Below are 56,970 nucleotides of genomic sequence, written 5' to 3'. Positions count from 1 at the left end.
CCTGAAGCGCGTGATGCCGTCGCAGAGCATCCACCGCTTGAAGCGGCAGCTCCAACGTCCGCCGCGACTTCTCGGTCTTGGTGTCGCCGTGGGCTCGCACGGACCGCCACACGTAGACGGCGAACCTGTCGCGATCGAAGCCCGCCTTGACCACCGGCCGCCATTCAGCCGTCTCATCGCTCCACGCCACGACATGAGCCCACTGCAACGCGCGGGCTTCTTCCGTACGGACGCCGGTCAGCAGGCTGACCACGACGTAGGCGTGCAGTCGAGAGGACTGGGCTGCTTCCAGCACGACCCGGGCCTGCTCAAGGGTGAGAGCCCGGCTCGGACGGCCAGCCGTGCCCCTGGGGGTCTTGACCAGCTCGGCCACGTTCCGCATGACCATGTCGCGTGCCTGAGCCTGCCGGATCGCGCGCTTGAGGATCGCGTGCACGAGCCGCAGACTCCGAGTCGACAACGTGCCGGAGAGCCCGTCGAGCCACTCGTCGACGTCGTCGGCTCGCAGATCAGCGAGCTTCGCCTTGCCGAGCAGCGGGATGACATGCTTCCGGGCCAGGCTCCCGTAGTTGCCGACCGTGTCGTCATCCAGCCCTTTGAGGCCTTTGGCGAGCCAGTCTTCGACGCAGTCCCCGACCGTGTAGGTCGCCGGGGCCTTGACGCCGGCCTCCAGTTCTTCGACCACTTGCTTGAGCTTGTCCAAGACCTGGGCTTTGGTCCTGCCCTTCCTTTTGATGCGTCGGCGCTTGCCCTCGGGGCCGAATCCGAGAGCGAGGGCCCCTGTGTAGCCTCCTTTCTCCGGGTAGACGGTGCCTTCGTACTTACCGATCAGGATCTTGCTCAATCGATCGCTCCTCGCGTCGGTCGAGATACTCCTTGATCGCTTTCCTGATGACCCATGACACATCGCGCTCCTGCGACTGCGCGTACGCCGACAAGCGCTGCTTGAACGCTGTGTCCACGCGTACGGCGGGCAGGGTCGTCCTGTCGTCGGCCATATCTGCGTCTCCTCTCGTCAGTTGCATGCGCCGAGGTGAGAACGCGCTCGCGTCGATGGAGTTATCAAGAAGCGAGCCTCGAGGCTCCCTTGGTGGGAGCACCCGAGGACTTTCGTAGCACAGTGTAGCACGCTATCTACTTAGAGTCACATTCAAGTGCGGCGATGAAGTCAGCGAGATGCCGATCGGTGATCCGCCGCAACCGATCGATCTTGATACTGCGCAGGCGTCCGGTACGGAGCAGCATGTACACCTTGTCGCGACCGACCTGCAGAATCTCGGCCACTTGTTCCACCGTGTAGACGCGGACCCGAATCCCGTCATCCGTGAAGTGGCTCCCGGCTCCCGTATCGCTCAGCCTCGCTCCTTCGCACTCGGAGCCAGTGATCGGCGCGCTCATCTCACGGGAGGCATGCACCGGTTCCGGCAAGATCGGAGCACCGCAGCGCTCGCACGTGTGACCTGGAAAGTCGGAGCGCGTGGTCAATTGAGGCACCACCCGACGTCGCGGGCACTGTCCCCGTCGGCGAAGGGACGCTTGCCTGCGCTCGCTAGAGGCCCGTAGCGGGGCTCGGTGAAACCTTCACGGCGGGTTCTGCGGCGTTGACACAGGTCGATCCCGTGGGCGCCACCACGGTCGCGGATATAGCGCAGAGCGACGGGGTGTTCGAAGTTGTTGCCTACGTTGACGAGCGGGAAGGCCCAGGAGCCGGACCTGTTGCGGATGGTGGCGAGGGCGGCCGTTGCTTGCCAGCCACCGCCGTCACTGAAGGCCCCGAGTAGGCCATCAGGCAACGTGCTCTTCGTCCACTTCAGTGGCGGTGGCATGTCCAGGTTCTGGCGGTGAACTGGTGTGTGAGCTCGCATAAGAGCGACCCTGAAGGCATGGGCAGTGGTGTTCGGGCGGCGGTGTGGGCGCATACGCAGGCCTCCGGTCAGGCTTCGGCTGTACGGGATGCGGGGCGGGTGGCACCGATGTATTGGCGTTCGCGGTAGGGGTTGCCGGTGAATTGGGAGATGCGGACGACATCGCCAGTGCGGGGGGCGTGGATCATGCGGCCGCGTCCGTAGAAGATGCCGACGTGGTGGATCGTGGCGGGGTTGCGGAGGTCGGTGGCGAAGAAGAGCAGGTCTCCGGGTTGGAGTTGGGGCCGGGGGATGTGGGTTCCGGCGTTGTACTGGTCGGCGGCGACTCGGGGTAGGCGGATGCCGGCTTGTGCCCAGGCGTACTGGGTGAGGCCGGAGCAGTCGAAGCCTTTGATGCCGGCTCCTTGGGCGGTGCCGTAGGTGGGGCCGGAGGGTCCGCCGCCGCCCCAGGAGTAGGGGGTGCCGAGCCAGCGCAGGGCCGCGCGGACGGCGGTGGCGCCGCGTCCGGTGGCGGTGGGGGCGGCGTAGAGGGCGGCTTGGGCCAGGACTTTGCGGACGTACCAGTCGGCGTGGTTGTACTGCCAGATGGCCCGGTAGAGGTGCTTGCCACCATTCCCGGCGCCGTTGGCGCACAGGTAGTGGGCGGCGCCGTGGATGGCGTCGGCGGGGTTGTAGCGGTCTTTGCGGCCGTCGTGGTCACCGTCGACGCCGTAGGCAGCCCAGGTCGCGGCGAGGAACTGCATGGGGCCGCCTGCTCCGGCGAAGTTCTGGCCGGATTGGACGCCAGGTGCGGTGGAGCGGCCGTGATCGGATTCGATTTTGCCGATGGCCGCCAGGATGTTCCAGGGCAGGCCGGGGCAGGTTGTGGCGGCGTCGAGGTACCAGCGCAGGTAGGCCGGCGGGATGTCGCGTTGGGCTTCGGCGGTGGACGCGCCGGCCAGCTCTGATCCGGTTCCTGCGGCGGAGTTGTGACCGGCGAGCAGGATCACCAAAGCCAGCGGGACAGCAAGAGCGGCGGCGCATGCGGTGGCGGCGGCTTTCACCGCGTCGGCCGCCGCACCGGTCGCCGGGGCGGGCTACTCCTGGCTGACCTGCTCCTGGGTGGTCTGGTTCTGTGCGCCGGTGCGGGCGCGGCGTTGGGCGCGGTATCCGGCGCCCTTCTTGGGTTCGGGTGGCTCATGCGCGGTCTCCCCCGGTTGGTGGGGCTGCCGCAGCACCTCGCGGACCGCTTGCCAGGAGTAGCGGAAGTCCTTGCCGGTCTTGAGGGCGGGGATCTGCCCTGCGTTGGCCATCCGGCGGACGGTCTGGGGCGAGAGGCCGAGTTTGGTCGCGAGTTCGGCTGTGGTGAGGACGTCGGGGTCGCGGCCGGGTGTCTCGGTCATCGCGGGGGCTCCTGATTCGGCGGTCACGGCTGTCCTCTCCAGTGTGGTGGACGGGCGCTGCGGAAGCACGTTCTTGAGGTCGAATGCTTCTCGAAGAAACTGTTTGACGTTGCTTGCGCTCCATAATTCTGCCACGTACTGTGAGCGACCAACAACCCAGCGCATTGATTCGGGGGTACGCGGGTGAGTCTTCGACAGACCGGACCAAGCAAGGCCGAGCAGCCGGCAGAGGTGCTTGACGTGGTCGTTGCCGGCGCGCACGGCGGCGCCGGGACCTCCACGCTGGCCGCGCTGCTGCCCGCGGCGTGGGACATGGGCTCGATCGGCCAACTACTGGATCTCGACCGGGCACCGCTTCAGGCCAAGGGCCGTCCAGTGGTCCTGGCCGCGCGCAACACCGCGGTGGCGGCCACGCACGCCACCGCCGCGATCGGTGCGCTGCACGAGTGGGGCGAGCTCGTGGCTGTACTGGCGATCGTCAGCGATGGCGGCCCGGAATCGCGGGACGCGACAGCTCGATACGGGCTGCTGACTGCGCGGGTCGGTGGCGTGGTGCGCGTCCCGCATGTGCGGACCCTGCGGCTCGTCGAGGACCCGTCGAAGGTCGCCCTGCCGGGAAAGGTGCACCAAGCCCTCGGTGAGATCCGGCGCCTGCTCGGCGAGGAGCACCGATGAGTCTGATCTCCTCCCTGCTCACCGCGGTCCCGCTCATAGGCGTGGATGTCAATGTGCCCGATCCGCCCCCGGCTCCCCCGCCAGGGCTCGATAGCAAAATGAGCACGCTGCTCTCGTGGGGCAAGTGGGGCGTGCTGATCTGCGGCGTCGCCGGCCTGTTCATCTGCGCGGGCCAGATGGCCATCGGCCGCAAGAACCGGTCCACGTTCGCGGCCGACGGAGCGACCGGCATCCCGTGGGTGCTGGGCGGGCTGAGCTTGGCGGCGACAGCGGCCCCGATCGTCGGGGTGTTCTTCAAATGACCCGGGCGAAGGAGGTCGCGAACCCGTCGGACCGCTGGTGGCGCCAAGGCCCGGTCATCGCGGCGTCGGTGATTGGCGGCGGAGTCCTGGTGGGGCTTCTGGCGCCTCCAGTCTTCCGGACGCCTCCCGCAACGACTCCAGTGATCGTGCGAACAACGGCGCGAGCCGGGCAGATGGTCAGCACGCCGCAGGTCTCCTTCGCCGGCGTGTCGTGGCACGACTACCACGGCGTTCTCCTGCCCTACTCCGCTGAGGACGGCCCACGCGACACCGCCAGCGATCTAGCTTCGGGGTTCGCCAGGACGCCGCGCGGGGCTCTACTGGCCGCGATCCATATTGCGGTGCGAGCCAACGTGCAGTGGGGCAGCGACGTGTTCGGCCCGACCATAGAGCGGCAGGTCACCGGCCCCGACGCCAGCACCCTGCTTGATGCGACACGCAGGGCCTACGAACGACTGAAGGGCGACCGGCCCGACGGCGCCATGCTCAGCCGCGGATATGTCGTGCTGGAAGCGTTCCGCTGGCAGGGGTACTCGCCCGAGGCGGCGAGTCTGGACCTGGTGTCGGCGGGGCCGGGCGACAGCGATGTGACGGTCCGTGCCGTGGCCCGGTTCCAGTTGCAGTGGCAGGACGGTGACTGGCGTCTGCTGGCTCCCCCGGGTGGGACATGGGTCGGAACAGCGGCCCCCGTCGATTCGCCGGACGGCTATGTCCGCTTCCCGAGCGGGGGCGCCTGATGTTTCCGTTCGATCCGTGCTCACCGGTCATGGATCCGGCCTGCGTCCAGCCGGTCGATAACGACGGCCACGGCGGAGGGGGCCCGTCTCTGCCCGGGATGCCGGACATCCCGGGCATGGTGGGCGGGCACATGCTGGATGAGGCCGCCAAGTCGTTCCAGTCGGCGGTCGGCTGGCTGATCTCCAACACCGCCGCCTGGTGGGTCAAGACCCCCTCCCCCGATCTGGAGGGCGAGCCAGCGGTCGGTTACCTACAGCTCCTGGTCCAGCCGCTGACGGTCGCGGTCGCGGTACTGGCGTTGCTGGCGGTAGCCGCACGCATGGCGCTGTCGCGCAAGGCGGTTCCGCTGATCGACGCCGGACGCGGCCTGGTCGTCCTCGCGGCGGTCACCGTGATCGGCACCGTCCTTCCGAACCTGCTGCTGCAGTGGGGTGACCAGTGGTCGGGCTGGGTGCTGAACGCGTCCTCGCAGGGCGACTTCGCCAAGCGGATGACCCAGATCGTGATGGTGCCGAGCGGGACGCCAGCCGCGCTGGTCCTCATCCTCTGCCTCATCGCGCTGATCATCGGCATCATCCAGGCGATCCTGCTGCTGTTCCGCGGAGCGGCGCTGGTCATTTTGGCCGGGCTGCTGCCCCTAGCGGCCGCAGGCATGATCACCACCTCGACCCGGTCGTGGTTCACCCGTGTGGCCGGCTGGATGCTCGCGCTGATCTTCTACAAGCCCGCCGCGGCAGCGGTGTACGCGACGGCGTTCACGCTCGTCGGCAAGGGCAAGGACATGCGCGTGATCCTGATGGGGTTCACGATGATGCTGATCAGCCTGATCGCCTTCCCCGTCCTGCTGAAGTTCTTCACCTGGACGACCGGCGGCACCGAATCGAGCACCGGCGGCGGGATCCTCGGCGCGCTGATGGGCAGTGCGACCGCGCTGGGCGCGTTGCGCGCCTACGGTGCCCTGGGCGCATCGGGCGGACGGTCGGACTCGGCAGGCGAGCACGCCGACTACCTCGACCAGCAGCTCGGCGACCAAAGTCCCCCAGCGCAGCCACCATCCGCCGCCGACTCCGCCGACCAGCCGTCTTCCCCGCCCGGTCACCCCCATGACACCTCGGCACCGGCCGGCGGTCTCGGCCATGGCCCTTCCGATTCCAGCTCCCCCGAAGGAACCGGTTCTCCCGAGGCAGGCCAGCCCGCGCAGGACGGTCACGGGTGGGCTCCGCCCGACGGCGGTCACGGTGAACCGGTCGGTCCTACCGGCATCCGCGCGGCCGACCGTGAACGTCGCCGCGGTGAGGACGCCATCCGGTGGGTTGGCAACGGCGGCCTGGACGGACCGACCGGGGCCGCCGGGGAAGGGGGTGGCGGCGGTGGAGCATGACATCCGTACCTACGGCGGCTGGCGACGCCGCCAGGGCATTGGCCTGCTCGGCCTGGACACCACCTCGACCTTCATCGCGCTCGGCACCGCGATGTTGCTCGTGCTGGTCGCGGCCACCGCTCCCCGACTGCTGGTCTACCTGCTCCCGCCCGCCCTGATCAGTGGCGCGCTCAGCTTGGTCCGGGTCGGTGGCGTGCCGCTGGCGCGTCTCGTTCTGGCGCGGTGCCGCTGGCGTTGGGGCGTGTGGCGCGGCCACACCCGCTACCGGGCGGGAGTCGTCATCGACCACCCCCGCGCGTTCCAGCTCCCGGGCGTGCTCGCGCCGCTGACGCTGCTCAGTGCCGAGGACGGCTACGGCGGCCGGTACGGAATCGTGTGGGACCGCCGCGCCGGTCTGCTGACCGCCACCCTCCGCGTCGTCCCGGCCTCGACGTGGCTGGCCGACCGCAGCGACGCCGACAATTGGGTCGCCTCCTGGGGTGGCTGGCTCGCCGCGCTCGGGCACATGCCGGCCGTGCGCTGGGTGAGCGTGACAGTCGACACCGCGCCCGAGCCCGGCTCGACCCTGTCCGACGCCGCCGACCGCGCCGTCGTGGACGCCGCGCCGGAACCGGCCCGAACCATCATGAGCGAACTCGTCCGCACAGCCCCCGCGGCAGCCGCCGATGTCGACACTCGCGTCTCGATCACCTTCGATCCCAAGGCGTCCGCGGCCGGCCTGAAGGATCTGTTTGAGGCGGTCGCCGAGCTGGGCCGCACGCTGGACGGGCTGGCGTCACGGCTCGGTGGCTGCGGTGTGTCTGTGCTGGGACGCGCCACCGCAGCCGAGATCGCCGGGGCGGTACGGATCGCCTTCGACCCCGATTCGCGCGGGGAGGTGAACCGGCTGCTCGCCCGCCCGAACTCCGAAGAGATCCTGTCGTGGGCTGATGCCGGACCGGTCGCAGCAACCGAGCACACCACCCACTACGAGCACGACGGCGGCCATTCGGTGAGCTGGGCCTGGCACGAGCCACCCCGCCAGAACGTGCGCTCCGACGTCCTGGCCAGACTGGTCGCGCCCGGGCCGTTCCCCAAGCGCGTCACCCTGCAGTACCGGGCGTTGCCCGCCGCGGCGGCGAGCCGCGTCCTGCAACAGGAGGTCAACGCGGCGGCGTTCCGCGCCCAGTTCAGGCGCCGCACCGGCCGCGACGAGACCGCCCGCGACAGCTGGGACGCTGCCCGCGCCCGCCAGGCCGCCGCCGAGGAGGCCATGGGCGCCGGGGTCTGCCTGGTCTCGATGTACGCGACCGTCACCGTCACCGACCCGGGCCAGCTCCAACGCGCCGTAGCCCACGTGGAAGCGTCGGCCGACTCGGCCAAGATCCGGCTCCGCCGCCTGTGGGGCAGCCAGGCCGCAGGATTCGCCACCACCTTGCCGTGCGGCATCTGCCCACCCGAGCTGTCTCGCCGCCTCGTGCACTGAACCGGAGGAACCGAGCTTGCCCAACGCCGAAACCGCCGCGATGTCCGAGCCGCTCGCCCCGCCATGGGGCTGGCGCGGCCCAGGTACCGGACGCACCGCGCACGTCGAAGCCGCCCCGGAGTTCCAGGCCACCACCAGCCAAGTCTGCGGCCTGTACCCCTTCACCGCCGGCTCAGGAACACCCACCGCCGGCACGCCCATCGGGCGCCACCAGCTCTGGGGTGAGGTCGTCTGCCTCGACCCGCTGGCCTGGCTCCGTGAAGGCCTGGTCACCAACCCGGGCATGTTCGTCCTCGGCCAACCCGGCACCGGCAAATCCACCCTCGTCAAGCGCCTGGTCACCGGCGCCGTCGCGACCGGCACCACACCGATCATCCTCGGCGACACCAAACCCGACTACACCCTGCTGGTCGAGTACCTCGGCGGCCAAGTCATCCGCGTCGGCCGCGGTTTCGACCGCATCAACCCCCTCGACGCCGGCCCCCTGGACCAGGCACGGCAACGCCTCACCGGCGCCGACGCCGACGCCGAAACCCTGCGGTGGGAAGTGCGCTCCCGACGGCTCTCCCTGCTGCTGGCGTTGGCGACGCTCGTCCGCGAAGCCCGCATCACCAACGCCGAGGAAGTCGTCCTCGGCCGCGCCATCGACCTCCTCGACGAGCGCCTGCCCCACGACCCCACGGTCGTGGACGTCCTGCGCATTCTGGAGCAAGGGCCGAACGAGCTGCGCTCAGCGACCCGCACCGACTCCGCCGACTCCTACCGGGCCCAGACCCGCGACCTGGTCTTCACCCTCGACCTCCTCATCTCCGGATCACTCGCCGGCGTCTTCGACTCCCCCACCACCCGCCCACTGAACCTGGACGCCCCAGCGATCAGCGTCGACATCTCCCGCGTGCGAGCCGCCGGCGACAAGCTCCTCACCGCCGCGATGCTGTGCACCTGGGCCTACGCCTTCGGCATGGTCGACGCCGCCACCGCCCTCGCCGACCTCGGCGCCGCCCCACGACGCTCCTACCTCGGCGTCATGGACGAACTCTGGCGGGCGCTGCGCGGCGCCCCCGGCCTGGTCGAGCACGCCGACGCCCTGACCCGCCTCAACCGCGCCAAAGGCATGGCCTCAATCATGATCACCCACTCGCTCGCCGACCTGGACGCCCTGGCCACCGAGGAAGACCGCGCCAAGGCCAAGGGCTTCGCCGACCGCTCCGCCATCACCGTCCTGGCCGGACTCCCGCCACGCGAGCTCGCCCGCGTCCACGAGATCACTCCCCTCACCGGACCCGAACAGCGCCTGGTCACCTCCTGGTCGGCCCCCGACTCCTGGCAACCCGGCGCCCGCCACCCCGGCCGCGGCAAGTACCTCATCAAGACCGGCGAACGCCTCGGCATCCCCGTCGAACTCTCCCTCGTCGGCCCCGAAACCGACCTCTACGACACCGACCAGGCCATCCGAGGTGCTGGATGACAAGGGCGCTGGGGCCGCGGGCATCGCTGTGGCACTCCAACGCAGCTGCCGGCTGGCTGGTGCTGGCCGGCTGCTGGACACCCATCGTCGTGCTGTGGGTCGTGTGGTTCTCCGCGGAGCTGTGCGCCGCCGCCACGGGCGGGACGGTCATGCCCTTCGGCTCCGATTTCGCGATCGCTCTCGCACGGGGCCAGACCAGCAGCACGTGGCCGGGAACACCGACACCGCTGGTCCTTCTTATCCTCGCGCTCCTGGTCACCGCACTGATAGGCGGCGTCTGGGTGATCTGCTCGCGCATAGCTGCGCGCCTGCCCCAGCCTGGAGATGCTGTCGCCGCGCTCGCCGACAACCCGGGCCTGACCGCACTCCAACCCGACGCGACCGCACGCAAGGCCATCACGTTGAGACGTTCTCTCGTCAACTCCGCCCCAGCGGAGCTGGACCGGGACGACATCGGCCTAGTCCTGGGCGACGTCCTTCTCCCCGGCGAACGTTCCGGCCCGACGTTGTTCGCCTCGTTTGAGGACACGGTCGTGGCGTTCATGGCGCCGCGGTCGGGCAAGACAACCACCCAGTCGATCCCGCACGTCCTCTCCGCGCCCGGCCCCGTCATCGCGACCAGCAACAAGACCGATCTGTGGTCGGCGATCGCTGCCGTCCGCGCCAAACGCACCGGTGGGAAGATCTGGCTGTTCGATCCGCAGCACATCACCTACCAGCCGCAAGCCTGGTGGTGGAACCCGCTCTCCGGCCTCTCCACCGTCGAGGACGCCCACCGGCTCGCCGGGCACTTCGTCCTCACCGTCGACGACGGGCAGAAGAAGGATCTGTGGGGGCCCGCCGCGCAAGACCTGCTGTGCGCCTTGTTCCTGGCCGCCGCGACCTCCGGCCGTTCGCTTCATCATGTGGCGCAGTGGCTGGACGAGCCGGCCGTCCCCACGCCGATCGAGCTGCTTCAGAAGGCCGGGTTCCAGCTCATGGCCTCCTCGCTCAAGGGCACGCAGAACGGGGCCGTTGAGACGAGGGACGGCATCTACCAGACCGCTCGGACGGCGGCCAAGGCACTGCGCGACCAGGAAATCCTCGCCTGGGTCACCTCCGATCGCGACCTGCCGGTCTTCGACCCGGACGCGTTCGCGACCTCGCGCGACACGCTGTATCTGCTGTCCAAGTCGCTCTCGGCGGCGGCTCCGCTGATCGCCGCGCTCACCGACACCACCATGCGCGCCGCCGAGCGCCGCGCCGAACAAGCCGGTGGCCGCCTGGACCCGCCGCTCATCGTCGCGCTGGACGAGGCCGCCAACATCTGCCGCATCGCCGACCTCCCGCAGCTCTACTCCCACCTCGGCTCGCGCGGCATCGTCCCGGTCACCATCCTGCAGAGCTACGAGCAGGGCGTCACCGTCTGGGGCGAGCCCGGCATGGCCGCCCTGTGGGGCGCCGCAACCCGCAAGCTCATCGGCGCCGGCATCGACTCGCCCCGCCTCGTCCGCGACCTGGCGACCCTCGTCGGGCAGCACGACGTACCCGCCCGGTCCATCACCTACAGCGAGGGACGCGGCAGCGAGCAGATCTCGTTGCGCCGCCAGGACATCCTCGAAGCCGCCGACATCCGCGCTCTGCCCACCGGCACCGCGCTACTGCTCGCGACGGGCACCAAAGCCGCCCTCATCCGCCTGCGCCCCTGGTACGCCGGACCCCACGCCGGAGCCATCAACGCGGCCATCAAGAGCGCCGACATCGCCATCGCCGACGCCGCCCGCCGGCACTACCACCGCGACACCAACTGATCCCCCCGTCCGAGAAAGGACCTTGCGTGCATACCTCGACAGCTCTGGAGGCTCCATGTCCCATCCCGACACCCCACGCACGGACGACCAGCGTCTCAAGCCGCTGTATCCGGATGTCACCGCCTGGGTGACCCAGCACTTCGTCCCGATGTACCGGCGTACCCTCGGCGGCGAATTCCGCTGGTGCGCCGAATGGTGGCGGCACGGCGAAGCAATCTCACGCCTCACCGCCCTGTGGTTCTCCTGGGAGGCGATGCGGCTGCAGGGCGCCACCGGCATGGCCCTGTGGTACCGCGACCACCTCGACCACCAGATGCCCGTCCTGCTGGGACCGCGCGGCCCCTTCTACCAGTGCACCGAGAACGAGCATCTGGCCCCGCACCAGGCACGCATCATCCCCGTCCCCGCCTGGTGGCTGGGCGTCGACCAAGACGACCTCGCCGCAGCCGACGCATGAACTCGACTCGCACGCTGCGAACCGCTGGCTGGAGGCCCGTGTGACTGGACGCATGGCCGCCGCTGCCCTGGCGCTGGACGCCTACGAACAGCACCTGTTCGGGGAGCTCGCCCATGGGCACCGCAACGACCACGCAGAAGCCGAAGGACTCGTGCACGCCCTGGTCGTCGACCTCATCACCTACGGCGAGAGCAACCACCTGGACGTCGTCGACCTCCTGGACGCCCTCGTCCAAGCCCGCATCGACCGCGGCGGGGCCCTCATCAACCCTCGCTACAGTTTCCGCCTCAACACCGAAGTCCAGTTCCGCGACCGAGGCGCCGACGAGCACCGCGGGTTCATCACCGAACTGAAGTCACACGGCTCTAGACAGGACGCCGAATGCGTCCTGCGCGTCCCAGGACTCATCGACCCGCAGCACATCATCACCTCGCAGCTCCAACCGGCTGTCCGGCTGGTCCCTGTGCGGACTCGTACCTGCGGAATCGTCTTCTCCGCGCTGGAGGCCGAAGACACCATCATCGAGATCCTCGGCGCCCTGACGAGCAAGCAGGACACCGCTCCTGCTCCTGAGGTGGTCGCGGATCTGGACGAGCTGGCCACCGCCCTGGCCACCTGGTCCGCCACGACACCCCGACAGGTCCTGAACCACCTCCGCTACCAGGCGAAAGTCTCCCCGCCATCGTCGGACCACCGCTCACCAGCCGCTCGCCGCGCCGCAGCAGCCTTCCCGAACGGCATCGCCGCCAGCCTGGCCGGCGAGCAGCCGAACGCGTCGACGGCCCACAATCCCGAGCCGCCAGGGCCAAACCCGCCTCTCCGTCGTACGTGATCCGCCCTACCCGCTCAGTCATCCGGAGGTACTGAATGCGCGAGCATGAAGAGGCAGTGGCCAACGCGCTCGACGCCTACCAGCGGCAAGTCCTGCCCGACAAACTTCCCAGCCACCGGGCCGACCCGTTGCTGGCCGAGTTGCTCAGCAAGTCGCTCCTCGATCAGCTCGTCCGCTACGCCGAGCGCCGGGACCTGAAAGTGAACGACACCTTGGCTCTGCTTCATCAGGAACGACTCGACCGCGGCGGGCGCGCCCACGACCCGGTCGAACGCTTCCGGCTCGCGAGCGAGGTCCAGTTCCGGCAAAAGACCACCGCCACAGGGGCCACGCCGCGGTTTCCGCTATGGCGCGGCTTCATCACCGCACTGGCTGCCTCACCAAACGGCGGCGCACAGAGCACGGTCCGCGTACCGGGAATCCACCAAGGTCTACACGTCACGGTGTCCGAGCTGGAACCGGCCGATCCGTTTCCGCCGCTCTCCACCCGAACGGCTGGTGTCGTCGTAACTGCCCGTGGAGCTGAGTCGACGATCATCGACATTGGCGTCCGGCTCAAGCGCGCCGCCGCCAGCGGCCTCGTCGCCGACGAGCAGGCGCTCACCGACCTCGCACAGCTGACAATGAGGCTGGGGACCTGGTCCGGTGGCCAGCCCGACGCAATCATGCGCCACCTCCACGACCGCATCCTGGCCGCCGTTCAGAAGCCGCCCCAGCCAGGCCGAGGAGGATCTGAAGCGCGGCTGTCCGCAAGCGAGTTTCCCCACGGTCCGGCCTCCTCGCCGTCACCCGACCGACCGCCCACCACAAAGCCCAGCACAGACAACCGGCACAACCCACGCAAGCACCACACCTAAGTCCTCACCCGCGCCTCGCATGCCACCTCACTCGAATCCTTGGAGGCCTAATGGCCGAAGCCGGCGCTGAAGAGTTCGCCGAGTTCGGAGCAGCAGCAATGGACTCCTTTCAGGCCCTCTTCGAGGAGACCGAGCATCTCGACCATCGCATCAACGACGTTCACGCCCGCGAACTCCTCGGCGATCTCTTGATCGACCTGATGCACTATGCCCAGCACCGCGGGCTGGAGTTCAACGACATCCTCGCCCAAGCCAACGGCCACTACCTCAGCGAACGCAACAGCTCCGACGTCTACGCCATCGGCTCGGCCGTCCAGCTCAAAGGACCGGCCGCCGACGAGGCAGCTCTGCTCGGTCGACCAACCAGAGGCGGCGTCACCGGAATCTACGTCCCTCATGACGGCCCAACCGAGTACTACGTTCGTTTCCTCGGCGAGCCCAGCAGCCGCAGCATCCGCGCTACCGAGCTGCAAGAAGCATCGGCATTCCCTGCCACGTCCACCACAAGGGGCGTCATCAGCGACCCCTTCCTTGCTGAAAGAGACCTCGTCGAGGTGATGACCCAGATCGGGCGAGCCGACCTCAACGGCGTCCCACCGAACCAGGACGACCTCAACGATCGCCACGTCCTGCTGGAAGCCCTCGTGGCCTGGAACGGTATGGACACCCGTGACGTCACCGACCTGCTGCTGGCCCAGGTGGAACAACGGCTCACCACACCCCAGGCCGAGACCTCAGTCCCAGGCGCGGCGCTCAGCCCCGGCCGACTCGCAGCACAGGACTTCCCGATACCGCTGGAACAAGGACTCACAGAGCATCGCCCCAGCACCCGCACCACTCCTCATCCCGCCGCCTCCGCCACCAGGCGCACCGACCGTCACCGATAGGTCCGCCCCCACCTGCGAAAGCTCATCACGACACGCACCTTCCATTCTTGGCCTATTGACCAAAAGCAACGATCTCAACTCTCAGCGATTTTTGGAACACGCCTTGAAGATGGGCGTCAATAATCCGGAGGTTCCGCTGAAGTACTTCTTCGACTACGCCGCCCGCCAGATCAAGACGGCCGACTCCATCCCCGAGCTCCTCGCAGCCGCCTTCATGGGCATGGAACTGATCGAGCGCGCCACCACCGTCCTGGCCCAAATCGCTCCCGAGGCCGCCTACCAGACCGCGCTCGCCGAGGCGAGCGATGCTTGGTGGGCCCTTGCTGATGCTCCCACCCTCACCTGGCCGGACCGCGGTATGTCGGACACCGAGATACCGGAACTCGCCAATTCGGTCGCCGCCTTGGTGATGGTCGTGGCCGAAGCCATCCTCAACGTCGCCTCCAAGACCACCGACCCCGCCGACCGAGTGGCCTGCCTACGAGCCGCCCACCACGCCGGCAACGTCCACGCGGCCATGAGGTAGGACCAGTGCCCCACAACATCAAGCGCATCGACCGTGCCACCCACGCCCTGATCGCCTACGAACTAGACGCCTTTCCTGGCAAGCCTTCGCTTCTGCAACGCGACCCCTTCTACAGCGAGGCCCTGCTGGCAGCACTGGTCTGCGATCTGGAGCACTACGCCAACCACCACGGCATCAACTTTTCCGGCATCGTCAGCACCGGCCGCGCCCTCAACGCCGAAGAGGTTTCCGAGGACGCTCCCTACAAGCCCGGCGACCACGTGTGCCTCACTCGCCAGCACGACTACTGCGGCACCGTCATCGGCTGGCAGACAACCGGCACCGACGAGGAGACCTCCTACCTCGTCGCGGTCCCCGGCATCCCCTACATCTACGCCGAGGTCGCCACACACCTTGCACCCGCACCCGCGTTTCCACCGACCGAAACGATCCTCGGCACCGTGCACTCTGCTGACCAAGCCGAACAGCTCTACTTCAACATCGTCAAGCAGCTTCCGAACGCGCCAGCATCGACCCGCCCCAAGCTCGAACACGACCGCCAACGACTGCTGGACGCGCTGAGCTCCTGGAGCGGGATCTCGGTATCCCGTCTTCACAACGAACTCGCCCCTCGCCCGGCCACAGCCAGGCGCCCCGAAATCGACGTCCACGCCGCTGCGGAAATCCAAACCGACGTCAGTCACAGTTTTGCTGCAGAACCGCCAGCGACTCCCCGCCGCAGAAGGCCGCCACCCTCGCCCCGCGGCACAATTACCAACACATAGCCACCGAACAAAGCAGCCCTCGACCACTACCAACGCACGGCACCGCCATTACGACGAATCCTGTGCTGCCCCATCCAAACCGACTCTTTGGCCAGCTCACACGTCCACCCGGAGGACACCGCGATGACGCACGAACGTCAGCACCAAGACGTCCGCCAAGGCTGGTTCACCGAACTCCTCAACAGCGCCCTCAACAACCTCGCCCACGCCGAGCGCGTCATCACCGCCTACGCCGCCCAATCGCCCGACGGCTTCATCGCCTGGGGCATGGCTGAAGGAGAAGCCGTCCAAGCCCACCAGGCACTCCGCCAAGCCCCATCCCTGCGCGCCACCCTCCCCGACGACCACACCGGCCAGAACGCGACCGCCGACGCCCTGTTCGACCTCGCCCGCAAAACCTCCCAAAGCCTCGTCCGGGCCGCCGAACTGGCCAACGACCCCGACGACAAGCTGGCCTGTCTGCAAGCCGCCCTGCACGCCGGACGCCTAGGCGACGCACTCCGGTAGGCACGCATGGCCACATTCGGAGAGATGACCGCACTCGCCGACGAACACCTCACCGATCTCCGAAGCCAGCTCCACCTGGCGCGGCTCGAAAGAGACATCCGCAGTCGCACCGCCCTGCCCGAACTGGCACGCCTCACCCACGTCCTCGCCCGCTACCACGACCAGATCGCCGACGGCTTCGGAATTCCCGACCCGACCGGCACCGGCATACGAGTCGCCGCCCGCCGCGCGAGCAACCTCATCAAGCAAGCCGAAGCCCTCTTCGGCCAACCTGCAGACACTGAAACCCCACGGTCGGCCCTGGCCCAGAAGCTCCGCGCCACCTCGATCGCGCTGGGCTGCGGCCTAGACCTGCTGTCCACACACTTCCCCACCGCCCAGGACCAAGCGACCTCAGCGACCGCGATCGTGATCGCGGCGCCCGACAGCGCCCGCTCCCTGCTGCACCAGCTCAGCGTTCACACTTCCACCATCGGCCATCTAGCCAGGCGCACTCCTCCGCCCACCAACCAGGCCGGCGTACTACTCCTGAAGGCAGCGTTCCTCTCCCACATCCACAGCGAGAACCGGGCCTCACTACCCATCACCGCCGTTCAGCCCCAACACACGCCAGACCGCATCCCCCCTGCGATCGGCGAAGACGTCACTCAAGCCCTCGCCGGCATCGACGCCAGCATCCAACGACTGAGCAACCCACCCACCGCAACCTCGGTCACCACCTGGCGCTACCTCGCGCGAGCAGCCGCCATCATCTGCGACATCAACTCAAAAACCATTCACCAGCTGATTCACCGAACCAACGAACTGACCGAACCCGACCGCCTACCCGCCCTCAAAGAAGCAGCAACGGCCGTAAAACACACCGGCCGCGCCTGGAGAACCATCATCCGGCGCTGGGACGAGCACATCGGCCACTACGGCCATCCCGCTAACGGTCTGGCCACCGACGCCAGCGACCTCATTATCCGCCTTGGTCGCCTCATAAACGCCGACCCCGCTTGGACGCCAAGCCCTCACGCGTCCAGCCGACTAAAACCACCTCACGAACTCGCACCCGATCTCCACCACGCAGCAACCCTCGCCACGGCCACCCTCAGAACCATCGAAGCCTGCAACAACCTCGCCTCACACCACCACGCCGCCATCAACGACGCAGCCTCAATAGGCGCAGTAAACCGCCAGAAGAAATACCCCACCCATCTGCCGCGCGTACCAGGATCAGTACGCGAACTATCGACCCGCTACGACACCGCCCGAGACAAGGGAAAGCAAACCATCATCACACTCGGCCAGGCGCTCGAAGCACTAAACTCCCCACACCCAATACCACAAGAAGTGCAACTAATCCTCCTTCGAGCAACCGTTCCCGACGAACGAAGCCAGCCCAAGTTGGCCGCGATCGAGTTCCCGGCCTCACTCACCGAAGTTCTGGCCGATTCAGGCAGCTGCATGGATGCTTCAGACACCCGGTCTCCGTCGCAGCTTGAGCAGAGCTATCGGCGATCATGATGGCACGGCTCTACAGAGATCAACAAAAGATGCATAGACTCGCAGAGCGAGAGGCAGCTTTCGCCTAGAATGGTGGAATGAATACCAGCGCTCCGGGCAGGGGAGCATGAAAATATACCTGGTGCCCCAGCGCTGGCAGTTTGCCGACTTCCGTGGAAGCGCTTGAAGTCTCGAAACGGTGCTCCCCGTGCACGCGGGGATAGCAACTCAACACGCGCGTCGCCTGCGGCCAGCCTCTCGGCGCGTTAGGAAGCGCAGGCATAGTTCCAAGCCTTTGGCGCCTTGGCTAGCCGCATTGTCAGCGCTGCTGAAACGGATCACCAAAGGTCATGGGTTCTCGCTGTTGGTAACGGCGGTACAGGCGGGTCAAGGTGTCGAGTGGGAGTAGGGGCCAGCGGGTGACGGTGCCGGTGGACTTGTCGATGACCAGGGTGGTGGCAGTCTCGACCGTCGGGATCGGGGGTGGTTCGGGAATGGGAACCGAGATGGGGATGGCCTGGTAGCCGTCCTCGAATTCTCGGATGTGGATGAGGGTCGGGGTGTCGTGGCGGTGGGGCAGGCGGAGGTGTGCGCGGCGCCAAGCCTCGGCGGTGTCCAGGGGCAGGGAGGCGGTTGGCGTAAGAGGGGCCGCGCTGGGCTGGGCAAGGTGAAGATCAGTGTTGGGGACGCCCGTCGGCTGGTCACCGTCGTTGCAGGTTGGCTTCGCGATTTCTAGCGCTGTTGTCAGCGCCTGCGTGGTGAAGCAGACCAGATCTTGGGCCTGGCGGAGGAAGTCGAGGGTGGGGGCGTCGAGTTGATTGGCGGCATCCGGGCGAGCGAGGAGGCGATCGATGGCAGTGCGGTCGGCTCGCTCGGCGAGCATCCGGATCTTCTCGACGCTTCGCCGCAGGTGAGCAAGGCGGTCAGCTTCGGTAGGCATAGGTACTGGTCCTGGCGTGCTGTTGTGGGCCGGGGACGCGGCAAGTCGAGGGGTGCCGCATCCCCGGCGTTGGGGTCCCCAGGCGGCCGGGTTGTTCGGGCTATCAGGCTGGGGATGCTGAGGGGTGAGTTTCGTGGTGGCTGGTGATGCGCTCGGCGGTCTCTTCGAGGTCGATCAGTGATTGGTGGGTGCAGCGGTGGCCGTCGTGCCAGGTGAACGTCTTGGACCCGATCCAGATGCTCAGGGTTCGGGTGCTGAGAACTGTGGCTCCACTGCCTTCCCTGCGGTAGTTGGTCGAGATGCCGCGGGCTTTAAGTGCGTCGGAGAGCTGGCACGCCGTGAGCGTTGGCGAAAGAGCTTGGTCGACCATCTGCCAGGAGGTTGGTAATGCGAGGGTGAACCAGACGCACTTGCCGGGCGTCGCGGTCAGGCGTGACCGGGTGAAGTGGGTGCCGGTGCCGGCGGAGACGGCCGCGACGATGGAGAGCCCCTTGCCGTGCTCGTCGAGCAGTTCGGCGTCGCGGATGACTGGCCAGGTCTCTCGCTGTGTGTCGAAGATCGAGACGACCAGTTCCGGGGTGGGGCAGGTGCGCGCCCAGATCCAGAGTTCCTGCCCCACCGCACTGACGCGCCCCGTCGAGGACGCGTAGGTGTAAGCATTGGTCGCCAGCTCGGACACCGCGAGTTCGCCGTCCTCGATCTGATCTGATGCGAAGCCCAGCGGGCGCATCGTCGCAGCGAGGCGAGAGCGTGCAAAGGAGGCGGTACTCGCGTCGCTGGGGAGTGGGAAGGCGCACGCCCCACCAGCTGGGATGTCGGTCGGTTCGCCGGTCAGCACCTGTCCCTCCCCCTTTCAAGCCAGAGGCTGGAGTGACCGTCTCGGCCCCAGTCGATGGCTCCGGTCCCCTCGCGACCGGGAATCGGTTGAGCGTCAGAAGCTCCGCGAGCCACCAGCGGAGCTGAGCTGTGATGGGAGGCGTGACGGGAGGGCGGCCGTAGCAGGTGATGCTCCGGCGTAAGTGGTGCCATGGTCGCGATATATCGACTCAGGCCCTCCGGCGAGCTCTGCTCGATTAGTCGAGACTCGCCGTTCTCGGCACGGACCAAGGCCCAGTAATTACCTGTGTATGCGCCGAACCAGATCGCGGCGTGGGGGTACCGATGGCCGAGTTCGGCGACGGCCTGAACCGGGCCTTGATCAATCATCCTGTATGGCACGGACGCCGTGGTCCGAACACACGTATGGCCATGGCGCCGCCCGCCTTCAGGCCCGTGTTTTGTAGCGTGAGCGATCACTGGGCCGGGTGCTGCATTCGTTCGATCATGCATGGGTCGGAGGACCTCCACTATTCGATCAAGGCTGCGGCGGGTGGTGCAGCACCGCGTCCGAGGTCGCATCGCTCCTGCTGAGCGCTTCAGCTGGCTTCGTCCGGCAGAGATCAGCGGGATCGGCTTCTTCAGATTCCGTCCAGTCGCTCTGCGTGTGCGACCGAACACAGCACAGCATGCACCTGGAATCTGTGCTGCACAAGTGTGCCGACCAAGTAAGGACAGCTTGTCTTATTTGTCGGAGACGTCACCGCACAACTGTGGAAGGTTAGAGTTTCAGGGGTCGAAGGAGACTTGCGCCGTATAACTTGTGCCAGGCATGAAAGGAGAATCCATGCCGCAACCGCGGGTCACGACAGTACGCATGCGCCGACTCGGCACCGAGCTTCGCAAGTTGAGAGAAAGCGCCGGATACACGATCGAGCAGGTCGCCGAACACCTTGAGTGCTCACCCTCACGAGTGAGTCGGATCGAGACCGGCAAGGCACAGCCGCCCAAGCAGCGCGAACTTCGCGACCTGCTGGAGTTGTTCGGCACGTCCGACGCCCGGATCCAAGACGCCCTCCTCCAACTTGCCCGGGAAGCAGCACAGCCGGGTTGGTACAGCGAATTCCAGGATGTCTTCCCGCCGCACTTCGGCTCCTACATCGGCCTGGAGAGCGAAGCCACTGAGCTGCGGCACTTCGACAACCAACTCGTCCACGGCCTACTGCAAACTCCCGAGTACGCAAGTGAGGTGTTGCGGACAACTCTGCCTGGCGAGGCACCCAAGACCATCGACCGACTCCTGGAGCTCCGCCTCGCCCGGCAACAGCTCCTCGACCGCACCTTCCCGCGGTTCTCCCTATGGGTGATCTTTGACGAGAACGTGCTGCGCAGGCAGATCGGAGACCCTCAGGTGATGCGTGAGCAGATACACCGGCTCCTCGAAGCGATCAAGACTCCCAACATCACTTTGCAGGTCCTACCCTTCGCTAAGGGTGCGCACGTCGGGCTCGACGGGCCGTTCTCGCTACTCGGCTTTCCTGAACCCACCGACCCGGACGTCGTCTACGTCGAGAGTCAGGCCGGCAACGCCTACCTGGAGCAACCGCATCAAGTGAACCGCATGAACACGAAGTTCAACCTGCTGGTGGCATCGGCACTCGACCCCCGTGAAACGGCATCCTTCCTGCGCAGCGTCAAAGAGGAGATTCAATGACTCACCAGCCCCCCTCCCCCCTCCCCTGGCGCAAGGCGACCGCCAGCCAAGGCAGCCAGGGCTGCGTCGAACTCGCACCGCTCAATGGGGGCATCGCTGTCCGCGACTCCAAAGATCCCGACGGCCCGCTGTTTCTTCTGAATCGCGAGGGATGGCGCCAACTGGCCGAGAGGGCTAGCCACGGAGAGCTCGACCTCTAGCCAGCGCATACAGAGAACACCGTAACTCGTCCGCATGGAGTGGCCGCGTGCCGCAAATTTCACGCCGCTAGATGCCGGTAGCGCTGAGCAGTCGTCGGACCGCCAGGAACGGGTCGCGTCCTCTAGGCCGAGCAGGCCGCCGTCCCGATGAACGGCTTTGATCCGGACGGGACGGCTGACGGGGAGCAGGTAGCGCTTTTCGTAAGCCATCAGGTGGTCGACGACGTAAGCGGCAGGCGGGTTGGCGGGGTGCTGTGAGGGCGGAACCGGCCAGTCGGCAGGGAGTTGTAGCGGGCGGGTGAGAAGAGTCGAAACGAGTCCTAGGCGTGCGGCCAAGCCCGCCGGGCTGGTCCTGGGCATTGAGGATGACGAAGTCCAGTTCGGCGGCGACGGAGGTAGTAACCGAGAGGTGGGTGAGGTAGGCGGCGGCCCTCTGGGAGCGCAGGCTGTACACCAAAGTCACCGCGGCACCGGTGGCCAGGACCGCACCGGGAACGTCGAGGCGGCGCCGCCCCAGGGGCGCGGGACTCAGGGACCAGGCGGGGAAGCAGCGCCAGCGCCACAGCGACGACGGGCAGGTTGATCAAGAAGATCCACCGCCAGGACACCAGGTCGGTCAGCGCCCCGGAGATCACCAAAGAGTTCATGCTTCTCACTGACGCAATCGCTCAAGACCGTCCCTGGCGGACCAGCCCGCATTGAGCGCTGACTCTTCAGCAGCCAGAGGCCGCATGTTGATATGACTGCAGGTGTTCGGTGTGGGCCAGTGCCTCAGGAGTCTGGTGCTGCAGCCGGGATGTCGTATCGCCGGAGCGCGCCGAACCAGCCACAGCCGATAATGACGCCGATCAGCAGGCCGGCGCCCAGGAAGGCCGGGCGTGGGTCGTGGCCGGACGCCTTGGTCACCGCGCCGGCGACAGTGGCACCGACAGGGGTCGCCGCGACGAACAGCGCTCGTGCCGCTGTCGTGACCCGCCCGAGAATCTCGCGGGGAATCCAGCGCTGCCGGGTGCTGCGGTTGATCACGCTGGCGATCGATACCGCCCACATCTGCACGGCGTTGGCGGCCAGCAGGGGCGCCCATCCGGTGCTGGCGCCCATGACCAGCAGAGAGCCGGCCGCCAGCAGGATGCCCAGGCTGATCGAGGGCAGCGCACCCAGCCGCGCCGCGATGAACGGAGCGGTGACCGCACCGGCGATCCCGCCGGCCCCGCCCGCCGTGATCACGGCGGCGACCAGCGGCGTCGGAAGGCCCAACTGCACGCGGGCGAAGTAGACGATCAGGGTGTCCACCGCCAGGCAGAGGTTGACCAGGGTCTGAACGATGGTGAGGGCTAGCAGCGGGCGAAAGCCGACGATGAACCGCAGGCCCTCCCAAAGATCTTCACCAAGCCTGCGGAGTATCAGGCGGGCCGACATCGGTGTCACCCGCGCTCGGCCGGCCCTGCCGGGCGCCGGGCGACCGGTCGATCGCGCATCCCGGGCGTCATCGCCGCGCGTCCGCCCTGCCCTCACCTCGATCAGCAGCGGCACCAGGGTGGTCAGCGACACCGCAAAGGTCGCCGCGTTGATCAGTAACGCGGTTTCGGCACCGATCCAGTTGGCGAGCAGAGCGACGATGGCCGGGCCGACCATCTGCGATGTCCGGTCGGCGGTCTCGAGTGCCGAGTTGGCCCTCAGCAATCCCTCGGCCGGGAACAGGTCCTTCACGGCGACGGTCAACGCGGCGTCGAAGAACACCGTGGCGGCCCCGCCAACGAACGCCAGGGCCAGCACGCCCCCCAGCGGGGCAGCCCCCAACCACACAAGCCCGGGAAGGAGCACGAAGACCCCCGCGCGGAGCACATCCATGGCGACCAGCACCGCCCACGGATTCAGCCGGTCCACGAGCGGCCCTGCGGGCAGTCCGACCAGCAGATAGCCGATCCCCCGCGGCGCGGCCGCCAGACCCGCCGCCAACGGGTCACGGGTCAACTGCAGCACCAGCAGCGGCACAGCGAGCACCGCGCAGCCGTCACCGAGCAAGGACATCGACTGCCCGCCCAGGAACAACCGACGAGCCCGCGGTGAGGCTTCCGTCATGTCCTCCAGCCAGTCAGCGTTCCGACGGTGCCCGATCGGTACCAGCAGGATCGCGTATCGCTCGTACCAGAGCTGGTCGAACGTCGGCTGACCTTGTCATTGAGCCGGACCGTAGCTCCGCCCCGTGCCCTTGACTTGCACAGTTATCAACTACCAGGAGCCTTGTTGTCCGTTTGTGGACAGCCTGCTTGATCATTGAACAACTTCCATAGAAAGTGAAGATCGTCGATCTCCGTCGAATATCGGCATCCGAGTGACATCCAATGGTCCAAGCCGTCAGCCCGCGACTCTCTCAGCCACGGTGAACGGCCGCTCTGGTGTGATGGTTTCGCTGACTCCACAGAAAGGTCTTGTCCGGGTCTTCTACAACGGCGCTTTCGGTGGGGCCACAGCCCGATACGAAAGTAAGGATTACTTCACGGTCGACTGCGAAAACTACACCCAAGACCACGCAATTAAGTCGGGCGTCAACCGATTCACAATCAAACTCGACCAGCCAGGCGTACTCGTCAAAGAGGCCATTGTAGAGCCCGTTACCGGTATCACGCGGACGGGCAAGCCACTGGAACAGCTCTCAGTGAAGGTGGCCTCGCCCATCCGAGCGCAAGAACGAAAGCCGGCTGCTCTCCCGTACTCGGTGTCCCGCCGCGGGCAGCGGCCGGATCGCCCTGCGACGGTCCGTGCGCGAATCATGTCAGGTAAAGGAGCCCGGATCGACAGAGCCGAGCACCGTTACCCGTCCATAGGAATCGGTCGAAACGGCCGTTTCGAGATGACCGCCACGCGTGGGCGATATATTGTCCAAGTGGTGCTCGACGGCGGCTACAACACGGCCGCACAGTTCATCACTGTTGACGTCCGGCCCCCCAAGCAGTCGACGGCAGGACGGGCCGCTCCCTTGCTTGCCTCCGGCACCTTGGTGCTCCTCGGGATCGGCTCACTGGTCCGTTTCAGGATGCGGGTGAAGCGTTGGCTCGAATCCCGGCGGGAGTCCTGACAGGTTACGCACACGGCACTCACGACCGCAGGAGGAGTTCATGCTGCTCGTGAAATACTCCTGGATCGGACTCGCCATTGGCCTCCTGATCGGTGCTATGACCGCCGCCGTGTTCAACCACGGATACGAAATGAGCGACTCCGTAATCGGAACCGGAATGCTAGGCGCGGCGGCCGGATGGGTCATCGGCAACATCATCGCAGGCTTCACCCTAATGCGCCGCTGGCTGCGGGGCCGCCGAACCGGACAAGACAACTAGTCGCCTCATCTCCAGCCGGTACGTAAGTCCATGGCCAGGCAGACAGCGTCGGCGTAGTCGAGGAAGGCCACTGTGGGCTGCGGCCAGTTGTCCATGCCCACCCGCGCGATCAGGTCTTGGATGAACCTGCCGAACGGGGGTATTTGCCGCGGTCAGCCAGCAGCCGGGGTCTTCGCCGAGGGTATCCAACCCGCCCTCGGATGGGTGGCACCTTGTTCAGCAGGGGGCATCAGTTAGTGACGTCGCCCGCGGTTGCCGCCGGTCAACGCCAGGGCAGGTCGGGTGCAGTGCCCTCCGACCCGACGTGACCGGCCCTCGGCGGTACCGTCTTTCACGTTTGCCAGAGACGGTAATCAGCACCTGCGCGCCGGAGAAGTCACCCTGAGGATGAGAGTGAGGCCGTGCTCGGTCGACGGCAAGCGATTGTTACTGGCGGCAGGACCGCGCGATCGTCGGCATGGACATGAGTTGCTTGAAGGCGCCTTCCTTCGACAGCGGTGTTAGACGGTCGATACCTGATGGAGCGACGAAGTTTGCTGTGGTGGTCTCGGCGTCATGTGCGCCCGCCGTAGGCCCCGGGGACGACAACGAGATGACGGCGAGTTGGCCCTGGTTTAGAAATTCGCGAAATCCTTCGGCCTCGCCGTCGTAGGCGACCAGAATCCAGCCGGGCCCTGCCTGGCGCGTCAGGAAGGCGCGTGTCTGCTCCGGACCCTCAGTCAGGACCAAGCCGGGGACCCGGTCGTCTTGCAGAGCGCCGAGATCTATCCCGAGTAGTCGCCATGCGTCCGGTCGGCTGATGACAAGCTCGGTCGTGGTGCCCGGCCAGCTACTCAGGACCCCCATGACCAGGCGGCGGACGGCCTTTTCGGCGGCTGGATCTTCCAGTGAAACCCCAATCGTGGTGAACGGGTTGATTTCGGTTGGGTCGAGTGATGGGCGGACAGCGGGGGTTGGGGGGCCCAGGACTTCCACAAGTTGGGGGCATGGCTTCATATGGCTGATTGGCGACCTTGCCGCCGGAGCGACGGTTCGTCGATACCTGCCCACGAAGACAGCAACGCCGAGGAGAAGGAGTAACGCACAGGCCCCAGTCCGGGCGCTCCCCCACGTCCCGCGACGGTCCGGATCTGTGCGTGAGGTTGAGGTGGGCGTGGGAGCGGGTTGGCGTGCAGCGGGCGTCGGTTCGGGCTGGTGTGAGTTCAGTGGTTCCTTCGCGGTGGGAGTCGGCATTCCCGGTGACGGCCACACCGGGGCCCGGTTCGGAGGCCAGCTGCGTCCAGCAGCGCCGGTCGTGGGTGCCGTCCCGGACGGTGTTGGGGACATGGCGTGTTTCTTGTGATGTTGAGGATGTGGCTTCAAGGGCTGGTGGTGGCGGGGGTGCTTAGATGCCTTGGGTATGGAGTCGCGGAAGACGTCGCCCCAGTCCGGGTCGCGACCGGTTTTGAGACTTCGCAGAACTTCCTTGCGAGCACGGCGGCAGAGCTTCTTCTTATCGACGTACCTGCCGGCAACTGGACCGATGGAAGCGCACGTCGCCACATGCCGTATGGCGCCCGGGGCAGCTTCATTCCGCGGAGTAGGTAGTGCGGCACTGCAGAGGAGGGCGGCGGAGCCGAGGAGGACCGCGCCCCATGGCCTCGCTACGCCCCGCCTCGAGGTTCGCGCTCGCTGGAGCGGGTCGCTGGCAGCTGCGGCGTCACGCATTCGGGCCTCGGCCGCGGGGGTTGTTGCGGGAGCCGCCGAGTGGTGGTCTATATCTAGGCTTCCGTGATGAGCCGGGCGAACGTGGGTGGCTGATCGGCCATCTCATGGCTGCGAAGACTGCGATGGGCCATGCGAGGACGGTCGCGCAGCAGATCAGGTTGATCAGGATGATGTAGCCGATGTCGTCGGCACCTCGTATGAGCGCGATGAGCGTTGGCAGGACGGCGAGGAACGCCAGGAGCCCGATCAGTCCGATCCAGAAGAGCGCGCTGCTCTGGATGGCGATCATCATCTTCCCTTCGGTTAGAGGTTCCGCCGGCGGTTGCGCTCGGGGATCTGTGGCTGGGTCCGGCGAGCGGCTGGGGCGTCGAAGGGTTGGTTCGAGCTCATCTCCAGTGCCTCGTCGATGGAGAGAGGGAAGTCCTCAGCGGCCCGCTCCACGTCCGAGCCCCGACTGGGGTCCGGCCGAGGGGTCGCCGGGACGGCCTTGAGGATGATGTGTTCGGGCAGGTTGGTCGTGAGCTCCAGGATCGTGCGCAACTCTTCGGGCTGAGGCTCACGTCCCTGAAGGTTGAGGCTGTTCCTCAGCTTGTCCGCGATCTGGCTTGCGCGCAGTTCTTGCCGGACTTCCTCCCACTCGCCGCGGTCGGGGCCGTGGGCTCGTGCAGCCCACTCGGCGCCTGTGCCTTCGTGCAGTTCTCGTTGTTGGGGCCCAGGGTCGCCAGGGCGAACGTTTGGATCCCGCGTGAAGAAGGGTGCGGCTTGGGCCATGGCGTCGAGTGAGTCCATGCCTTCACTGCGGAAGCGGTCGTAGTGGCTCATCCCATGCGGATGAAGGCGGCGGAGCCGTTCCTCGCATTTGCGCACGGCGAGGGCCGCCGAGACGTTCCCCGAGGCGTACGGGACGGCGGCTCCCCATGCTTCGGCGACCTTGAGCAAGTTCGCCTGGCGGAGCCATTTGCCGTCGTGGGCGCGCCCCCAGCGCGATCGGGCCTCGGACATCGCTGTCCTTTGAGCTCTGGCCTCTTCCCGCTGAGCCTGTTGGTCCTGGGCTTGCTGGACGACCTTTAACTGGTGCCGACGATGGGCGAGCGCTTGTTGGACTCCGACGGCTGCGGAGACGACCTGGACGAGGCGCTGTCCGCCGTGCTGAAGTCCTTCGTTGATTGGGTCAGGGTGTTGCTGGTTCACGTCGTCCTCCGATGGTGGGGTTTCGGCGAGGCCGTGGGCGAGGAGCGTTGCGCGCCGCGGTTCTGCTGGGCGGGGGGCGGCGGCCGCGGTGATGAGGCACCCGGGTCGAGGTCCGGGCTGATCGCTCCAGCGACCAGTGCGGTGATGTCCGCCGGGTCCATGCCCGTGCGTGCCGCGACGCGGTCGACCTGGCGGGCGATCTGGTCGGGTGGCAGTTGAGCGATCTGTGCTGCGGCGGCTTGGGCGGCGGCCAACCGGGACTCAACGAATTCCAGCGCTCCCCCGAACCGCTGGATTTCTCATCTATGACCAGGTCAGCGAGGGGAATTACGGAAAGTAGCGCCTCGCGGACGGCGAACTGGCTCGCTGGTGACAGGAGGTCGCCTGGGTCGCGGCCTGTTGGAAGGAGGGCTGCTTCGATAGGCCCGGCGATCGTGTGGAGGGTGCGCCAGGCCCGAACCGCTGTGGCTCGTCCAGCATTGTCACCGTCGAGCGCGATCACCAGCCCGGACGTGGGCCCGTCAGCGTGGGCCGCGATCGCCTCGACGTGCGCGGTGGTGATGGCTGTGCCGCGGGGAGCGACCGCGGCGTAGACCGCCGGTAGGGCGACATTGACCGCGATCGCATCGAGCGGTCCCTCAACGAGGAGAGGACGGCAGGTAGTGGCGAGCTGGGCACGGCTTTCGTGCAGGCCGAACAGTACTTCGCGCTTGTGGAAGAGAGCCGTGTCGGGTGTGTTGAGGTACTTCGGTCCTGGGGCTTCGTCACGTCGGCGACCGATGAAGCCGATGATCTCTCCGGTTCGGTCTCGGAGCGGGAACAGGATTCGGTCCCGGAACACGTCGAGAAGTTCGCCGCCGTCTCTCTCTTTCGCCAGGCCGGCGTCGATGATCGTCTGGTCTTGATGTCCCAGACCACGCAGATGTTGGAGCAGCGCACGACCGGCACTCGGTGCGAGGCCCAGTTCCCATCGCTCCTGGACCACAGCGTTGAAGCCGCGGTCCGCGAGGTAGCGCGCACCCCAGCTTCCTGGCAGAGTCCGCCGGAAGAAGTGATGCGCGTCGGTGAGCGCTGCTCGGAGGGCCGAGTCTCGTGTTGCAGTCGTCTGAGGACTCTCGGCAGGGCTGACAGCTGAGGTTGAGACGGAACTGATTAGCGGACCAGCGAGCGCGTCCAGGCGTCGTCGGAGTCGTGTGCTCGTTCTGACGAGCTGGTCGCCGACGACGCGGACCGCGGCAGATGAGTTCGTCCGGGCGTCCGTCCCGGCCCATCGCTCCGTCGGCGGGAAGCGAAGATGTGAGACGTTCAGCCCGAGGTCGGCCAGGATGAGGTAAGCGACCGAATCCGCGAACACGCGCCGGGCCCCCAGGCATGGCGCAGCATTCCCGGTGGCCTCATCGAGCAGGCCACCAGGCCCAATGCCGTGGGCGAGTTGGTGCACGAGCCGCGACGCTGCGGAGATGTCGTCAAGTTCTGGGGCGAGTTGGATGCGTCGCCCCGGGCGCCCGAGGTAGGTCCAGTCCTGTCCACGGTCCACATAGAAGCCGAGGTCGGCAGCCAGCCGAGAGAGCTTCTGCAGGGCTTCCGCCGGGGAGAACGACTCCTTTGTGATCGGCTCGCCGTCGGTCTGCTCGATATCGAAGACCGCGCGAGGGTTACCGCGCATGGAGATGATCCGGACGCCGGTCTCGCCACGGCGCACCTGCCGTCCGCGCTCCTGCCATACGTCGTATGAGCGGACGTCGGTCGCCGAGCGACGCTGGGCTGGGATGAGCAGGGTGTTGATGAATCCGTAGCGCCCATGCCGGCTCGCGTCGCGGAGCCAGTCATCCCACGCCAGGCTTCCGTCGACGAGGCGGCCGACCGAGTGTTCGGCGATGCCGTGGAGGACGCCGAGTTGGCGATGCTGTTCCTCCTCCTGGGCGAGACGCTCATCCCCCGAGGGCGCGGTCATGACGTCTCCCGGCCGGAGGATTCTTCACGGACAAGGGCGATCAACTCCGTCAGGCGGTAGTTGGCCATGCTGAAGCCCAGTTCTCGCAGCCGCTGGCCAAGCCGGTCCCGGCTGAACGAAACCCCTTCACGTTCCACCTGGCGGTGAAGCTGACGAGCAATGGCCAGCACCTCTTCGTCGTACGGGGCCTCCGGCACACCCTCACTGCCGACCGCGCGTGAGGTGGGGGAGGCGGGCGGCCGGTGGAGAGCCAGCCGTTCGGCCAGCGGTGCCTGCCATCGCCACGACCACCTGCCGTACTCCTGCTGAAGTCGTGAGACGGCCTCCAAATGATGGCGCTCCAGTTCGAGGCCCTGTTGGTACTCGGTGATGTGCCAGAGGACCATCCGTCGCCACAGCAGGAGGCTGGAAGCGGGCGCGAGTACCCAGCGGGCCATCGGCACTCGCTCCACTCGGCTGGCCGATGCCAGTCCGACCCACCGTCGGATCAGATGCCGCACGCCTTCGATCACTGTGACGAACAGGACCGGCATGGCCGCATACATGAGGCTGCCAGCGAAGTCTCCGTGTGCGGCAGACACGTTCACCAGGACGGTGCCGGCGATGTAGAGCCAGGCGACCCAGCGCAGTACCGGCCACGGTAGGTCGAGGTACTCCATCAGCAAGTCCCAAGCCAGCAGGATCAGGATGCCCACGTCCATTCCAACGGGGACGATCCAGGCGAGCCCCTGGAAGTGCGGCTCGGCCATCTGCCGGATGGTGGTGAAGGAGCCGAGGCCTCCAAGGATCGCCAGCGCCGCTATCAGCGGTGCGACCCCAACTGCCGCCCACCTGACAATGCCTGGCTCCGGGTGCGTCGGGACGATGTCGTTTCGAGTGTCGTCCGTAGCCATCGCTCGCGATCGCTTCAGCCAGGTCACCGTCGCCTCCTTTCGACCATCCAGAGCAGCAGCTGGGCGACGTATCGGGGCTCGGCCGTGGTGCCCAGAAGACGGCCGTGAGCGGTGACGTAGGCGTAGACGCCGTCAGCTCCAGCGCACAGGACGGTCTCGGACCAACCGTTGTGCCGGACGCGCAGGCACCAGCGTCCATTGCGTGGCTTTCGGACTCGTACTCTGAGCCCCAGCCGTCTCAGCTCGTAGCGCAGCCGGAGCAGACGAGCACGCCGTTCCTCCAGCTCAACCTGCATGGTCGATGCCTGCGTCCCCATCGCTCCCCCGGTGATGTCAGCCCAGCGCATCATCAACTAAAGCCTTCGAGGATGAAGATGCATCACTCATAGACGTCGGTCAACTACAGAGTGCGGTCGGCGTGTTGTGACTTTTTTGGGTGATGTGGAGCCTCAGGGGCTGTGTCGTCGAACCTCTTGCCGCAGCGGCGTGCTGGACGTCCGTCTGACGTGTAGGTCGGCAGTCGCAGGAGCCCAAGGTGTTGGGAAGGCGGCCATGGCAAGGCGAGCTGGGGTTGGCTGGGCCGTGACCTCGAGCCACGGAGCTGAACTACCGGTCATGTGGCCGAGGTGTTGTCTTGCTCGACGAGCCGCGTCCGCCTGCGCCTGGCGCTGCTGCAGGAAGCGGATCTGGGTGATGGTTTCGAGGAGTGCGATCAGCCGGCTGGCCAGGACAAGGACCGAGACGGTGGTGTGGTTCTGGATTCCGGTCAGCGCCAGGAGACGAGCGGCAGAGCGCAAGGCATTGCCCGCTGAGGTGGGGTGAGGGATGCGGCCGTAGGGCGAGCGGGCGGCACGCTCATAGGCGTCCGCGGCATAGCCCAGATGTCGGTTGCCGGTGGCTTTAGCGGCCACGTGCAAGACGTCGGATGCAGCCCAGCAGGCGTCCTCGGCTGCGTACGGATTGGTGGCCAGATACCTGCGCATATGTGAGTTGGCGTAGGCGGCGGCACGAGCCGCATCGTCATAAAAGGCTTGGCGCTCCTCTGGCGTCAGATCATCCCTCGGAGAAGCACCACCCGCAGCGCCCGAACCTGATGCGCCCCAGCGTTGCCTAATGCGCGGGAGGGTGAGGTCGTCGGCGAGCTGGCCGCCGGAATACCAGGCGGGCTCCTCCCCACCCGGAAGCGCGACGGCGTAGCCGGTGAGTTGATGGGGGTCGAGCCGGCTGTACCGGCGACGTACGAGCAGACCATCGCGTTCCAATAGCTCAAGGAAGTCGGCGGACGTCCGCGCCTCGTCCGCCGCGCGGCGGACGGTCGTCCGCAACACGGCGCGCGTCGTCCGCGCTGACAGATGCTGTCCGGACGGCGGACGAGCCCCCGAACGATCAACCTCCTCCGGGGCCCATCGGCGACGGAGTCTCGGCAAGGTGAGGTCGCTGGCCAGCTTCCCGCCGCCGAACCACACGGGCTGCCCGGACGATCCCAGATCGTCAGGCAGAGCGACGGCATATCCGGTGACCTCACCAGCCGATTGCGAACTGTGGCGCAAGCGCACCAAGACGCCCTCAGCGCCCACGGCAGCGAAGAACTCCGCTTCGGTCCGTGCTCCCGCCGCCGCGGTGGCGACCCGCCGCCGAAGCACGGCGCGAGCAGACTCTCCGCGTCCGACCCGCGCCGCCTTCTCGGTCTCGGCACGTTTGGGCCGCCGCGACGCCGTCCGGTCCGCCGGGGCCGTGGACCGCAACCCGAATTTCCGCTCCATCGCCCGGCAGGCATCCCGGATCCGGTACCCGTCGTTCCATACCTCTGGTCGTGTCCCGTCCGGACGGGCCAGGGTGGCGACGACATGGATGTGGTCATCGGCATGGCGAACTGCGATCCAGCGGACGGAGTCTTCGTCTCCGTCCGGTGCTAGCCCGGTGCGAGCCATGGCCGCCTTGGCGACCTCTGCCCATTGTCGGTCGCTCAGAAGCGGGTCCTCTGGCGCCGCCCTCAGGGACAGATGCCATACCGGCTTGCGGTAATTTCGCTCCCCCAACAACGCAAGCGGCTGACTCAGCAGGCCGTCCAGATGATGAAAATCCCGGCTGCCGTCCGGCCGCAGCGCGGGCTCCAGCTCAGCTGGGGTTCGGAAGCCCGCCACGATGTGCGGATCGCGGTGCTCCCCATGCCGTCCGGGCCCGTACAGGTACCGAATCAGGCCCTGGACCCGTTTGCCCCGCAGAACCTTCCCGATCAATGCTCGCCCATCAAGGAAGGCTGCGCCTCAGCTCGTCTGCCAGGTCATCGAGCTTGCGCACCGTCCGCGCCGCCGCCTCGGCGTACCTCTGGAGCTGGGCCGGCGGATCCCCCGCGTGCAGCGCTGCCACGACCTGGTTGAGGTTCACTCCGATCCGCCGGGCCTGCCCCGCCGCATGCATCACCGCTGACAGGGCTTCCCGCAGCTCGACATAGTCGGCACGCTCGGCCTGACTCGCCACGGCCAACAGAACCTGAGCCGCCCACGCCCCTGTCGCCAGCCGTTCCCGCTGCGCTGCCGTCACTAGTAGAGAGTGCTCGTCCTCGGACAACGCGACGAACAACGCCCGCTCTCGCCGCGGCGTTCGATGCGTCCTCCGGTTCCGGCGAGGCTCGCTCCTCGGCGACGCGTCACTGCCTCTGTCCTCGGTCATCACCCTCCCCCGGATCGCGCTCGATCCGTCCGCTCGCTGTGGACAGCGCCCGGTCCACACGCCAAATCCTTAGGATTTCCATTTCTTGCCCCGCGCCCGCCGCCCCCCGGCGGACGGCGCGAGAAGTTGCCCAGCACCGCTAGGCAAGATCTGCAAGGACGCCCCAGCGGCCAGGACAGATCTAGTCGGGAGCGTGGAGAACGAAGAACCTGTCATCACACTCTTGGCGGACGCCCAGGGCGTCGTCGGCAACCCGCGAGCCAGCTCAGACGACCGCTCTCAGCCACCCGACCTCAGGCCCGGCTGCTTGGGTTCCGTCTCCCGCAATCGCTGGAACCCTTGGCAAGGCCCCTTTCAGCGATCAACCTGTCGGACCATGCTGGATGCCGTGTTGCAGCAACCTTCTCGACCGATAACGCCGCAGGAGACGACCGATGGGCACTGAGCCAGTAGCAAGCCTGACCAAGCTCGCCGCCCCGGCCCGGCGAGCATTGGCGGCCGCCGGCTACGGCAGCCTCACCCAACTCGCCCGGGCCAGGGAAGACGACATCGTCGCGCTGCACGGGATGGGCCCCAACGCGATGAAGACATTGCGCCAGGCACTCCAGGAACACGGCCTATCGTTCCGCGCCAGCAACGACGCCTAACGGCTGCCTGGCCCCTAGAGGACGTCCTGGTCAGCGCTCCCGGCGCGGGTGTGGCACCTGCGGCGGAGAACGAAGCTCGGGCGGAACCGAGTCGGTGGCACAGGGATTCGACAGGACATCGCCGATCGGGCTGGGGAAGTCCTTCTTCGCGGGCTCCACCTGCGCCGCCTCACGATCGCCAGCCCTTGCCGCTGCCCCTTGCGCAAGGGACTGCTGCTCGCCAGCGTCCACGACGTGGATGGGAGCGAGCGCGCTCGCCGCACGCCGGAAGGTGTCACCGAGACCGGCGGCCTGTTCAGCCGCCCGACCCAGCGCGTTGTGTGCCGCTGTCACGGCGGGGATTGGGTCACCGCTCTGGTCATGCCCGAGCCGTCCGGCGTCCAGTTCCCTCGTCAGGAACGCGTCGATCTGCTCAGCCGTCTGTGCCAGGCGGAATGAGGTCTGAGCCAGGTTCCCCAGAACCGTGTACGCGGCCGCCGGCTCGGACAACCCCGGCGAATCCTGAGTCAGATGGTTGAGGTCCCGGACACGCTCATGCAACTCGCCCGCGAGTCGCTCGATGTCCTCGTTCGTACGGGTCTCGTGATCTTCCATGTGAGGTGCTCTCCAACATCGAGGCGGATCCGAACATGCGGCTCTCCTTTCGTCGGGGACAGTTCACAGCGTTCAACGTTCACTGAAGTGAGATGAAGCTGTTTGCGCTCCATACTGCCTGGTGTTCGTGCCGGTGGCCACCTTGCCCGTCGGCGTGTCCTTCCTGATGACCTCGATGACAGCAGACGGGCACTCGCTGCCGGTTTGGGAAGCGGGGAGGGCGTGCGCCGAAGCTGGTTGCAGCCCGCCTCGACGCACGCCCTTCTTCGCGGCCCCAGCGGGGCGCTACACATCTCCTCAGGCAGGCTTGCCGGCGCGGTACTCGAGAGCCTCGGGTGTCTCGTTGTACTCCAGGAGGTGGTTGCCCGCGATGCGCTCGAGGACCTCTCGGACCTCGGCGGGCGTCGCGTAGAAGAACTCCCTGCGGAGGTTGACCTGGTTGACGCGACGTTCGGAGAACTCCTGGTGGAGCTTGTTCTCCAGCCCGACGGCGTCGTCGCTGAAGATGAGCGCGTGGACATCGAACCGGAACGGAACCGACGCGTCGCCCAGTTCACGTACCCGGTCCATCGGTTCCAGGCGCCGCGTCATCCCTATCTTCACCATGCGCTCGCCGAACGCGCCAATGTTGGAGATGACGTACACGTAGCCGGCGCGGACGTTGGCAGCACGACCCTCTACATCGGAGATGGCCGAGTCCACGTCGGCGAGCTTGGCCCGCAGATCGGCGGCACCCTCGGCGTTCCCGTTCGCCTCCAGGCGCGCGAGCGCCGACTCGACGTGTGAGCGCTCCTTGAGCAGGCGGGCCTTCTCGCGCTCGAACTCCTTGCGGGCCTTCTCTTCCTCGCGCTGCCGCTCGCGCTCGGCCCGGACGCGTTCCTTCTCCTCCTCGGCCTTGGCCAGGTGGTCCGCGGTCAGACGAAGTTCCTTGACGCGTATCGCGCGATAGTCCCCGCTGACCCGGATGTCCATGGTCTTGCCGAGCCGTTCGATCGTCTGGGCGCTCTTGTCGAGCCGCTCGATCGCCGACTGCAGCTTGTAGGGGCGCATCGTCCGGACGAGGTTGTCGGCTTCGGCGTTGTAGGCGCGCAGCATCAGCTTGGAGAAGTCCCGCACCATCTTGCCGCCCTGGGCCGCCGAACCGTTCACCGTCCAGTTCGTGGCTCCGACGACCGCCTTGCCCGCCCGGGCCATGGCCTTGATGCGGTCCTTCACCTTGGCCAGCTCGGCCTTGTAGGCGACGACGTCGGCCAGCGGATGCTGGTACTCGTAGACGCCCGCCTCCTGCAATAGGGCCAGGTCCTCGGTCTCGACGATCGAACCGCGGATCCGCCGCAACTCGGCACGGAGCTCCGTGCGCTTGCGCTTCGCATCGGCGACCTCGCCGCGAATTCGCTCCAGTTCTGCCGCTACCGCGGGAGCGTCCATGCCCCCGAGGCGCTCCAGCCATCCGCGCAACTCGGCGTTCTCGGTCTCAAGTTCCTCGATCCGTTGTTTGCGGGTGCCGAACCCCGCCCTCCCCCTGGGTGGGCCGGAAGGGGCGTGCGGAGGTGGCGCAGATCCGGCGGTTTGGGGAGCAGGTGGCCTGACCACCTCCTGGCTCGGTAGTGGCGGCGGGATACTTGCGGGCGGTGAGGGCTGGACCGGCGCGGGTGACCAGAACTGCCAGCCAGGCGGCGCGGGCGGCCAGCTCGCATCGGGCATCCAACCGGGTGGCGGCGTCCAGCCTGGGGGCGGCGTGGGCCAGGTCGGTGGCGAGTTGTACTGCCATCCGGCGGAGTGAGGCATGGGCGGAGCAGGCATGGGCGCGGGCGGTCCCAGGACGGGGGCGGCCGGCGGCGGGGCAGGTGTCCCCATGTCGGCTGCGGGCATGCGCGGTTCCGGGATGGCGGCCCTCTGCGGGGGCGACCCACCGACGAGATCTTGGACGATCTGGGTGAGTCGCGGCGCGTCCTGGTCGTGCACGTCGCCGAAATCAACCTCGGCGCCCGCCCGATCCGTGACCACGAAGAACCACCGCTGCTTGTAAGACTTCCGTGTTTCCACGGAGGCGAGCGCCCCGATCTCGCACTCCTGACGCGGTCCCTTTTGCGCGAGTTCGGCAAGGGAGAATCCAAGGACCCGGCCTCCCGTGACGGCGATATGCGTGAGCGTAGGAAGCGCCTTGACGGTCGTCGCGAGAGCCAGCACCCTCTCGCCGTCCTTGAGGAAGAACCTCAATAGGCGCATGGCCCGCTCAGCGTCACCTGGCTCTACCTCGACCCCGATGTAGTCCGGGTGCGGGATCTCCTGCAGTGTCATCACTTCCTCGCAGCGTCGTCTCAGACGAAACGAGGGCCCCGGTTTAACGCAACGATCCCCGCTTCGCCGCTGACTTGAACTCGTCGAGGGGAGCACCCGACATTCCTGGGACGGCCCGGTGGGGGTATTGGTTTACACGCCGCCAATCGCCGTCTCCGCCGCCGAAGGCCCCGCGTTCGGGACACCGATCTTGGTCATCCGGGTCTGGGTCCGTCAGTTCAGCATCCTCACCGGGCATGCGGGTGGTCATCTCGTGGCGACTCGACAGTCAGTCCACCAGGCCGTGCTGGACGGCGATCACGCCAAGCTGGAAACGTGTTTTGATGTCGAGATTTTCTCGAAGTGCTTTGATGTGGCGACGGACCGTGGTCAGGCTTAGATTCACCTGTTGCGCGATGGCGTCGTCTGGCAACCCCTGGACCAGGAGGCGCAGAATTTTTATCTGGATCTCCGGTAAACCCTTCCTATTGACCCCACTTCCCCCGTACGGAATGGCCCTCTCCCAAAGTAGTTCGAAGTACTCCCAGAGCGCACCCACGATCACCGAGGATTGAACGAGCAGCACTCCGGCAGTTTCGGAGGAGGTGAGGGGAAGGAGCGCAACTCCCTCGTCGGCAAGCCCAAGACTCATGCGAATACGAGGAAGGATCCGAACCTCGATGCCGGTCTCGGCTATCGATTCCATCTTGTCGCGCGCGACCGTCTCTGCCAAGAGATCTCCGTCGTAGATGGCTCTACATCGAGCACCGCGGCCAACTGGAGAGGGAGTCGCAGTGATACCGGCTCCATCCATTGGTTCTGTCGGCGCATGGTTGCTCAGGGTCAACCACTCGCGCTGAACTGAACCTAGGAGCGTGCTGGTCAGTCTGCTTACTTCGTCGGCGGCGGTGATGAGTCGCGCCAACTGCCCCACAGACGTGTCCGGCTCTTCGCGTGCGGAGGAAGCGAGGGCACACATGCGCTGGTAACCGCCCAGAAGTCTTTCATAGTCGGCCAGCGCCTTACGAGCGAGGCCGACAAGCGTGTGCTGCAGGACCACGTCCATCGGGACGGGTATCAGGCGGGTCGGCAAGCCGGCTGCCGGTTCGCGGACCTGGGCCATTCCGGCGTGGATCAAGGTCTCTACCTCGCCTGCTCCCCCGAGGAGATCTGCCGCCCCTTCCGCCGGACAGCCGTCTGCGACAAGGAGTCGCAGATACAGACGAAGGGTTTGCGCTTCAACGACTCCGCCGAGCAGTCGAACGGTCTTCTCTTCGAGAGAGCGCATGCATCAGCCCAAGGTCGAGTGTTTTGAATGGGGAACTCAAACCGCTTTTTCGCTAGAAGCAGGCCTGATCGACTACACCAAAGCCTCTTTTGTTCCAATCTTCGAAGAACTTTCTCTCCAGGAAACCAATCGGAGTCCGATCAACGTGGACAGCGTTGCGATGATCGCCGTGGTTCCCGACCAGAACGCGAGCGCCTCGGCACCCAGGATGGTTGCCAGTCGTCCGGACACCAGCATGATCAGTGGCATGAGGAGATAGCTGGCGACGATGTTCCAACTGTTAACCCGGACCAGTACGTCCAGCGCGATTCGCTCCTGCAAAGCAGTCGCCCACAGGACGTTGTAAACGGCTTGAAGTACTCCGGGCACGACCGCCGCTGCGGCGATCGACGGCCAGGGGACTCCGCTTCCCATCAGGAGCATGGGAAATGCGACCGACACGGGCAGCAGCGCGGCCACCGACATAGGCCAGCCGGGCCGCCAGCGGGCGCCGAGCAATGCGCCCATCACCGCCCCGAGGGGCTCGCAGGCACTGATGATGCCCCAGGACCAAGCGCCGCCGTGCCCAGCGGTGGCATAGACCGGACCGGCGATCTTGGTGTAGCAGACCACCGCAGTGGTGATCGCCGTGTACTGCAAGGTCATAATCCACACCCATGGGCGTGTTCCGAACTCACGCCATCCGTTCCGCAGGTCGCGCAGGGGTCCTGTGCCGCGTTCGCTGGGACGCGAAGTCGCAAGGCGACTGAGCAGTACGGCGCTGAGACCGCACAGGACACCTCGCATCGAGGCAGACCATGCTGGGCCGACCGCAGTGACCATGGCCCCGGACGAGACAAGACCGATGAGCAGGCCTACTGACTGGGTCTGGTTGATCAGTGCATTGCCGGCTGGCCGGTTCGGTGAGTTGAGGAGGTCGGCGATGATGCCGCGAAGCGTGGGCAGGAACAGTGCGGTCGCGACGCCGCCGATGGCGGCCAGTGCGCACAGCAGCGACAGGGGCGCTTGGCCGGTGAAAAGCGCGGTGCCGATCGCCAGCCAGGAAAGGCAGGCCAACGTCTCGGCTCCCATGAGAACGTAGTGTCGGCGGAAGCGGTCGCCAACGACCCCGCCGCAGATTATGAGCAGAGCAGGGAACGCGTTGCAGGCCATGACCAACGACAGGCCTCGGGCACCGTAGCCCAGTTCCATGACGCCCCATGCCAGGGCGAGTTGCCCGAACCCGACGCTCGCACTGGAGATGATGCGGGAGATGAACAGGGGCGCTACGGACGGGTCTCGGAATAACGCGAGGGGCGACAGGAACCCGGACACGGAGCCTCCTACTTTCTTGTCAGGTGCGCGAGGAGGAACTGCGCGATGTCTCCGTAGGCCTTGATCTCGTTGGTGCGCTTGGTGAATCCATGGCCCTCATCGGGATAGATGTCGTAGCGCACGTCGATGCCGCGTGCTCGAAGCCTGCTGACGATCTGGTCGGACTCGTCCTGCGGAACGCGCGGATCGTGGGCGCCCTGGATGACCAGCAGTGGTGCGGTGATGGCGTCGGCGTAGGTGATCGGCGACCGGCGGGTGAGATGTTCGGCGTCGGCATCGGGATTGCCCAGAACGGCGTCGACGGTGGGCCGCCAGGTGGGTGGGCAAGCCCGAGCGAGAGTTACCAGGTTGGACGGGCCGCAGAACGACACCCCGGCCGCCCATCGATATGGCAACCGAGACAGGCAGGACAAGGCAGCGAAACCTCCGTAAGAGCCCCCCATGACGGCGATGCGGTCAGCGTCGATGCCGGGAAGCGCGTTCAGGTGGCGAACTGCGTGATCGAGGTCGACCAGATCGATCCCGCCCCAGTCGCGGTAGATGAGCTTCTGGTGGGCGAGGCCATATCCGGTGGAGCCGGCGATGTTGGGTGCCAGCACCGCGACGCCCTCATGAAGGAGGTACTGGTAGAGGCCTGCATAGGCATACTCGGGACGTTCCTGGGCTTCAGGACCGCCGTGTACCGAAAGCAGTACCGGATGCGGGCCTGAGGTTCTCGGCTGGTAAAGCAGAGCGTGTATGTGGCGTCCGCCGGAGGACGAGTAGGTGATCAGGTCGGGCTCGACTGGATTGATCACCTGAACTGCGGGTGGCCGGGTGTCGGTGAGGTATCGGAAGCCACCCGCCGGATCTAGGACCCCAAGTTCGCTGGGTCGTGTCGCGGTGTCGATCTCCAGGACGATCTGTTGCCCGTCCGGGCTGAGTGCGATGGCGTCGATGACTCCTTGCGGGAGGTCCGCGAGCGCGAGTTCGGCTCCGTTCCGCGTGGCGCGCAGCACGGAACGTCCTCCTTGGTTGAGGGACGAGACGAGCATCTCGTCGGCGGCTTCGATGTGCTCGACGTCCCATTCGTCGTTGCTGATGCGTTCCATCGAAGCGTCGGTCAGCGTGTAGCAGCCGATGGCGGTGAACTCGCCCCAGACGTCTGTGGAGAGGTAGAAGGCGGTCGAGTCCGGTGTCCATGGTCCCGGGGCGAAATAGCCGCTCCCATGCTCAGCGGTAACGCATACGGCACCGAGGTCGGGATCGGTGAGGTCGATGAGGTAGATGGCGATGTCGGTGTTGGAGCGGAGGCCGGCCGCCAGCAGCCACCGGCCGTCGGGCGACATGCTGGCGGGGGTGAAGTTGACTCCGTCCGGAGGCGTGATCCGACGCTCAGTGTCGTCCGACAGGTCCCGGACGAGGATGTCCTGGACAGTGCGGTCACGGTCGTTTGCCGCGTAGAGGAGATACCGGCCTTCCGCATCGAATGGGGTATCCGCCAAGATTCGCTGACAGTCCGGACCGGCGCTGATCTCAGTGAGCTCCTCACCGTCTGTACTGATGCGGTAGATGCGGTACTGCTCATCGCCGTTGCGGTCGGCAGTGAAGACCAGCCCCTTGTCATCCGGCCACCATGCGAGCTGGCACGCCGCCTGGCCTTCGAGCCGGGTCAGCCGGCGCGGTGCCCCGCCGACAATCGAAATCGTCCATACGTCGAAGGACCCTCCAGCGTTGCTGCAGTAGGCCACTGTCTCGGCATCTGCGGACAGGGCCACTTGCCCGCGGAAGCGCTCGGTGGGGACGAAGTCCAGGTAGTCGGGCATTGCTGATGTGCTCCAGACGCATCGTGTTATTTGATCCAGCCGCGGCGGGCGGCTGCGGCGCCCATAGCGACGCGGCTGGTGGTGCCGAGCTCTTTGCTGATCGCGCTGACGTGCCGCCGGACACTGCTGGTCTTCAACCCGATCCGCCGCGAAATCCCGTCGTCGGTCATCCCCTGCGCCAGCATCCGCAGGATCGACATCTGGACCGGCTTGAGCGGCAACTCGGGCTCGGTGTCCCCCAGCGGGACCGCGCGCTGCCACAGCAGTTCGAAGTACTCACGCAAGGCGGCGACGATCACCGGGGACTTGATCAGCAGGGCACCGGGCAATCCGGTCGGAGTCAGCGGCAGCAGCGCCACCGCCTCATCGGCCAGCTTCATCTTCATGCCGATCTCGGGCAGCATCCTGGCCTCTTCACCGGCCTGAGCATGCATTTGGATGATCTTGGCGCCGACAGGATGTTCGGCACACGACGCCTGGTAGATGGTTCGGCTCAAGACGTTGCCTTCGAACGCCGGCAGGGGAGGCATTCCAGCCAGTTCTTCCAGCGGCCGTTCCATGGCGAAGTTCTCCAAGGTCAACCAGTGGCGTCGTGCGGTGCCCAGCAGTGAGCGTGAGGTGTCTGTGATCTCGGTGCGATCTGTGAGGATCCGCACCAATTGGTCGGCCTGGCCTTCCATCACTCCTGGGAAAGGGTGCATTTCGACCATGCGTCGCTGACCGTCCAGCAGCCGTTCTTGGTCATCGACCAGCTTGCGAGAAAGCGCGGCAAGCGCCCCTTGGAGGGCCAGGTCCGGCGCGGTAGCGACGAGCCGTGCAGGAATCGCCATCCCCAGCGGCATGACGTAGGCCAGCCCTGTCTCCTTCAAAGCCTCGACGACTTGCGGGCCGCCGAGCGCCTCGGCGGCTTCGGAGGGCAGGCACCCGTCCGAGCTGAGCAGCCGGGTGTAAGGGACGAGCAACTCATCGGCGACGATGCCCTTCAGTAGCCGGGTGGCCGTCTGTTCGAGCTCGGTACTCACTCACACCTCCTACGACAGAGAGTATCGACACGAGTGAATAGCGTTACAAGCTGGCGGATGAGCGTTTGGCGTCAACGAGCAAAGTGACCACCTACAGCCCTGCCACCACAGCGGGGGCTCCCCAGAGCTGCCACCAAAGGTGGTCTCCACGGCTCCTGCGCCCCCGAATCGGGCCGGTGAACCCTGGCCACTTACCACCATGAGGCGTTTCGATCAGGCCTGTGAACTGGCAGAACCCGGTTTGATCAAGGTGTCCCGCCGCCGATCGACCGGAGCGAGAATGAACCGTCTACGCAAGGCCACCCACTCACCCATGATCCAGTGGCTCATCCGCCTCACCACACCGAGACTCCACCAGTGCGCGTGCGGTGGATCTGCCCCTGACCCCTTCTTGGCCCGAGCCTTCAGCCACCCCCAGGGAGCCGGCGTCATCGGCCCTGGCGCCCAACGTCTGCTTCGGACCGTGCTGGTCGCCACCCTGGCCCGTGAAGCGGAGGGATGCGATGTCGTCATCGCGCGTCGCGACCTGGAGCACCTTCTCGGCGCCGCCTCCCTCCAGATCCCGTTGCACTCAGCACCCGCCTTGCACATCACCGACACCCTCGAAGACTCGATCGAACATCTTGAGAGCAGGGCTTCCGCCGTTACTGCCGCAGGCATCATTGAGCAAACGCCAGTGCTCTGGCTGGCGACACCAGGGGAAGATGCTGACGTCGTCCACCAAACACTCGAAGGTCAACCATCGACAGAGCTCATCGCGCTGTTCAACGGCCCCTGGCCGTACGGCCCCACTCACTTCGTCACCACCGACGGCCCCCAACACCCGCCCTGCCACAACCTCGATCTCCTCACCCGAGACCGGGCGATCGCCAGACTCCGAACCCTCACCTGGGCAAACGGCGGGTCTGATGATCAAGAGGCACCAGGTAAACGACACCCTGGTTGAAGGGGGAGCCGACAGGGGTTCCCCACCTGGCCTCCCGCGGGTGAATTCAGTTGTGGGTGTGACTCGATCTTGCAGGGTCTGGTTGCGGGCGACGGCGATTCGACCCTCGAAGGAGTGTGGGCTTCAGCGGCGACCGAGTTCCCGGATCTTGCCATTGTTCATATCGCGCCGTGGCCGTGGGCGCCATCGGCTTGGGTGAGCCCGAGCCGATGACCATCAGCGTCACCTTGAGGTGAGTGGAGATCTCCGTGGCGATCTGTCGTCGAGCGGCTCCCACGCCAATAATCATCCTTGTGCAAGATCGACCGCCCGCCGCTGGACGTTCACCCCTCTCCCAGCTCTAGAGAGGCGCTGCGAGGGCCTCTCTTCTCGTCGTAGTACCCGTCTGCCGACGAGTGTTCCTTACCGACCAGCACAAGTAGCCAGCAGCGACAACCTCGGCCCTCACCCCTTGGACCAGGGTTCATGCAGTGCTGCCATCGCTCAGCAACTGCACCGCGGCGCTGGCCAGTTGTGCTCAGCGAACGTTCTCCTCATTTAACAGCGTGAATTACCAAGGTTTCATTGTGGCTCGTCAGCAAACGATCGGAGGATTTCATGAACGCTCTGGCACATACCTCACACGCCCTCGACGGGACGAGTGGTCAGCGATTCCACGAAGGCTCACTCACCGCCTCAAGCGGGGAAGCGCAGGGCTACCGCAGTCGTCTAGGCAGTCCGTTCGGACTTCGCGAACCGCGCCGAGCGGACACGGCTCGCTCCACTCGCAGCAGGGCCAGCTTTCTGATCGCCGGCCTCAGGGACCCGCTGGACGGCGTCGTCATCAGTCCAGTCGCGCACGGTCGTTCTCTCGGTGACGATGCGCTCACGAGCAAGGTCGGCGTGTCCTGGATCCGCGCGACCAGCCCTGTCGCGATCCAGCGTCGGCGGCCCGAGCCAGGCGTGTCTCGGATCCTGGACCAGATCGCCTAGGCGCGGTAGCGGGACGGGCTCCCGCTACCTGCCCCCCGGCCAGGCGTCGTCTGGCCAGGGGGCGCGTCTGCGCCAGTGGAGCCAGCTTGTTGTCCGCCGCAGCAGGACATTCCGCGTCCCGCCTCGGCGACCAGCACAACGCCCATGTTCCGTTTGCGGAAACGTCAATTGCCCGGTCTTCCATCACAACCCGATGGCAAGGCTCACAACCGCGAGCGGCCGGCTTCCTGTGAGTGTGAATGCCGGTGAACGGTGTGGCGCTCACCGGGTGAGGCCGGGGCATCATGGGCTCCTATGCCGTCCTCACCATCGTCGTCAGCTCAAGCGGCGCGCGAGCGCTTGGGAAGTAAGCTCCGAGATCTTCGCCAGGCCAGGCGTATCTCGGGCCGGGCCTTCGCAGCCTCGGCAGGGTGGAAGTCCGCGTCACAGGTGTCCATGATCGAGATGGGCCGCCGAACGATCTCTGCGGAGCATGTGCGGTTGTGGTGCTCGATCTCTGGAGCGTCCGAGCGGCGGACCGAGGAACTGCTTAGCGAGCAGGCGGCGGTCGCGGGGATGTGGATTCCGTACGAGCAGCTGAATCGTGGCGGCCTGCCGGCGGCGCAGAGATCGATACGGCAGCAGTACGAGGAGCTGGTGCTGGCCCGAGCGTATCAGCCGAAGGTGTTTCCCGGCATGCTACAGACACCGGCTTACACTCGCGCGGCGCTGACCGGAGTGATCGTTGAGCAGGCGGTGCAGACGCCGGATCCGGACGGTGAGGTCGAGCTGGCAGTGGCCGAACGGATGGATCGCCAGAGTCTCCTCAGCCGCCCAGATGCCCGCTGGTACTTCCTGTTGGAGGAACCGGTGCTGTGGTACCGGCCATATCCAGCCGACGTGCACCGCGATCAGCTACAGCACCTTCTGGAGACGCGGAGGCGGCCGAACGTGTTCCTGGGAATCATCCCGGCTGGCACCTTCCGGCAAGGTGTTCATCCGGAGGAGGCGTTCGACATCACCGACGGCCACCTGGTGACCGTGGAACTGGTGTCGGGCTACCTGTCGGTGACGCAGTCTGCGGAGGTCGCGCTTTACGTGGCCACATGGAAGCGGCTGTGGGCGCTGGCGGAGACAGGTAAGGCAGCAACGGAGCGGGTCCGCGCTGCGCTCGACCGGCTGGGCGATCAGGAGGGGGTGTAGTCGTCGTGCGGGATGCCGCGTTCCCACAGCATCTCGAACATGCCGACGATGGGCAGGACCTTGCGCGGGTCGGCTACGTACTCCATCCGGCCGGTGTCGGTGCCGTCGCCTGCGGTGAAGTTGTAGGCGATGAGGCGCTGGTCGTACATGAAGAAGTCGGCGACAGGTTGCGGCAGGTCGTAGGCCAGGTGGCGGGGCAGCCATCGCAGCTCCTCCCCGGCTTTGAGGTTGCCGTAGCTGATGGCATGTTCCCAGCGGATGTAGTCGCTGACGGGCTCGGACACGATCCGCAGTCGACGGAATCGGACACCGCGGGCTACAGCGCCGCCGACCAGGTCGATCCAGGCGTCCCATTGGTAAGTGGTGTCGCCGTCCTCTAGCCATTTCATGAAGGCCGGGTCCGTCTGGTCGTACGTGTCGCGGGCTTCGAGGTGGACGACGGATCGTTCGGTTCCGGCCAGTAGTTCCTCGAAGGCCGGTTCCCCGGGGCCGTCCCTGCCCGGCTCGTAGTCGCCGGTGAGGGCTTCGAGGAGGCTCTGTTTGAGGTTCGCTGGTGTCCAGATCGCGACCTCGTCGTCAGCGATCGATGTGTGCTGGCCAAGGCGAGCGAGGGTGGCTGGGTCGGTGACCTGGCGTCCGACCTGAAGGACGTCTCCGGTGCCGGGGACCACGAGGACCGCCGGGCATTTGTTGGCGGGCGAGTCGTCGTCGATCCCGACGAAGTCGACGTCGCCAGGCGGCGGGGTGTTGGGCTTTTCGGCCGGTTCGTGCATGAAAATGGCTCCCAGCTAACGTTCGCTTCACCTGGTCTCCCCGACTTTGAACCCCACCCCGGTCGACGGTCAACCCGGGCCGCGCACGGGTGTGAATGTGTGTGAACTTTCTGGCGCCTGCGAGAACTGTCGGCGAATCTCCTTGCCGTGGCCGCAATGCCGACAGTGAGGAGCCAGTGGGCTCCGGAAGGGTGTGGAGAGACGATGACCATCCGAGAGTCCATGGAAAACGACGAGTTCGACCTGGACATCAGTGTTCTGGAGTCCGGCGACGCATCAGCCGACCTCATCGTCCTCACCGACGACGGGTGCGGCAGTACGTGCTCCAGCCCATGCGCGACCAACGTCGTCTGACCGCGCTCTGACGTTGACGTTCAGGCTCCCGCCCATGCTCCAAAAGGTTGTTCGGGGCATGGGCCGGGACCCGGCAGAACGCTCCCCCGAAAGCGAGATGATGACATCAAGCGACGGAAAGCGCCTGTACCGGTGCACTGAGATGGCGATGGTCCGTGCCACTCCTCACTCGACGTTGGATTTGCCGGAATGGCCGGATCTCACCGGCAATTCTCCGGAACACGTCGCCGGTTGGCGTGCGTGGCTCCTGGCGATATGGGCGCTGGACGAGATCGCCGAAGCCATAGAACAGGCCAGCCCGGCACTGGCTCGGCAGGTTGCGGTGGTGTGCTCGACCTCGACCACGAACGTTCGGAAGGCGCGGCGCACGGTGCTGTCGGTCGTGCGGTACGTGCTCCGGATGACGGGCAGAGCGACGCCTTTCGGGCTTTTCGCCGGAATCGCACCGGCCGGCTTCAGTGCCCGACCGGTGGTCGAGTGGGGTGGGGACCATCAGGTCGTCGCACGGGGCGGCGCAGGCTGGATCAGCGAGGTCATCGCCCAACTGGAAGGCATCCCGGAGCTGTTGCGGCGGCTACCGCTGATGGCTAATCCCCTGGCATTCGTGCGGGGCGGTCGCTTGGTCATCCCTTACCCGCCCGGGCGGCGAGCAGGTCAACGCTCCCCGTCGGAAGTATCACTGCGGTGCACCACGCCAGTGCGGATCGCCATGGAGGTGGCCCGTGCTCCGGTTCCGTTCGACGAAGTGGCGGCCGCGGTCGCCGCCGCGTTCTCGGAGATACCGCAGTCTGAGATCGAGAAGCTGATCAACAGGCTGCTGGATCAGGGCGCTCTCATCAGCAGCCTGCACGCTCCCTCCACCACGATGGATCCCTTGGGGCATGTCGTGGAGCAGGTGGAGAAGGCCGGGGCAGGTGAACTGCGGCAGGTCGCGGACTTCTTGGATCAGCTGCGCGAGATCCATGTGGGCCTTGCCGAGTACAACTGGCTCACGACCCCTGCGGATCGCCGGAAGGCCCGCCCCGCCCTCGCGGAGCGCATGGCGCGCCTGGCAACGAACACGGACTCAGCCCCTGTGGTGGACATGAGGGTCGATTGCTCGCTGAGCTTGCCGTTCCAAGTCGCCCGGGAGACCGAAGCGGCCACGTCTGTGTTGGCACGCCTGACCGAGTTCCCGGCAGGCTGGCCTGGCTGGCGGAGCTATCACAACCGTTTCTTCGAGCGGTACGGGATCGGTTCGCTCGTGCCGCTGCGGGACCTGGTGGATCCCGATGTGGGTTTGGGGTTCCCTGCCGGTTACCTGGGTCGCGAGCCTGAAGTAGGCGAGCCGGTGACCGCCAGGCAGTTGCGGCTGCTTGCCTTGGCGCAGGCCGCAGCCCTGGACGGCTGCCAGGAGATCGTGCTGGATGAGGACCTGATCGATGAGCTGGAGATCGGCGCCAGAACCCAAATCCTGGTGCCGCCGCATCTCGAGCTCCGATTCCACCTTCAGGCGGCATCCCGGGAGGCGCTGGCTCGCGGACACTTCCAGCTCACGGTCGTGGGACCTTCTCGTGGCATCGGCACGACAACCGGCCGGTTCATCAGCTTGCTGAGCCCTGGCGACCGGGCCAAGACCGCTGCGGTATTCGATCGGCTGCCGGTCAGCGAACCAGGGGCGATGGCGGTTCAGCTGTCCTTTCCGCCGCTCAACTCGGGCGACGCTCATGTGGCGCGGGCGCCGGAGTTCCTCGCCGCCACGATCAGCCTCGCTGAGCACCGTCCTCCCGGGCCGGAGGTGATCGGGGTGGACGACCTGGTGGTCGGCTGCGACCGGCGCCGCCTCTTCCTGCTTTCGCTGTCACGCGGGCAGCGCCTGGAACCGGTGGCGCTGCACGCGCTCGATCTGCGGGCGCACACTCCCCCGCTGGCGCGCTTCCTCGCCGAGATCGCCAGGTCCCAGGCTGCGGTCGTGTCCAGCTTCTCCTGGGGTCCGGCTGGGCGGATGCCGTTCGTGCCCCGGATTCGGATCGGCCGCACGGTCCTGTCGCCGGCTCGCTGGCGCTTGCACCGTTCGGACCTACCCGACCGCCATGCGCCGTGGCCCCAGTGGTGGGACGGCATGTGTCGTTGGCGGGACCGCCGCCGCGTACCGGACGCCGTCACCCTCACCGATGGGGACCAGGCCCTACCTCTGGACCTATCCCAACCCGCGCACCTGGCGGTGCTGCGCGCACACGTTGACTCAATCGGCGTCGCCCTGTTGAGCGAAGCGGCGACCGGGAACGGCTGGTTCGACGGCCACGCCCACGAAATCGTCGCGCCAATGACCTCGGTCGTAGCAGGCGGACCGGCAAGGGGACCGCAAGTCCCGGCCCCTCGACCGCAGCGTCGGGATCATGGGCAGCTGCCCGGGGCGTCCCGGATGCTGCTGGTCAAGCTCTACAGCAGTACCGAACGGCACCCCGAGATCCTCGGCCGCTACCTGCCCGGCCTGCTCGCTCGATGGGCGACTCCGCCCAAGTGGTGGTTCCTGCGCTACCGCGACCCGCTCCCCCATCTACGGCTGCGGATCGAGCTCGACGACCCCGCCGAGTTCGGACCTGCTGCCAACCGCGTCTCCGCGTGGGCCGCGCTTCTGCGACGCGAAGGGCTTCTCAACGAGGTGCAGTTCGCCACCTCCTACCCCGAGACCGGCCGCTGGGGCCGTGGAATGGTGTTGGAGGCGGCCGAGGAGGTCTTCGCCGCAGACTCTCGTGCACTCGCCGTGCAGTTCGCTCAGATGGCCGAGTCGTCCCCGCAGCCGCTGACCGCAGCGAATTTCGTCTCCATCGCGGCCGGGTTCAGCGGAAGCCCGCAGCGTGGCATGGACTGGCTGATCCGGCACGGGAAGGTCGATGCCGCCCGCCCCCTGGAACGGCCAGTACTCCGCGAGGCGGTCCGCATGGCCGACCCGAAGGACGACTGGGCAGCGCTGCGTGCGGTCCCCAGCGGCGACACCGTCCTGGCCGCCTGGTCCGAACGCGACCGAGCGCTGGCCCGCTACCGGGACCGGCTACGCAGCACCGAGGACTTGAACCCCGACCTCGTCCTGGATTCGCTGCTCCACGCCCATCACATCCGGGCCGCCGGGCCGAACAAGAACGACGAACACATCTGCGTGCGGCTGGCCCGCGCCGCCGCGCTGGCATGGACAGCAAAGCGGTCGTCAGCGGCCGGACGGTGAGGTGAACGTGGCCGACCAAACGGTACTCACGCCGACTGGCGCGCAGGCTGGAGCAGCGCTCGCCGCCCGAATCGCTGACCACCTGGCCTCGCCGCAGGCTGTGCGCGCTACCGCACCGGCCCACGGCTGGTGGCCTCAGTCTCTGGCCTACGGCGCGGCCGGGATCGCGTTGCTTCATATCGAGCGCGCCCGTTTGGGCGAGGGCTCCTGGCAGCGTGCTCACGACTGGCTCGCTTTCGCCGCTGCCGAACCAGCCGTAACCGGGGCGGGCAGCCACCTGTACTACGGGGCACCGGCTCTCGCCTTCGCCTTCGACGCTGCGGCTGACCGGCCTGGACGTTATGCCCGCGCCCGGGAGACCCTTGATCGGCGCATCGCCGCTGTCACCCGCTCTCGACTGGACGAGGCCCACGCCCGGATGGATCGCGGCGGGCTGCCCGCGCTGGCCGAGTTCGACGCCATCCGCGGGCTGACCGGCATGGGGGCTCTGCTGCTGCGGGGCTCCGTCCACCGTGGCAAGGTTCACGCCGACCTGGTCCGGGCCATTCTGGGTTACCTGGTCCGGCTCAGCGAACCCGTGCGGCGCCATGGGGGCCTCCTTCCCGGCTGGTGGAGCGATCTGGCCCCATCGGGCAGACGGTCCTCGCAGTACCCGAGCGGGCACGCCAACAATGGCGTCGCTCACGGCATCGCCGGTCCGCTGGCTCTCCTGGCCTTGGCCTCACTACGCGGCATCACCGTCAGCGATCAACGGGAAGCGATCGAACGGATCTGCTCCTGGCTCGACCTGTGGCGGATCGAGGGACGGGACGGTCCGCGCTGGCCGTACTGGATCACCCTCAGCGAGCTGGAGTCTGGACGTCCCAGCCCTGGTCCCGCGCGTCCCTCCTGGTGCTACGGCGTCGCAGGTTCAGCGCGCGCCCAGCAACTCGCCGCTCTGGCCACCGGCGACACCGGACGCCAGCGCATGGCCGAAGAGGCGCTGCTACACGCCATGACGGCCCGGATTCCGCTCGCCGCGACCACCGACCTGTCACTGTGCCACGGCTTCGCCGGCCTGGCGCACATCGTCCAACTCTCGGCAGCAGATGCGATCACGCCAGGCCTGCGCGAGTGCTTGCCCCGCCTTCGAACACCGATCGAATCCACCACGCTGGACACCCTGATGGCCTGCGGCGCCGGACTTCTAGAAGGCGCCACCGGCGTGGCGCTGGCTCTGCTCGCCCAGGTCAACGGAGGCACCCTGTCCGGCTGGGACTCCTGCTTCCTGATCACCTGACCTCGTACGCCTGAAGGGAGACCGGCTGGATGACCGCCCAGCAGTGGCCGCAGCACGTCATCACATTCGCCGACTGGCGCCGCGCCGAGCGCATCGTGCTGGAGCATCTGCTGCCCGCGCTCGAAACCTCGCAGATCAGGGAGCCGCACGGGTGGTCGTTCGTGCGCAAGTACCCGACCTGGCGGCTACGGCATCACCCGACGACCGACCACAGCCTGCGGACACTGGACCGGGCGCTGGACATGATGCTTTTCGACGGCTTGATCGAAGGCTGGACGCCCGGCATCTACGAGCCGGAGACCACTGCTTTCGGAGGCGCTGCGGGCATGGATGCCGCCCACACCCTCTTCCACCACGACAGCCGTCTCGTCCTTCAGCATCTGGCCCAGTCCGGTCTCCCCCGCAGGAATCCGCCAGATCTCGGGCGGCGCGAGCTCGCCGTGCTGCTCCCGAGCGTGGCGATGCGGGCCGCGGGCCTGGACTGGTTTGAGCAGGGCGACGTCTGGGCCAAGGTCGCCGACCAACGCCCCATACCGCAGAACCAGCCCAGCTCCCGGCGGCTCTCGCATGCCGTGCACCTGCTCATGACCGTCGAGGCGGGCTCGTCCAGCAGCCTGACGACCACGGGCAGGCTTGCGCCGCTGGCCGGCTGGGTCGCCGCCTTCGAGCACCTCGGTCGGCGGTTGGCCGATCTCAACCACCTGGGCCGACTGGAACGCGGTCTGCGAGCCGTCCTCGCGCACCACGTGATCTTCCACTGGAATCGCATGGGCCTGCCCCGCGACAAGCAGGCCACCCTGGCCGTACTAGCGAAAGAAGAAGTCATGGGAACAACCGGACAGCGTCCCGTGTCCGCCTCTGGCACAGGTCCGCTGAACACTACGGTGGCCCGCGTGAGCAACGACACGATCGAGGCCGCCTCCGCCGAGCCCCTCCGCCACGCCCTGGTCAACCAGCTAATGGAGCACGGGCACATCCGCACCGGCCGCGTCGAAGAGGCGATGCGCACAGTCCCCCGCCACATGTTCGTGCCGCAAGCTCCCCTGGAAAAGGCGTATGCAAACGCCACGGTAGACATCAAGCTCGACGCCGACGGCGCGTCGATCAGCTGCGCCTCCCAGCCCGACATCGTCGCCACGATGCTGGAACAACTCCAGGTCGAACCAGGCCACCAGATCCTGGAACTGGGGGCCGGGACGGGCTACAACGCCAGTCTGCTCGCCTACCTGGCCGGCCCGACCAGCCACGTCACCACCATCGATGTGGATGACGACATCGTCGACGGCGCCCGCACCTCCCTGGCCGCCACCGGCACCGACAACGTCACCGTCATCCTCGGCGACGGCGCTCTCGGCCACGCCGACAACGCGCCCTACGACCGCGTCATCGCCACGGTCGGCGCACACGCAGTCCCCCAAGCCTGGCTCGACCAACTCGCCCCCGGCGGACGGCTCCTCACACCACTGCGACTACGCGGCACCGTCGCCCGCTCCATCGCCTTCGAACAGCAGGACGGCGCCTGGCGCAGCGTCAGCAGCGAGATGAACACCTTCATGCCGCTTCGCCAAGGCATCGCCGACGATCCACGGCGCCTGGTTCCCGTGACCTCCGACAGCACGGTCACCCTCGTGACCAGCGGCGACCAAGAGGTCGATGCCGAAGCGCTGGGCGACGTCCTGCACCAGCCCGCAACACAGGTCTGGACCGGCGTCACGTTCGGTGGCCAGGAGTCGGCCGAGTGGCTGGAGCTATGGCTGGCCTGCACAATGCGCAACGGCCTGAACCGCATGCCCGCCAAACCCCAAGCCATCGAAAGCGGCCTGCTCACCGCCCCCTACCCCAGCTCCACAGCCTGCTTCGACCAGGCGGCACTCACCTACCTGACCCGCCGCAAGGCCACCCGCATCGCCCCAGATGGCGCCAACCTGTACGAGTTCGGCGTCATCGGCCACGGCCCCGGCAGGGACGCCCTGACCGAGCAGGTAGCCGAGGCCGTCCGCACCTGGGACCACGAGTACCGCGGACGCGAAGTCACCTTCGAGATCCAGCCACTCGACAGCCCGCCTCCCGCCCAGCGCCCCGGCCGCTTCACCTTCTCCAACGCCCTCAACCAGATCCTCATCGAATGGCGATGAAATGGACGTCGGCCCGATAGCCCAGCGCTTCCCACTGGTCGCCCGCCCCCGCCCCACCTGCCCACCCCTCGCCGAACGGGTCGGCCACCTCCGCGAAATGGCCCTCACCGCTCACGCGGACGGCGACCAAGCGTCAGCCGCCGCCGTACAGAACAAGGCCGCCCTGATCGCCAGCGACTGCGGCCTGCACGACCTGGCCCGGACCCTGTGTTGGCAGCACTTCGACACCTACCTCAGCCACTGGCCCCTCGACGCACCAACAGCCCGGCATGCCCTGGAACCCCTGGTCAACCTCGCCCGCCTGCGCATTCGCACCCGCGACGCCAACAGAGCCCACCAACTACTCAACGCCCTCTTCCACGCAGTCAGCGCCCACGGCGACGCCGAGTTCGACGGCCGCTCCCTATCCTTCCGCCACCTCACCAACACGGAAGAGGACCACCGCGCGGTCTGCCAATGGCTGTGGACGGTCCTGCTCGCCGACGGCACCCGCGCCCTGACCAGCGCCGGCCGATGGCAAGAGGCCCTCGCTTACGTACAGCGACACAAGGGCATCGGCCGCCGACTGCTGGACGGGCGACAGGTCGCCGTCCTCGCCCAACTCCACGCCGGCGATCCCATCACCGCGTTGAAGACCATCAGCCAGAGCGACACCGCCGAACCATGGGAACGAGCGGTGGCCGCCTGCCTGACCGCCCTATGCACCTCCCGCACCGACCAGTCGGCCAATGCGGCGGTCACCACCATGATCGACCACTACCTCAGCCTTTCTCCCAGCCCTGAAGTCGTCCTGTTCCAAGTCCGTCTGGGCCTGAGCGTCGCCGACATCGCAGGCATCACCGGCCAACACCACGAAGGCGAACGAGGCACGGCCCGGCTCGTCGAACAAGTTCTGACCTCCGAAGACGGATACGCCGCCCAAGAGGTCGTCAACAACCGGAGCAGCCATACGCGCCTGACCGTCGAACACGAGCGCGCTCTATCCGCAGTCGTACGATCCGCTGGACTTCGCCGCAACGCCATCCCTCAACACCTCATCACCGACCTCCTCAACGCTGCCGAAGCAGCCCAGGAAGTCACCACGCGCCAACAAGACGCCCCGAACCATGTCACGCATGGGAGTGAGCCCTGACTGCCCAGCTTGAGACGAGATCCCGTTCATCAACCGGGTGGTGGTGATCAGGTCGGGCCACAGCCAGCGGTTGCTCGGCCGAAGTCTGACCCGCCTGCCACCGCGGGCCAGGCGCCCGGCGGCGAAGAAGATCCGCAGCCGCAGGCGTTTGGGTTCCCAGATGCGGGTCGGGTGGACGGTCAGGGCGAGCAATTGGCTCCAGCCCGTCAGTTTCGAGACCAATGCGACCACCGCCAACCAGATCTGGTTGGCGGCGGCGCTGTGCAAGGGCAGGCTACGCAAGCCGGTGGCCTTGGCACACCGGATGCGGTCTTCGCAGCGGGCCCAGCAGCGGTGACGCAGTTCCAGATCGGCGAGCTGCCCGCGCCGGGTGCCGGTGACGAAACACGTGAGGGGTGCCCGTCAAGGTCGGTGAACAACAGCTGCGCGCCGGAGTACGGGCGTTCGCGGCGGACGATGACCCGCATGCCCTCGGGCCAGGACACCAGGGCCAGCATCCCGGTCAGCTCGGCCACCCACGCCGCCCGCCGTGCCTGCCGGTCTGCGTCGTAGGCCGCCTGCCACACGAGTTCGGGAAGTGCGAGGATCGTGGCGCAGATGTCGTCGGTGAGGGTGAGCCCGATCGAGTACTCCGGGCGGCGGGCGGTGACCCAGTCCAAGAACTCGTGGGTGCCGCTTCGACCTAGACCTCATCGACGTCGACGAACAACGCCTCGCCGCCACCCTCGCCAAGGCCCGCCACGGAGCAATTGTCAAATCCTGTGGATCTTCGGTGCTTCAGACTGCTCGTAGCCAGTGATCGAGGGTTATGAAGTCGTCGTTGGTGAAGCCTTGGGATGAGGGGATGTGGTGGAGGAGGGCTCGGCTGAGGTGGTGGGCGGATACCCAGTCCCGGTCGGCGTCGGTGATCTCGTCGTCGATCCAGGCGAAGGGGCGCTGGTTCGCCCAGGTCACCAGGGTCCTTGTCTTCCAGCAGAGCCCGAACCACTGGTCAAGGCGTTCGTCTTCGGCGGAGGGCTCGGGCCAGGGCACGACGGGTAGCGGCGGTAGCCCGATCCGGGGCGCGATCTCGGCGTTGGCCTCATCTTCCCAGGTGGTGGCCCAGACCAGGTCGCATGGCAGCGCGGCCAACCAGAGTCCGACCTGCGGGTCGAGCCGCGCCAGGTGCGCGGTCGATGCGGTGCCGGATGGCTTGCGCTGCGGGCCGTCGCCGAACGGCAGGAGGGGTCCGTCGACATCGAGGAAGAGCAGCGTCCGGTTCTGGTGGCCGGTCATGCCGCACTGGCCTGTTCGCGTTCACCTTCGCGTTCAACGAGGACGCCGCGCTCGAATCGGGCTCCGGCGCGCACAAGGGCGACGAGGTGGGGTGCGTTGACGGCGCGCCAGCGCGCCTGGGCGGATTCGATGAGCTTGAAGGCCATGGCCAGGCCGGCGGCCCGTGAGCCGGGTCCCTTGGTGACCTTGGTGCGATGCCGCACGGTCGCGAACGTCGACTCGATCGGGTTGGTCGTGCGCAGATGCACCCAGTGCTCGGCCGGGAGGTCGTAGAACGCCAGCAGCTCGTCCAGGTCGTCGAGGATCTTGGCGACGGCCTTGGGGTGCTTGGCGCCGTAGGCGGCCTGGAATTGCTTCGCTGCCTTGAGCGCGTGGCCGGAGTCCTCGGCGTTCCAGATCTCGGCCCAGCCGGATGCGCTGACTTCGGGAGCGCCCCGAGTACATTGGCGATCTTGTGGAACCAGCCTCTCTGCTCGCGAGACTCGGGGAACACCTCGCGTAGCGCGCCCCAGAATCCCAGCGCCCCGTCCCCGACCGCGAGCACCGGGGCGCGCATGCCACGGCGTTTGCAGTCGCGTAGCAGGTCGCCCACGACTCGGTGGACTCGCGGTACCCGTCTACCAGTGCGATGAGCTCCTTGCGGCCGTCGGCGCGGACCCCGATCATCACCAGCAGGCACAGCTTGTGCTCTTCCAGCCGGATGTTGACGTGGATGCCATCGGCCCACAGGTAGACGTAGTCCACGTTCGACAGATCTCGGCCGGCGAATGCGCGCTGCTCGGACTTCCATTGCTCGGTGAGCTTGGTGATCACCGGGGCCGACAGGCCAGCGGCCGAGCCGAGGAACTGGCCCAGGGCCGGCACGAAGTCCCCGCTGGACAGGCCGTGCAGGTACAGCAGTGGCAGCACCTCGGTGACCTTCGGGGTCTTACGGCACCACGGCGGCAGGATCGCCGAGGCGAAGCGCCGCCGTTCGCCCGTGACCGGGTCGGTGCGCTTGTCGTCGACCCGCGGCACCTTCACCTCGATCGCCCCAGCGGAGGTCAGCACCTCCCTGGGCTGGTGTGAGCCGTTACGCACCACCAGCCGGCGGCCGTGCTCGTCGCGCTCGTCGGCGAACTGAGCGATGTAGGCGTCGACCTCGGCCTGCAAAGCCTGCGCCAGCATCCGGCGGGCGCCTTCCCGGGCGATCTCATCGATCAACGACGCCAATGCCGGAACACCCGCCTCGGGACGGTCGCCGTCGGCAGGCTCAGAGACTACGGTGAGCATGGGTGTGCCTTCCCGGCCGATCCACAGGTCTCAAGCATTGCTCCAGGTTCACGCCATCACCGAAGCCGCACTCATGGAGTTCGAACACGTCGTTGATGTCGTGATCGTTTCACGACCCAGTCACCTGCCCCCGCCTGAGCCGAAGAGGCGGAGACCTGCTGGAGCTCCACAGCGCGGCCGCGAATCGACCACCCCCGGCTCCGAACCACCCGCATAATTGGGTGATCAGCAGAAGCATCACGGCCTTCGGGCCTCCGCCCTTTGACGAGCAAGGACACCCCGACTGATGGCAGTGACCCAGCAGGAGATCGAGAACCGGTTGTGGGATGCCGCCGACGAGCTGCGCGTGGCGATGCCCGAAGCGCAATACGCCTCCGTCGTCTTCCCGCTGATGTTCTGGAAGTACCTGTCGGACACCTGGGAGCACCAGCACGAGGAGTTCTTGGCCGAAAACGAGGGCCTGAAGGGTCTGTCGGCCGAGGAAGCCCGCGAGATCGAGTACCGCGACTACCAGTCGTTCGAGATACCGTTCATCCACCCCGGTACCGTCAAGCAGCGTCGCGCCTCGTGGTCGTCCATCCTCGCCACCATCACCCAGCCCGGCCTCGGCCAGCGCGTCCGCGCCTCCCTGCAGGCCATCGAGACGGCCAACCCTGACAAGTTCTCCCGCCTGTTCGGGTCCATG

52 protein-coding genes and 3 pseudogenes (2 of these 55 running past the window's edge) are annotated in these 56,970 nt (G+C 66.8%); 28 read left to right on the top strand and 27 right to left on the bottom strand.

Features of this window, described 5'->3' with window-relative positions; translation table 11 throughout:
* The 5 genes from AB0C84_RS20720 to AB0C84_RS20700 all read right to left on the bottom strand — a co-directional run.
* Window positions 1-844 carry the 5' portion of a tyrosine-type recombinase/integrase gene (locus AB0C84_RS20720; RefSeq protein WP_361068622.1) on the bottom strand. Its footprint begins 338 nt before the window's first position, so 844 of the gene's 1,182 nt are visible here — the first part of the coding sequence; its start codon is at window positions 842-844; its stop codon lies off the left edge, out of view.
* Complete coding sequence (locus tag AB0C84_RS20715; protein ID WP_361068619.1) at window positions 822-998, bottom strand: ribbon-helix-helix protein, CopG family; 177 nt, start codon at window positions 996-998, stop codon at window positions 822-824. Before AB0C84_RS20715 ends, AB0C84_RS20720 begins: the two co-directional genes overlap by 23 nt.
* Before the next feature lie 136 nt (window positions 999-1,134).
* Window positions 1,135-1,398: a helix-turn-helix domain-containing protein gene (locus AB0C84_RS20710; protein ID WP_361068616.1), complete on the bottom strand. Its 264-nt coding sequence runs from the start codon at window positions 1,396-1,398 to the stop codon at window positions 1,135-1,137.
* Window positions 1,399-1,933: 535 nt separating this feature from the next.
* On the bottom strand, window positions 1,934-2,854 hold the full coding sequence (locus AB0C84_RS20705) for a bifunctional lytic transglycosylase/C40 family peptidase (RefSeq protein WP_361068613.1): 921 nt from the start codon (window positions 2,852-2,854) through the stop codon (window positions 1,934-1,936).
* An 87-nt stretch (window positions 2,855-2,941) separates the two neighbouring features.
* Window positions 2,942-3,247, bottom strand: a complete 306-nt coding sequence (locus tag AB0C84_RS20700; protein ID WP_173392821.1) for a helix-turn-helix domain-containing protein — start codon at window positions 3,245-3,247, stop codon at window positions 2,942-2,944.
* A gap of 240 nt (window positions 3,248-3,487) precedes the next feature.
* On the opposite strand from AB0C84_RS20700, the gene AB0C84_RS20695 reads away from it, so the two are divergent.
* The 15 genes from AB0C84_RS20695 (at window position 3,488) to AB0C84_RS20625 (ending at window position 17,405) form a co-directional block, all read left to right on the top strand.
* Window positions 3,488-3,922 carry a hypothetical protein gene (locus AB0C84_RS20695; RefSeq protein ID WP_361068609.1) on the top strand — a complete coding sequence of 145 codons (435 nt, stop codon included), beginning with the start codon at window positions 3,488-3,490 and terminating at the stop codon, window positions 3,920-3,922.
* Window positions 3,919-4,224 carry a hypothetical protein gene (locus AB0C84_RS20690; RefSeq protein WP_361068606.1) on the top strand — a complete coding sequence of 102 codons (306 nt, stop codon included), beginning with the start codon at window positions 3,919-3,921 and terminating at the stop codon, window positions 4,222-4,224. Before AB0C84_RS20695 ends, AB0C84_RS20690 begins: the two co-directional genes overlap by 4 nt.
* Window positions 4,221-4,961: a hypothetical protein gene (locus AB0C84_RS20685; protein WP_361068603.1), complete on the top strand. Its 741-nt coding sequence runs from the start codon at window positions 4,221-4,223 to the stop codon at window positions 4,959-4,961. The genes AB0C84_RS20690 and AB0C84_RS20685 overlap by 4 nt, the downstream gene beginning before the upstream one ends.
* On the top strand, window positions 4,892-6,343 hold the full coding sequence (locus AB0C84_RS20680) for a hypothetical protein (protein ID WP_361068600.1): 1,452 nt from the start codon (window positions 4,892-4,894) through the stop codon (window positions 6,341-6,343). The genes AB0C84_RS20685 and AB0C84_RS20680 overlap by 70 nt, the downstream gene beginning before the upstream one ends.
* Window positions 6,333-7,808: an SCO6880 family protein gene (locus AB0C84_RS20675; protein ID WP_361068596.1), complete on the top strand. Its 1,476-nt coding sequence runs from the start codon at window positions 6,333-6,335 to the stop codon at window positions 7,806-7,808. Before AB0C84_RS20680 ends, AB0C84_RS20675 begins: the two co-directional genes overlap by 11 nt.
* 16 nt (window positions 7,809-7,824) lie before the next feature.
* Window positions 7,825-9,276 (top strand): hypothetical protein, encoded by a 1,452-nt coding sequence (locus AB0C84_RS20670; RefSeq protein WP_361068593.1) that lies wholly within the window; start codon window positions 7,825-7,827, stop codon window positions 9,274-9,276.
* On the top strand, window positions 9,273-11,066 hold the full coding sequence (locus AB0C84_RS20665) for a TraM recognition domain-containing protein (protein WP_361068589.1): 1,794 nt from the start codon (window positions 9,273-9,275) through the stop codon (window positions 11,064-11,066). Before AB0C84_RS20670 ends, AB0C84_RS20665 begins: the two co-directional genes overlap by 4 nt.
* 55 nt (window positions 11,067-11,121) lie before the next feature.
* Entirely contained in the window at window positions 11,122-11,523 is a 402-nt protein-coding gene (locus AB0C84_RS20660) for a DUF4913 domain-containing protein (RefSeq protein WP_361068586.1), read from the top strand.
* A 40-nt stretch (window positions 11,524-11,563) separates the two neighbouring features.
* Window positions 11,564-12,355: a hypothetical protein gene (locus AB0C84_RS20655; protein WP_361068583.1), complete on the top strand. Its 792-nt coding sequence runs from the start codon at window positions 11,564-11,566 to the stop codon at window positions 12,353-12,355.
* A 35-nt stretch (window positions 12,356-12,390) separates the two neighbouring features.
* Entirely contained in the window at window positions 12,391-13,212 is an 822-nt protein-coding gene (locus tag AB0C84_RS20650) for a hypothetical protein (protein ID WP_361068580.1), read from the top strand.
* A gap of 50 nt (window positions 13,213-13,262) precedes the next feature.
* Window positions 13,263-14,099, top strand: coding sequence for a hypothetical protein (locus tag AB0C84_RS20645; RefSeq protein ID WP_361068577.1), 837 nt, complete (start codon window positions 13,263-13,265; stop codon window positions 14,097-14,099).
* A gap of 55 nt (window positions 14,100-14,154) precedes the next feature.
* Window positions 14,155-14,625, top strand: coding sequence for a hypothetical protein (locus tag AB0C84_RS20640; protein ID WP_361068574.1), 471 nt, complete (start codon window positions 14,155-14,157; stop codon window positions 14,623-14,625).
* Window positions 14,626-14,630: 5 nt separating this feature from the next.
* Window positions 14,631-15,389, top strand: a complete 759-nt coding sequence (locus AB0C84_RS20635; RefSeq protein WP_361068571.1) for a hypothetical protein — start codon at window positions 14,631-14,633, stop codon at window positions 15,387-15,389.
* Between the two features lie 123 nt (window positions 15,390-15,512).
* Window positions 15,513-15,896 (top strand): hypothetical protein, encoded by a 384-nt coding sequence (locus tag AB0C84_RS20630; RefSeq protein WP_361068568.1) that lies wholly within the window; start codon window positions 15,513-15,515, stop codon window positions 15,894-15,896.
* Between the two features lie 24 nt (window positions 15,897-15,920).
* Entirely contained in the window at window positions 15,921-17,405 is a 1,485-nt protein-coding gene (locus AB0C84_RS20625; RefSeq protein WP_361068565.1) for a hypothetical protein, read from the top strand.
* A 298-nt stretch (window positions 17,406-17,703) separates the two neighbouring features.
* Here AB0C84_RS20625 and AB0C84_RS20620 read toward each other — a convergent pair whose 3' ends face one another.
* Window positions 17,704-18,324 (bottom strand): hypothetical protein, encoded by a 621-nt coding sequence (locus AB0C84_RS20620; protein ID WP_361068562.1) that lies wholly within the window; start codon window positions 18,322-18,324, stop codon window positions 17,704-17,706.
* 103 nt (window positions 18,325-18,427) lie between these two features.
* Window positions 18,428-19,162 (bottom strand): ATP-binding protein, encoded by a 735-nt coding sequence (locus AB0C84_RS20615; RefSeq protein WP_361068559.1) that lies wholly within the window; start codon window positions 19,160-19,162, stop codon window positions 18,428-18,430.
* Between the two features lie 825 nt (window positions 19,163-19,987).
* Here AB0C84_RS20615 and AB0C84_RS20610 point away from each other — a divergent pair.
* Both AB0C84_RS20610 and AB0C84_RS20605 read left to right on the top strand, forming a co-directional pair.
* On the top strand, window positions 19,988-20,854 hold the full coding sequence (locus AB0C84_RS20610) for a helix-turn-helix transcriptional regulator (protein WP_361068556.1): 867 nt from the start codon (window positions 19,988-19,990) through the stop codon (window positions 20,852-20,854).
* The gene (locus AB0C84_RS20605) at window positions 20,851-21,054 is read left to right on the top strand and encodes a DUF397 domain-containing protein (RefSeq protein WP_361068553.1); all 204 of its coding nucleotides are present in this window, start codon (window positions 20,851-20,853) and stop codon (window positions 21,052-21,054) included. The genes AB0C84_RS20610 and AB0C84_RS20605 overlap by 4 nt, the downstream gene beginning before the upstream one ends.
* A gap of 771 nt (window positions 21,055-21,825) precedes the next feature.
* On the opposite strand, the gene AB0C84_RS20600 is transcribed toward AB0C84_RS20605, so the two are convergent.
* Window positions 21,826-23,136: an MFS transporter gene (locus AB0C84_RS20600; RefSeq protein ID WP_361068550.1), complete on the bottom strand. Its 1,311-nt coding sequence runs from the start codon at window positions 23,134-23,136 to the stop codon at window positions 21,826-21,828.
* Between the two features lie 301 nt (window positions 23,137-23,437).
* Here AB0C84_RS20600 and AB0C84_RS20595 point away from each other — a divergent pair, with 301 nt between their 5' ends.
* Window positions 23,438-24,133, top strand: coding sequence for a hypothetical protein (locus AB0C84_RS20595; RefSeq protein ID WP_361068547.1), 696 nt, complete (start codon window positions 23,438-23,440; stop codon window positions 24,131-24,133).
* 40 nt (window positions 24,134-24,173) lie between these two features.
* Window positions 24,174-24,392 carry a hypothetical protein gene (locus AB0C84_RS20590; RefSeq protein ID WP_361068544.1) on the top strand — a complete coding sequence of 73 codons (219 nt, stop codon included), beginning with the start codon at window positions 24,174-24,176 and terminating at the stop codon, window positions 24,390-24,392.
* A 145-nt stretch (window positions 24,393-24,537) separates the two neighbouring features.
* On the opposite strand, the pseudogene AB0C84_RS20585 reads toward AB0C84_RS20590, so the two are convergent.
* From AB0C84_RS20585 to AB0C84_RS20545, 9 genes and pseudogenes are all read right to left on the bottom strand, one after another.
* A pseudogene (locus tag AB0C84_RS20585) lies at window positions 24,538-24,667 on the bottom strand (IS5/IS1182 family transposase); the annotation flags it as partial.
* A 151-nt stretch (window positions 24,668-24,818) separates the two neighbouring features.
* Window positions 24,819-25,367 (bottom strand): hypothetical protein, encoded by a 549-nt coding sequence (locus AB0C84_RS20580; protein ID WP_361068541.1) that lies wholly within the window; start codon window positions 25,365-25,367, stop codon window positions 24,819-24,821.
* 724 nt (window positions 25,368-26,091) lie between these two features.
* Window positions 26,092-26,391, bottom strand: a complete 300-nt coding sequence (locus AB0C84_RS20575) for a hypothetical protein (RefSeq protein WP_361068538.1) — start codon at window positions 26,389-26,391, stop codon at window positions 26,092-26,094.
* Between the two features lie 11 nt (window positions 26,392-26,402).
* Window positions 26,403-27,101 carry a hypothetical protein gene (locus tag AB0C84_RS20570; RefSeq protein WP_361068535.1) on the bottom strand — a complete coding sequence of 233 codons (699 nt, stop codon included), beginning with the start codon at window positions 27,099-27,101 and terminating at the stop codon, window positions 26,403-26,405.
* Window positions 27,102-27,270: 169 nt separating this feature from the next.
* Window positions 27,271-29,244 (bottom strand): toprim domain-containing protein, encoded by a 1,974-nt coding sequence (locus AB0C84_RS20565; protein WP_361068532.1) that lies wholly within the window; start codon window positions 29,242-29,244, stop codon window positions 27,271-27,273.
* Window positions 29,241-30,164: a DUF2637 domain-containing protein gene (locus AB0C84_RS20560; RefSeq protein ID WP_361068528.1), complete on the bottom strand. Its 924-nt coding sequence runs from the start codon at window positions 30,162-30,164 to the stop codon at window positions 29,241-29,243. The genes AB0C84_RS20565 and AB0C84_RS20560 overlap by 4 nt, the downstream gene beginning before the upstream one ends.
* Entirely contained in the window at window positions 30,161-30,487 is a 327-nt protein-coding gene (locus AB0C84_RS20555; RefSeq protein ID WP_361068525.1) for a hypothetical protein, read from the bottom strand. Before AB0C84_RS20555 ends, AB0C84_RS20560 begins: the two co-directional genes overlap by 4 nt.
* Window positions 30,488-30,586: 99 nt before the next feature.
* Entirely contained in the window at window positions 30,587-32,377 is a 1,791-nt protein-coding gene (locus AB0C84_RS20550; RefSeq protein WP_361068522.1) for a hypothetical protein, read from the bottom strand.
* A 10-nt stretch (window positions 32,378-32,387) separates the two neighbouring features.
* Window positions 32,388-32,720, bottom strand: coding sequence for a hypothetical protein (locus AB0C84_RS20545; RefSeq protein ID WP_361068519.1), 333 nt, complete (start codon window positions 32,718-32,720; stop codon window positions 32,388-32,390).
* 524 nt (window positions 32,721-33,244) lie between these two features.
* Between AB0C84_RS20545 and AB0C84_RS20540 the strand changes: the two genes are divergently transcribed.
* Window positions 33,245-33,457 carry a DNA-binding protein gene (locus AB0C84_RS20540; RefSeq protein WP_361068516.1) on the top strand — a complete coding sequence of 71 codons (213 nt, stop codon included), beginning with the start codon at window positions 33,245-33,247 and terminating at the stop codon, window positions 33,455-33,457.
* 30 nt (window positions 33,458-33,487) lie between these two features.
* On the opposite strand, the gene AB0C84_RS20535 is transcribed toward AB0C84_RS20540, so the two are convergent.
* The 6 genes from AB0C84_RS20535 to AB0C84_RS20510 form a co-directional block, all read right to left on the bottom strand.
* Window positions 33,488-34,051, bottom strand: coding sequence for a hypothetical protein (locus AB0C84_RS20535; protein ID WP_361068513.1), 564 nt, complete (start codon window positions 34,049-34,051; stop codon window positions 33,488-33,490).
* A gap of 297 nt (window positions 34,052-34,348) precedes the next feature.
* A complete protein-coding gene (locus tag AB0C84_RS20530; protein WP_361068509.1) occupies window positions 34,349-36,352 on the bottom strand; it encodes a DUF4041 domain-containing protein in 2,004 nt (667 codons plus the stop codon).
* 268 nt (window positions 36,353-36,620) lie between these two features.
* Window positions 36,621-37,397: a helix-turn-helix transcriptional regulator gene (locus AB0C84_RS20525; protein WP_361068506.1), complete on the bottom strand. Its 777-nt coding sequence runs from the start codon at window positions 37,395-37,397 to the stop codon at window positions 36,621-36,623.
* A gap of 294 nt (window positions 37,398-37,691) precedes the next feature.
* Entirely contained in the window at window positions 37,692-38,933 is a 1,242-nt protein-coding gene (locus tag AB0C84_RS20520) for an MFS transporter (RefSeq protein WP_361068503.1), read from the bottom strand.
* Window positions 38,934-38,941: 8 nt separating this feature from the next.
* A complete protein-coding gene (locus AB0C84_RS20515; RefSeq protein WP_361068500.1) occupies window positions 38,942-40,738 on the bottom strand; it encodes a S9 family peptidase in 1,797 nt (598 codons plus the stop codon).
* A 26-nt stretch (window positions 40,739-40,764) separates the two neighbouring features.
* Window positions 40,765-41,760, bottom strand: coding sequence for a helix-turn-helix transcriptional regulator (locus tag AB0C84_RS20510; protein WP_361068497.1), 996 nt, complete (start codon window positions 41,758-41,760; stop codon window positions 40,765-40,767).
* A 463-nt stretch (window positions 41,761-42,223) separates the two neighbouring features.
* On the opposite strand from AB0C84_RS20510, the gene AB0C84_RS20505 reads away from it, so the two are divergent.
* Window positions 42,224-42,706, top strand: a complete 483-nt coding sequence (locus AB0C84_RS20505; RefSeq protein WP_361068494.1) for a hypothetical protein — start codon at window positions 42,224-42,226, stop codon at window positions 42,704-42,706.
* 1,266 nt (window positions 42,707-43,972) lie between these two features.
* A complete protein-coding gene (locus AB0C84_RS20500) occupies window positions 43,973-44,860 on the top strand; it encodes a helix-turn-helix transcriptional regulator (protein ID WP_361068491.1) in 888 nt (295 codons plus the stop codon).
* Here AB0C84_RS20500 and AB0C84_RS20495 read toward each other — a convergent pair.
* Window positions 44,845-45,633 (bottom strand): DUF6879 family protein, encoded by a 789-nt coding sequence (locus tag AB0C84_RS20495; RefSeq protein ID WP_361068487.1) that lies wholly within the window; start codon window positions 45,631-45,633, stop codon window positions 44,845-44,847. The genes AB0C84_RS20500 and AB0C84_RS20495 overlap by 16 nt on opposite strands.
* A gap of 204 nt (window positions 45,634-45,837) precedes the next feature.
* On the opposite strand from AB0C84_RS20495, the gene AB0C84_RS20490 reads away from it, so the two are divergent.
* Genes AB0C84_RS20490 through AB0C84_RS20470 form a run of 5 tightly spaced genes read left to right on the top strand, consistent with a single transcriptional unit; the run spans window position 45,838 to window position 53,738 of the window.
* Window positions 45,838-45,987, top strand: coding sequence for an FxLD family lanthipeptide (locus AB0C84_RS20490; protein WP_361068484.1), 150 nt, complete (start codon window positions 45,838-45,840; stop codon window positions 45,985-45,987).
* A gap of 34 nt (window positions 45,988-46,021) precedes the next feature.
* Window positions 46,022-49,192 (top strand): lantibiotic dehydratase, encoded by a 3,171-nt coding sequence (locus AB0C84_RS20485; protein ID WP_361068480.1) that lies wholly within the window; start codon window positions 46,022-46,024, stop codon window positions 49,190-49,192.
* A gap of 7 nt (window positions 49,193-49,199) precedes the next feature.
* On the top strand, window positions 49,200-50,471 hold the full coding sequence (locus AB0C84_RS20480) for a lanthionine synthetase C family protein (RefSeq protein ID WP_361068477.1): 1,272 nt from the start codon (window positions 49,200-49,202) through the stop codon (window positions 50,469-50,471).
* 29 nt (window positions 50,472-50,500) lie between these two features.
* Window positions 50,501-52,606 carry a methyltransferase, FxLD system gene (gene fxlM, locus AB0C84_RS20475; protein WP_361068474.1) on the top strand — a complete coding sequence of 702 codons (2,106 nt, stop codon included), beginning with the start codon at window positions 50,501-50,503 and terminating at the stop codon, window positions 52,604-52,606.
* Between the two features lies 1 nt (window position 52,607).
* Window positions 52,608-53,738: a hypothetical protein gene (locus AB0C84_RS20470; RefSeq protein WP_361068471.1), complete on the top strand. Its 1,131-nt coding sequence runs from the start codon at window positions 52,608-52,610 to the stop codon at window positions 53,736-53,738.
* Window positions 53,739-53,816: 78 nt separating this feature from the next.
* Here the strand turns inward: AB0C84_RS20470 and AB0C84_RS20465 are convergent.
* From AB0C84_RS20465 to AB0C84_RS20455, 3 genes and pseudogenes are all read right to left on the bottom strand, one after another.
* Window positions 53,817-54,412, bottom strand: a pseudogene (locus tag AB0C84_RS20465) (transposase); the annotation flags it as partial.
* A gap of 103 nt (window positions 54,413-54,515) precedes the next feature.
* On the bottom strand, window positions 54,516-55,013 hold the full coding sequence (locus tag AB0C84_RS20460) for an HAD domain-containing protein (RefSeq protein ID WP_361068468.1): 498 nt from the start codon (window positions 55,011-55,013) through the stop codon (window positions 54,516-54,518).
* Window positions 55,010-56,285: pseudogene (locus tag AB0C84_RS20455) on the bottom strand (IS256 family transposase). The gene AB0C84_RS20460 and the pseudogene AB0C84_RS20455 overlap by 4 nt, the downstream one beginning before the upstream one ends.
* Window positions 56,286-56,571: 286 nt before the next feature.
* Here AB0C84_RS20455 and AB0C84_RS20450 point away from each other — a divergent pair.
* A protein-coding gene (locus AB0C84_RS20450; protein ID WP_361068465.1) for a class I SAM-dependent DNA methyltransferase crosses the window boundary here: on the top strand, window positions 56,572-56,970 show its beginning. It continues 1,176 nt past the right edge of the window; 399 of the gene's 1,575 nt are visible here — the first part of the coding sequence; the start codon lies at window positions 56,572-56,574; its stop codon lies beyond the right edge, outside the window.

The organism is Actinomadura sp. NPDC048955 (assembly GCF_040649435.1).
Classification (GTDB): Bacteria; Actinomycetota; Actinomycetes; order Streptosporangiales; family Streptosporangiaceae; genus Spirillospora; species Spirillospora luteofluorescens.
This window is presented reverse-complemented; position numbering and strand designations above follow the sequence as displayed.

Excerpts from the sequence above, each read along its gene's own strand:
- AB0C84_RS20690 (WP_361068606.1), top strand. The coding sequence starts at position 3,919 with ATGAGTCTGATCTCCTCCCTGCTCACCGCGGTCCCGCTCATAGGCGTG.
- AB0C84_RS20650 (WP_361068580.1), top strand. The coding sequence starts at position 12,391 with ATGCGCGAGCATGAAGAGGCAGTGGCCAACGCGCTCGACGCCTACCAG.
- AB0C84_RS20610 (WP_361068556.1), top strand. The coding sequence starts at position 19,988 with ATGCCGCAACCGCGGGTCACGACAGTACGCATGCGCCGACTCGGCACC.
- AB0C84_RS20630 (WP_361068568.1), top strand. The coding sequence starts at position 15,513 with ATGACGCACGAACGTCAGCACCAAGACGTCCGCCAAGGCTGGTTCACC.
- fxlM (WP_361068474.1), top strand. The coding sequence starts at position 50,501 with ATGACCGCCCAGCAGTGGCCGCAGCACGTCATCACATTCGCCGACTGG.
- AB0C84_RS20620 (WP_361068562.1), bottom strand. The coding sequence starts at position 18,324 with ATGCCTACCGAAGCTGACCGCCTTGCTCACCTGCGGCGAAGCGTCGAG.
- AB0C84_RS20590 (WP_361068544.1), top strand. The coding sequence starts at position 24,174 with ATGCTGCTCGTGAAATACTCCTGGATCGGACTCGCCATTGGCCTCCTG.
- AB0C84_RS20490 (WP_361068484.1), top strand. The coding sequence starts at position 45,838 with ATGACCATCCGAGAGTCCATGGAAAACGACGAGTTCGACCTGGACATC.
- AB0C84_RS20525 (WP_361068506.1), bottom strand. The coding sequence starts at position 37,397 with ATGGACGTGGTCCTGCAGCACACGCTTGTCGGCCTCGCTCGTAAGGCG.
- AB0C84_RS20605 (WP_361068553.1), top strand. The coding sequence starts at position 20,851 with ATGACTCACCAGCCCCCCTCCCCCCTCCCCTGGCGCAAGGCGACCGCC.
- AB0C84_RS20570 (WP_361068535.1), bottom strand. The coding sequence starts at position 27,101 with ATGTCCGAGGCCCGATCGCGCTGGGGGCGCGCCCACGACGGCAAATGG.
- AB0C84_RS20530 (WP_361068509.1), bottom strand. The coding sequence starts at position 36,352 with ATGACACTGCAGGAGATCCCGCACCCGGACTACATCGGGGTCGAGGTA.
- AB0C84_RS20460 (WP_361068468.1), bottom strand. The coding sequence starts at position 55,013 with ATGACCGGCCACCAGAACCGGACGCTGCTCTTCCTCGATGTCGACGGA.
- AB0C84_RS20495 (WP_361068487.1), bottom strand. The coding sequence starts at position 45,633 with ATGCACGAACCGGCCGAAAAGCCCAACACCCCGCCGCCTGGCGACGTC.
- AB0C84_RS20710 (WP_361068616.1), bottom strand. The coding sequence starts at position 1,398 with ATGAGCGCGCCGATCACTGGCTCCGAGTGCGAAGGAGCGAGGCTGAGC.
- AB0C84_RS20500 (WP_361068491.1), top strand. The coding sequence starts at position 43,973 with ATGCCGTCCTCACCATCGTCGTCAGCTCAAGCGGCGCGCGAGCGCTTG.
- AB0C84_RS20575 (WP_361068538.1), bottom strand. The coding sequence starts at position 26,391 with ATGATGATCGCCATCCAGAGCAGCGCGCTCTTCTGGATCGGACTGATC.
- AB0C84_RS20645 (WP_361068577.1), top strand. The coding sequence starts at position 13,263 with ATGGCCGAAGCCGGCGCTGAAGAGTTCGCCGAGTTCGGAGCAGCAGCA.
- AB0C84_RS20600 (WP_361068550.1), bottom strand. The coding sequence starts at position 23,136 with ATGACGGAAGCCTCACCGCGGGCTCGTCGGTTGTTCCTGGGCGGGCAG.
- AB0C84_RS20660 (WP_361068586.1), top strand. The coding sequence starts at position 11,122 with ATGTCCCATCCCGACACCCCACGCACGGACGACCAGCGTCTCAAGCCG.
- AB0C84_RS20535 (WP_361068513.1), bottom strand. The coding sequence starts at position 34,051 with ATGGAAGATCACGAGACCCGTACGAACGAGGACATCGAGCGACTCGCG.
- AB0C84_RS20685 (WP_361068603.1), top strand. The coding sequence starts at position 4,221 with ATGACCCGGGCGAAGGAGGTCGCGAACCCGTCGGACCGCTGGTGGCGC.
- AB0C84_RS20470 (WP_361068471.1), top strand. The coding sequence starts at position 52,608 with ATGGACGTCGGCCCGATAGCCCAGCGCTTCCCACTGGTCGCCCGCCCC.
- AB0C84_RS20515 (WP_361068500.1), bottom strand. The coding sequence starts at position 40,738 with ATGCCCGACTACCTGGACTTCGTCCCCACCGAGCGCTTCCGCGGGCAA.
- AB0C84_RS20485 (WP_361068480.1), top strand. The coding sequence starts at position 46,022 with ATGCTCCAAAAGGTTGTTCGGGGCATGGGCCGGGACCCGGCAGAACGC.
- AB0C84_RS20540 (WP_361068516.1), top strand. The coding sequence starts at position 33,245 with ATGGGCACTGAGCCAGTAGCAAGCCTGACCAAGCTCGCCGCCCCGGCC.
- AB0C84_RS20700 (WP_173392821.1), bottom strand. The coding sequence starts at position 3,247 with ATGACCGAGACACCCGGCCGCGACCCCGACGTCCTCACCACAGCCGAA.
- AB0C84_RS20565 (WP_361068532.1), bottom strand. The coding sequence starts at position 29,244 with ATGACCGCGCCCTCGGGGGATGAGCGTCTCGCCCAGGAGGAGGAACAG.
- AB0C84_RS20680 (WP_361068600.1), top strand. The coding sequence starts at position 4,892 with ATGGGTCGGAACAGCGGCCCCCGTCGATTCGCCGGACGGCTATGTCCG.
- AB0C84_RS20625 (WP_361068565.1), top strand. The coding sequence starts at position 15,921 with ATGACCGCACTCGCCGACGAACACCTCACCGATCTCCGAAGCCAGCTC.
- AB0C84_RS20555 (WP_361068525.1), bottom strand. The coding sequence starts at position 30,487 with ATGATGCGCTGGGCTGACATCACCGGGGGAGCGATGGGGACGCAGGCA.
- AB0C84_RS20715 (WP_361068619.1), bottom strand. The coding sequence starts at position 998 with ATGGCCGACGACAGGACGACCCTGCCCGCCGTACGCGTGGACACAGCG.
- AB0C84_RS20665 (WP_361068589.1), top strand. The coding sequence starts at position 9,273 with ATGACAAGGGCGCTGGGGCCGCGGGCATCGCTGTGGCACTCCAACGCA.